Genomic DNA, 46,038 nt, shown 5'->3' with positions numbered 1-46,038 from the left:
GTTCTCAATCGCTCTGCTTGTCTTGCTCATCTATGTACGGTTGTTCGTCCCGCTGCCAGAGTGGCTGCTGTGGGAACTGCCACTCTAGTCCTCCGATGACTGATTCCACAAGCAGCCGGTCATGGGGCGAAGACCGCAGGACTACCATGCGCACTGGTCGTGTGTCAGTCGCAGGCGTGCGGACAGCATCATGCATTCACAGATAGGCTGTTCTCGTCCTGCATGGTTTGCCGAGGTATTGTTTATCTTGTTGTGTTTGCAGTGTTCTCATGCCATGTCTGCAGGACTGCGTGAGAAGCTTCCTCCCCGCGACAAGTATACGGTCAGGACACTGCTTGACGACACAAAACGCATCGACCCCACTCCGCGGTCTGTCTATCTGATTGGAAACGAGGTCGTCTATTATGAGTGGAACTCCTGTAATAGCGAGCTTGGAAGCGATAATCCCGTGACAGTCGGTCTCAAGACCGTACTGGAATTCATGGAGTCCAAGTATGAAACCATGCTCATTGAGGGCGAAATCTGGCGGACACGTGACACACCGAACGCGGTAATCAACCAGCTTGTGAAGTCACTCCCGCCCGAGGTGATGGAATACACACTGAGTCGGCCTGGCGAACACATCTACAGAGTCCTTGAGGCGGCGAGGGAAGAGCGTCTTCGAGAGATATAGGAGTATCGCCAGATGGAGGAGGGAATACGAAAGGAGGCAGAGGCCTCGCCCGATGACCCTGATGTCCAGAACAAGTTGAGACTTCTGCTCTGGATTCTTGGACACCACAAGGAGTCAAGTGAGGCATTCCAGAACGCCCGACGACTTGGATGGAGTAGCACATCGTCCTCTCTGGTCGCACTCTAGGAGCCTCGTAGGATAGGTTGTCCCACTAGGAGAGAAGTGTCACCGGCTATAGGTCATCTACTGGATGAAGAAACTGCTGGACCTCGATGACTCGACCTTCAGGACCTCTTGCAAGAAAGTGGTAGATCTGGTATTTCTGATTTGTCTTGGGCTCCCCCTCTGCACAATGCTTTAGTTTCTGATACATCCTGTCGACCTCGGTCTGCGTTGAGTAGTAAAGTGTCACTATCCCACAGAGGTCTGCAGCATCTCGACTGCAGAATCCTATGAGCAGGTTGTCTCTTCGCAGTATCACACAGTCTCTTTGGTCTAGCCATATGCTCATGTCCAGAGCATCGACGTAGAAACTGACCACCTTGTCAAGCATCTTGGTCCTGAAGAAGAGAATGCCGCCCATTCTGCGAGTTCCCTCAAGTGACAAGGGCCTGCCAGCAGTGACTTAAGAACTCGGCGACATCTGAGTAAGCGGCAGACCTCTCTAGGGCTACGCATGATGGTATAGGTCTCCCCTTTGAGCAGTACGTTGACCGATGTGCTGCGCATATATGACATGGGCGACTGGGACCGGTCTCTTGCATTCCCTATCCGTAGAGGTCCAACTCGGAGCATTACTGTCGGTAGGCCATCCATGTGTCCTGCGGTGATGGCACGGTCCGGACAGTGCTCTTGTCTGAGATTGACGAACAATCGGCACGCCAACAGAGTATGACCACCATACCAAGTTCGGCAATCAGCTGGTCCACCTAGTGGTAGCCTTTATGAACTAACCAAGTTGTCTCTTTAGTGGTGAATGCGTTTGGACCTTGATGTCACGCAGGCCATGACCCTGAGGTTGCCCGACGAGCTGCCCCCTGACCCTGTCTTTGACCCCCGTTATCGGAGAGCTCCAAGCAGAGGATATGAGCTGTCTGAGTCCGAGACTGTACTTGCAGTCAAGAACGCACTTCGGTACGTTCCCAAGAAGCACCACAAGAAGATGGCCGCAGAGTTCTTGGAAGAGCTCATCACACGGGGCAGAGTCTATGCCTACCGCTACCGTCCTCCCGGAGCCATCAAGGCACGTCCTGTTGACGAGTACAAGGGGATTCTCGAAGCACGAGCCCTTCAGCTGATGATTGACAACAATCTCGACTTCGATGTTGCCCTGTATCCATACGAGCTCGTGACGTACGGAGAGAGCGGACAGGTGTGTCAGTCATGGCTTCAGTACAGGCTCATCAAGCTCTACCTCGAGTCAATGACAGAAGAGCAGACGCTTGTTGTCAGTTCAGGTCATCCGGTTGGCCTCTTCCCTTCCAGTCGTGATGCACCACGCGTGATATCGACCAACGGACTCATGGTCGGGATGTTTGACACTCCTACAGGTTTCCAGCGGGCAGCCGCCATGGGTGTGGCCAACTACGGCCAAATGACAGCTGGCGGCTGGATGTACATAGGTCCCCAGGGCATCGTACACGGCACCTACATCACACTGTTGAACGCAGGGCGACTCTACCTGAAAATCCCTCCGGACAGGGACCTGAGTGGCAAGGTGTTCTTGACCTCTGGACTTGGCGGAATGAGCGGCGCTCAAGCGAAGGCAATTGAGATTGCTGGTGGCGTCGGAGTGATTGCCGAGGTTGACAAGAGTCGAATTGAGACTCGGAGCCGACAGGGTTGGTTGAAGCTCTCCTCCGACAGTCTTGAACAGGTATTCGACTGGGTGGAGGACCATCGAGCCAGCGGCCGTGCTGTATCAATCGGCTATCACGGGAACGTAGTGGACCTCTGGCAGTACGCTCTGGACGAGGGAGTGCAAGTGGACCTTGCCTCTGATCAGACTTCTTGTCATGATGTCTACGGTGGAGGGTACACCCCACAGGGGGTCACGTTCGAAGAGGGCCGAGAACTACTGCGCAGTGACCGGAGGCGATTCCGCGAGCTGGTAGACTCTTCCCTCCGGAAGCAATTCGAGCTCATCTCCGCAATGACCCGGCGGGGCACACACTTCTGGGACTACGGGAACAGTTTTCTGAAGGCCGTCTTCGATGCTGGAGTGACGTCAGTGGCACGAAACGGCAGGGATACAACTGAGGGCTTCGTGTTTCCGTCATACGTGGAAGACCTGATGGGTCCCCTCTGCTTCGACTACGGGTATGGGCCGTTCAGGTGGGTGTGTCTCTCAGGAAGACACGAGGACCTAGTGACCACCGATCAGACTGCGATGTCATGCATTGACCCGCACAGGAGAGGACAGGACCGTGACAACTATGTCTGGATTAAGAATGCTGAACGCAACCAGCTTGTAGTCGGGTCCCAGGCCAGAATCCTCTATGCTGATGGCGAAGGGCGAGTCAAGATTGCCCTTGCATTCAATAGGCTGGTCCGAGAGGGCAAGGTGGGCCCGATAATGCTTGGCAGGGATCATCACGATGTCAGCGGGACTGACTCTCCCTTCCGAGAGACCGCAAACATACGTGACGGCAGCAATGTGATGAGTGACATGGCGCACCAGTGCTGGGCGGGCAATGCTGCCCGAGGCATGACCCTCGTAGTGCTGTCGAATGGAGGTGGCGTGGGTACCGGCAAGGCCATCAACGGCGGATTCGGACTAGTGCTTGATGGCAGTGAGCGAGTGGACCGCACAATCCGTGTGGCACTGGACTGGGATGTGGTTGGTGGCATTGCCCGTCGTGCATGGGCTCGCAATCCCAACGCAATGGAGACCGCTGCTGAGTGGAACCGCAGAGCAGATGGTGCGGGACACATTACACTCCCCTACATTCCCGAGGAAGGCCTCGTGGAGGACATGGTCCGTAAGCGACTCGAGAGGATGCCCTGACAAATGATGACACCTGTTAGTGGTTCTCTATGCGACACCGATGAGCCACGGAACGTTACCATGCTGGAAGACTGGCTGCAGGAGAACGCAGTCCTTGTCCCAGTCAGAGTCCGAGTATGGCGTCCAGAGCAGACTGCCATGCGACAATCCTAAAAGACACACGACGGTCGCTGTGCCGAACACTTGGAGGTCACGGCCATATCAATCGATGTTGACGGTGAGCATCTGACCATCGAGTCGGTGGTGAAGGTTGCCAGAGAGGGTGCTCAGGTCCGACTGGCTGAGGCTGCCAGGGAACGAGTCCTGCAGAGCAGACGTGTGATAGAGCGTGCCATATCCGAGGGACGCACAGTCTATGGTGTCAATACTGGATTCGGTGACCTTGCGCATGTGTCCATTGCCCCGGACGACCTAGCGCGTCTCCAGGTGAACCTGATACGCAGTCACAGTGTAGGGGTCGGCGAACCGTTCCCGCCTGAAGTGGTACGGGGCATGATGCTTCTGAGGGCGAACGCACTCTCAAAGGGTTTCTCAGGAGTTCGTGTGGATGTGGTGGAGACCCTGCTTGCCATGCTCAATAGGGGAGTGACTCCCGTAGTGCCTCAGATGGGCTCTGTGGGGTCAAGTGGCGACTTGGCACCCCTGTCGCACATGGTTCTCGTCATGATTGGTGAAGGTGAAGCATTCTATCGCGGGAAGAGGATGGACGGGCGTTCTGCAATGAACAAAGCGGGGATAGTGCCGCTTGAGCTTCAGGCCAAGGAGGGTGTCGCTTTGATAAACGGGACCCAGCCAATGACCTCGGTCGGTGCATTGGCCGTGCATGATGCCATGGACCTGATGCGCAATGCTGTCATTGCGGCCTGCATGAGCTTGGAAGCACTGCGCGGGACACGAGTCGCTCTTGACGAGCGCATACACAATGTGCGACCACACAGAGGACAGCATGATGTGGCCAGTGCCATGCTTTGCCTTCTGTCAGACAGCGAGATAAACCGGTCTCATGCCAACTGTGGAAAGGTGCAGGACGCCTACTCGCTCAGATGCGCTCCTCAGGTCCTCGGCGCCTCACTTGACGCCATAAGATACGTGCGGGACGTGATTGCCACCGAGATCAACTCCGCTACTGACAATCCACTTGTGTTCACAGAGGGCAATGCCGTCATGTCTGGCGGAAACTTCCACGGGCAGCCCATCGCCCTCGCGATGGACTTTCTTGGAATCGCCCTCTCAGAGATGGCCAACATAGCTGAGAGGAGGGTCAACAGGCTCGTGGACCCGAAGCTCAGTGGTCTGCCAGCTTTTCTCACCCGCGAGAGCGGTCTGGAATCAGGGATGATGATTGCTCAATACACTGCCGCAGCACTGGTCTCAGAGAACAAGGTCCTTGCCCATCCTGCGAGCGTGGACTCGATACCAACAAGTGCAGAACAAGAGGACCATGTCAGTATGGGGACGATAGCGGCGAGAAAGGCTCGTCAGATACTTGAGAACGTCCGGAACGTCGTAGCAATCGAGTACCTGTGTGCTACACAGGGCATGGACCTGCTACTCCCACTCAAGTCCTCCCCTGCGCTTGAGACTGCCCGGGATGTCATACGCAAGTCTGTGCCATTCGTTGAAGATGACCGGCCACTGAGTGCGGACATCGTGAAGATACGAGAGATCATGGACTCCGGTCAGGTTGTCAAGGCGGTAGAATCGACAGTGGGTCCACTGTTGAGACAGTGAGCTGTTCATGTTCCAATCCTTGAGTGCACGACTTCCCCATTCGCAATCATGGTGTGAACCAAGTTCATTCCGAACCTGTAGGACAGGTACTCTGGACTAGGACACTCCAGCACGATGAGGTCTGCCCGTTTGCCCACCTCCACGCTACCCACCTCCTGCTGAAGTGCAAGTGCGTGGGCTGCGTTGACTGTGGCTGCGGTTATTGCCTCTCTCGGAAACATCCTCATCTTATAGCATGCGAGCGCAAGAGTGAAGAACATCGAGCTGTTAGCGCAGTTCGGATTGAAGTCTGTTGCAAGTGCTACAGGCAGGCCCATGTCTATCATCTTGCGCGCATTTGCATACTCGGTATTGAGGCTGAAGGCGGTTGCGGGGAGCAATGTCGCGATGGTCCCTGCTTTTCTCATTGCCTCAAGGTCGTCCTCTGATGCCCTCAGGAGATGGTCTGCGGATGTGGCACCCAGCTCGGCAGCAAGACCTGCCCCTCCCAGCTGAACTATCTCATCGGCATGCACCTTGAGCTTCATCCCGGCCTTCTTGGCCGCGAGAAGTATCCGTCTTGACTGTTCCACATCGAATACTCCCTTCTCGCAGAAGACATCACAGAACTGAGCAAGGCCTCTGGATGCGACTTGAGGTATCATCTCGCTGACCACGATGTCCACATAGTCATCGGTGCGACCCTCGTACTCTGGCGGCACAGCATGAGCACCGAGGAATGTGGCTACTATCCGGGCCGGAAGCATCTTGCCCAGAGCTGCCGCGACATCCAGCATCTTGACCTCTGTCTCGGTGTTCAGACCGTATCCGGACTTCACCTCTATCGTCGTGGTGCCCTCTCTGACCATCTCTTCTCCAAAGGAGAACGCTATCCTCATCAGCTGCTCTGCGGTGGCCTTTCTGGTCTCGGTGACACTGTTTAGTATTCCGCCTCCCGCCTTGAGTATCTCAAGATACGTCTTTCCAGCCAGTTTCATGGCGAAGTCGTTCTCCCTTGACCCGGCGAACACAAGGTGTGTGTGGCTGTCGACGAATCCCGGCATTGCGAACATGCCATGGCAGTCCATCTCTGGGAGGACTGGGTCTTCATCCAGTGATGCAACCACCTCCTCGGTCGTTCCGACCGCCTGGAACCTGCCGCCTGATACAGCTACTGCTGCATCTCTGACTATTCCGAGCTCTCTCATACTGTCTCCTACTCTCGGTCTCTTGCTTCCTCCCTCTAGGGTCGCAAGCTGACCAATGTGAGTCAATAGCAGGTCGGTTCTCAATGGTTCCGCCAACTGTCCTACTCACATCTCCCCTGATTTGTGTTGTGCCGTGCTGAGCACTAGGCGGTCGCTTGGGCAGAGTCTGTCGGAGTCTTGCCAGTCCTATGGATTAGCACTGGAATCACGCTTCGAGTCCTAATGATGTGTTGTAAGATTCGAGTTGCCGTGTTTCTGTATCAACACCAACAGACCACGCACGGCATGTCCACGAGTGTTCAACCTCCGAGCTTTTCTGTCCGCCTCCGCGAAGGCACGACCTGCCAACTTGGTGAACAGCCTCTCGTGTGACTAGCAATCTCACTTTCACTGACATCCAATCACCACTTGGCGAACCGTTTCATACGCATGACTGTGGAGCGCGGACTGACATACTTAATATGGTCCTTCTAGGCCATCCCGTGTCAAACCATCAGGCGTTCTGTGACATGAAGTACTTGATTCTGAGCTGGCAGGATGTCTACAACTTGACTCTGCAGCTTTCTGAGCGTATTGTCGAGAGTGGTTACAAACCCACAGTGATCGTGGGCATTGCGCGTGGAGGTTGGATTCCCGCAAGAATCCTATCTGATGTGCTCTACGCGAATACGATGTGGAATGTGCGGATTGAGTACTACACCGACTTGGGGAAGCGAGGTCGAGAGCCAAGAATCACCCAGCCGTTGCTGGTCCCGTTAGAGGGTCAGAGTGTCTTGGTTGTCGATGAGGTGGCCGACACTGGTGAGAGCCTATTCCATGCAATAGAGCACATCAAAGCACAGAGAGTCCAAGAGGTGAGATCGGCAGTGCTTCACCTGAAGGAGACCTCTCGTGTGATTCCCGACTACTACATGCAGAAGGTCGATGCTTGGACGGTCTATCCATGGGAGGTCCGAGAGTCACTCATCGCACTGGTGAAGAAGTTCAAGACGGACGACCCATCCTTGGACCTCAAGCAGATACGTGACAAGCTCGTCTTCGAAGTGGGATTCGAGCCCACTGTTGCCGACTATTTCATAAAGCGTCTCTAGCCTCCTCTGATGGGTACTTTTGAGATGCTCTTGGAAAGGCTGTACTACGGCAATGACACGTTCTGTGTTGGTATTGACGAGCTGAAGAACGTGCACAGGACGAAGTCAGACGAACTCGTTCGCATGGCATCAACGCAGTACAGTCATCTGATGGCAGTGCAGCTACTGAATCCGGTCTTGATCGCAGGTCCTCTGCATCTGCTGTCTGCAGCACAGAACGCGCTCAACGCGTGGATGGGCAAGTATGCGGTGGCTCGAAGTCTAGGTGTCGAGGTCGTACGATTCGCCTCCGCACAGAAACAGATCTCGACAGCGCTTCAGAAGATGGGTGTTGCCGATGAAATGGAAACCGTAGCAGTTCTGGTCATCGATAGGGACCCGGAACGTGTAGCTGAATGCATCAACCGGCTCTCGCTCGGGATTGGGCCCGGATGTGACATCCCGTTCGAGCCCTCTGCCGAGAGAATGCGGAACGTGATGGAGACCTTCGATATCACTGCAGAGGAGATTCGGACAATTGCCGCCTCCGAGTCCTTGCCGGACCTTCTCGAGTCTCTGTCTAGATGCGTCGCTGGCAGAGTATCACTTGTGGCCTTTGAGGACTGACAGAAGCCCTCAGTATTCCTCTCCACGCATTGTCATTATCGAGAGTATGTCTTCCTCTGGTCTCAGAATCGACACTCCGGTCTGCTCTCCAAGCACCTCAACGAGCACGGTCTTGTCGGGGTTGTCCAAGTCCACTCTTGAGTGGAACACCTCGGCTACCGCCTTCACTATCTTCATGGGGTCTAGCTGTGTGTGTCGTCTTCTGACTGTGACACGGAAGGACTCATCCGGTAGCACCTTTGACCCTATCTCCTGTGCCGCTGCGACAATATGGGCCAAGTCTGTTGGCACGGACCTCTCAATGGGAGTGAACTTGATTGCGAACCGGAACTGGTAGGGGTTCTCCTCTGCATAGGTCCTGAGGCGCCTGACTACCTCAAACGGGTCCAGTGAGGTCCAGCACATGATGAGCCCTGATATCTCGGTGATTGATATGTTGATTCTGTCGTCCCCCATTAGGTCACCAATGAAGTACTGGACCTCAGCCTTGGCAGCTCGCTCCCGGTCTCTTGGGCATCCGACAAGTAGATTCAGTCGTCGCAGATTGATTACCTCACATGTCACCGTATACTATCCGACTGGTCCAGAATCTGTGCGCGTCCGCATCGACGCGTAGACTCTCAGTCAGCCACTCTACTCGGAGTTGTCCTTCTCTGTACACCCGTATGTTGCTTGGTGGACCATGTTCAACACCCACTATTGTCGAGTTCATGGTGGCTTTTGATGGGCCTCCGTCAATATAGAGCGCCACCGCTTCCCCAAGCTGCCTCATTGCTGTCATGACCTCAAATGGGCTGTCGCCACCGCTGATATTGGCGCTGGTTCCGACAACTGGACTGCCTAGTCCCGCCGCAATCCCCCGAGGCACTTCATGGTCGGGAACGCGTACTGCTATTGACCTACGACTCCCAGCCACTGACTGGGGCATTGGCTTCTTAGCTGTTACAATCAGTGTCAGTGCACCCGGCCAGAAGAGTCGAGCTAGGACTTGCTCTAGGTCTCCGAACTCGTGATACTCTTCACACTGTGCCCGGTCAGCAAAGAGCAGAGGAAGTCCCACGTCTGGTGCTCTGATCTTCGTTCGAATCAGTTTCTGGACCGCATCCTCAACTCTTGGGTCACAGCCAAGACCATAGCTAGTGTCGGTGGGATAGACTACCAGCTCACCGGAGAGTAGTAGCTCTATGGCTGTCTCGATTGCCTCTTTCTGTTTCTCCGGACTGTCCACAACAATCGTCTGGCTCTTCAACGCGTTCAGTAAGATGCAGCGGCAAACATCCATATGGGCCTTACGTTTTGAGATGCAGGAGGGATTCCAATCCGCGCAGTGATACTTGCCGCCGGACGCGGAAGCAGAATGGCGGCACTGACAGAACACGTTCCAAAGGCACTGCTACCGTGTGTTGACGATACACTGCTGGGGCGTCTAGTCGTCACCTTGGAGGCTGCAGGGGTGGACAGTTTCACCGTAGCCGTGGGTTGGAAGGGTAGCCGTGTCCGAAGACACGTCGAAACGCATCTCCGCGACAAGAAGATTGACATGGTCGATGTGGCAGACTACGAGATAGGCCCGCTCCAGACGCTTGTAACAGCTCTGGAACATGTCGAGGACGATGTTGTTATGGTGGTGCCTGCAGACTTGGTGGCCAATGCAGAGGCTGCAAGGGCTCTCCTGCGGTCGTGGGATTGTCATGACCCCGTCACGCTCTCTGTTGACATTGGATCCACAGGTGGCTCGGCGGTATACGTTGATTCGGAGGGCCACCTCTCGTCTATCGGGGTTCCTTCGTCTGGAGCTCGGTTCTTGGGCAGCTCCTCAATGATGTTGCTCATGAGGACTGACATCGGCGACCTCTGCAGACGTCTGATTGAGAATGGGCAGACCCGAGTGGTTGATGTGTTGAATACTCTTCTCAAGCGGGGTGACCATGTCAGCCATACGTCGACGCCCGGGCCTTGGTTTGACATAGACAGTGTCAGTGCACTGCTCAATCTGAACCACTATTACCTGGACAGAGTCGCTCAGGTACAGTCGGGCTGTCTGTTCGTACCACCGGGTGACACAGTCCACTTTGGTGCACCGGTTCGCCTCGGGTCCTCTATCACGATTGGTGCAGGATCGGAGATTCGTGGACCGACACTCGTGGGCCCCGGCTGCTCTGTCGGGGGGGACTCAAGGGCCGGGCCCTACACCATCCTAGTGGATGACTCGCACTTGGGTCTGCGGTCAGAGACCCGTGAGAGCATCGTGTTTGGCCAGTCGCGTATTGGTGATGATATGGTGGTCGATTCTTGTGTTGTCCACGGTGGAGTCACCTATGGGAGGAATGACTGCAACGAGCCCTAGTGCTTGGCGCCTCAGACGGCTATTCAAGAGACCGGTCCTGTTCCTAGGACGACTCTGTGCGTCAGCGAGTATCCGCCCGGACTCCATCACGTATATGTCTCTGCTCATGGCATTCCTTGGTCTACTGGCGCTAGTCCTATTCCACTCCGGCCCATACTATGGGGTCTTCGTGTTTCTCACAGGTCTTCTTGACGGTGTGGATGGCGCCACAGCTAGAGTGTCCGGCCGAAGTTCGTTGCACGGGGCGTTCATCGATTCGACTGTCGACAAGGTTGCCGAGGTCGTGCTGCTTGTCGCAGTGGCTCTGGCCTTTTCAACGCAGGATATCCTTGGAGTCCAAGTGTCCGTCTGGGTCTGTGTGTGTCTTGCCGGGTGGCTAATGACAAGCTACACTCGTTCGAGAGCGGAGAACCTTGGTGTTGCGGACCTGGATGTGGGCCTTGGCGGCCGCTCTGAGCGTCTGTTCGTCCTGTTCATCTTCTCAGTGGTTGATTGGGTCCTCTGGGGCCTAGTGGCAGTGACAGTGATTGGACTGTTCACGGCCGGCTACCGAGTCATGCACTACGGGCGTTCACTAAGAGCACAAGATTCAGCCTCACGCAATGAACGCATGACATGAAGTCACCATCAGACTTAAGTGTGCGCCACTACCGCGACATCGTCATATTCTGACTGGGGTCTTGATGATGGCAAAGTTTAGGGCTGACCACTATCTTATCGCCGAATTCGAGTCTGTAAAGGATAATATGGCAACTGGCGAGAAGGTTCTTGCCGCTCTAAAGGAGATGCCTGAGCTGAAGGATCTCGCCATAGTGTCTAGGAGAATGGAGGGGCGAAACTGGGTGGAGATCGTCGGCCGTATTGACATTCCTGCGGGTTCTAGGGCCTTCTGGGCAATGGTCAAGAAGGAGCTATCAGAGCGGGAACCCTATCACCTCTTCGTTCGAATTGACATAAACGCAGAGGGTGAGAACATCGAGAAAGCTCGCGCCGCAGCCAAGAGCTGGATTGAGGCTCAGTTCGTTCCGCGAATAGAGGCGCACACTGATGTGAAGTCTATCAAGGTCTTACAGGCAAAAGACTTCCAGCTCCCAAAGCGCAACTAAGAGTGTCCACGCTTCTGTGACAGTCACAGCAGAGGCAAGGTCGTGCAGTCCTAGGCTGTATGTGGTATGGAGTTTCCGTCCGTGTGTCTGCACGTCATGGGTGGCGTTCATGTTTGGACGGCTATGACGTAGAAGCTATTGCCGACTGCCTGAACGATTCTTGTACCCTCTCCCATTGGGTTGCCTACTGCAATTCGGGCCTCTGCTGCCTTCCTCTCAGTCTTCAGGCTCCCGACGGGGTTCAGTCTTCTCCCCTCCAGTGCCATCACGGCCAAGTGTGAGTTTCCCTCACAGACAACTATCTGCTGTTGCTGAGACCCTTGGTCATAGAGCGACCCGACTCGCACGGAGGTGACCACTCCCGGTGCTCTGATGTTGTCCAGTGGCTTGATAGTGCCCTGATCGACCGAGAAGAGGCCTATCTGTCGGCCATCTGAAACAGTGACTATGTCGTCGTTTCGCTTTCCTGCGATTCTGCCCGTCGCGACCAGCGAGACCGGTCCCCTTGTTTCAGCGCGCATTGCCTCGTGTAGTCGGTCATCAGCGTACTGGTAGACATAGATATGTCTGCTCTCATCACCATACACGACTCGCGTGTAGGGCACACCTTGGCTGAAGAGTGGCTGCACTGAGAAGGCGGGTTGTTCCACAACCTTGTGTGCGAGCTTGTCCAGTGCAGTGTCAAACCACCCATAGCACCGAAGGGCCTTGTCATTCGAACCAACTATCACCTCGGCCCTCTGGTCTCCCTGAACGTTGGTCGCGCACACAGAAGTGGGCAGGGTCCCCAACGGGCACACAGTCCTGAGTTTGAGTCCTCCTTTTCCTAGAGTGATCACTCTCAGCGTATCATCAAGCCCGCCGAGCACGATGTCTGGTCTTCCGTCTCCAACCACGTCACCGATACTCATTGCTGAGGATGGTGGGAGATCCCTCATCACAGCTAGTTCCCTGAAAGCTCCTGGGCCCGGCTCAAGAGCTATGACCCTGACATCACCGGCGACAGTAGTGACTATTACCTCGTCCTTGCCGTCCCCATTCATGTCCTTCATCTCGAGAAGCGTGACGGCCTCTCTGATTGACACCTCTGCTTCGGTACTCAGAGTCACCATTGTACAGCGGCCTCATCGTGTGGTGGAGCAGGCCGCTTGGGGTACGCGGCATCTGCCTCGGGGTTGGCGCTTCTGGACAACAGAACGATGTGCATACATACGTCGAGTCTGGGGACAGACTCTGGATGCATCAGGCGCTTCCTAAGTCCTGAGAAGAGACCCCAGCGCCGTCATTCAAGGGTAACAAGGCTCCTGTTTCCAGCTCTGTCCAACGGACACTGTGCGATTGCCATATCGATTTAAGAGTTGTTCCACTCGATGGTTCACAGAACTGTTGCGGTGCTTAAGTCGGAGAGCGAGGCACTCACGACTGACCTGCGAAAAGAGGCCCCTTCATGGATGAGCTTGACTGCGAACACTGGAATGCCTCAGGCGAAGAGGTGATTCGGGACCTACGCTCCTTCATTGACGAGTTCGGTTCGTTCACCCCAGACTGGTTCATTGAAGTCAAGTTCCATCTTCTGAGAACGTCCGGTTTCACTCGTGAGAGCAGGATGCAGTTCTGCCGACTGTCCATTCGCGAACGACTCTGTCCTAGCTGCAGCAGTCTCTACTTGGCCAAAGAGTGTCCACTCTGGTATCGCCTGTTTAGGGCTGTGCGGAAGGACATCCTCCGCAGGGCGCCTCCGTGCATACGGCTCGCCTACGAGAAGAGGAACATCCTGAAGGTCGTTGACTACATGGTCAAGGCGGGGCTACTCAGTCCGCCATTCTATCATGCACGCATGGCGCCCTCCTGCAAGAGCATGGCACACTGGGGTTATTGTAGACCGGACGAGTATTGTCACTTCATGACAGTCCCGAACACGCTTGAATACACGAGAGCTCGGGAGGAAGTACGAAGAAGTGGAAGACTGCCATCGGACGGAACCAGACCCCGCTCTTGATACCACTTATTAGTCCGATGGAAGCATCAAATTGTCGAATGAACATGACGACCGGGTCTTCTAACAGGAGTGGCGGATTGCGATCACGCATATCTGACCTCGACACCGACCTTGTGACACTCATCAGAGTGACCGGGCTGCGCGAGCAGTCCTTGTCGAAGGCCCAGAGCAGTCCCGCGGAATGGTCTGCTGTTCAGAGGCGGCTAGCAGAACACAAAGAGATGCTTGATCTTGCCGAGGTGCACTCCCGGCAGAAGGCGATACAGGACCCGGTCCATGGCGCAATAGTCCTCTCTCCATGGGAGCTGGACCTGGTCTCGTCTTGGGAGATGCTTCGGCTGAGATACGTGCGGCAGTTGGGCCCTGCACACCTCGTCTACCCTGGAGCAAACCATACTCGATTCGAGCACTGCCTTGGGACCAACTTCCTAGCCAAGAAGTGCATCAGTGTTGTGAGCTTCTGCGATGACGTGAGCCGACCCTGTTTTCGTCCTCTCTCGGAGCTGATGGATGAGGAGCACCAGAAGGTTTTCCGCGCTGCCGCACTGCTTCACGATGTGGGGCATCCGCCCACGTCCCATACCATAGAGTTCGCACTGAAGTCTTGGGCTGGCATTGACCATACCGACCTGGGGGAGTTTCTGATACTGCACAGTGGTCTCAGAGATGTTCTAGAGCAGAACAGCATCGAACCCGAAACAGTGGTTCAAGTGCTGAAGCGGCGGTCAAGAGACCCTTTGCTGTCGCTCATCTCAGACTTCATTGACTCCCCCCTTGACATTGACAAGACTGACTACCTGATTCGGGACGCCCACTTCAGCGGGGTCGAGCTTGGCATCTTTCCGGCAGAGAGAGTGCTGCTCACGAACCGAGTGGCAAGGCATTCCAGTGGAAGATGGATGAGAGCCTTCATGTCCAAGGCACTACACTCCCTTGAGGCGCTCATACTCAGCCGGATATGGATGTTCAGCGACCTCTATCTTCACCATGCCGTACGTGTTGCTGAAGCACTGACTAGCAAGGCCACATACTTCCGACTGAAGGAGGAGGGACTCTCCAAGAATGAGTGTGTTGGCATGTTCACCCGGATGACCGATGGTGACCTCTACCGCTGGCTGGAGTCGTCCGACATAGACTTTGTGAGAGAGTATGCGGCAAGAATACGCTATCGACGACTGTTCAAGGTGGTCCTCTCCCACTCCTTTGGTGCGTTCGACCAGGACACGCTGACTCGGCTGCTGAGACTGGAGGACGACCTGTCGGCTCTCCTGAGAGCTGAGGAAGAGATTGCTGGCGATGTCGGCCGGGTCCTGATTGACATCGTGAAGGTGGACTTAGGCGACAGGTTTCTGGGGGAAACACCTCTTCTGGTGGGCAACGAGTCATCAGGCTTTCAGATGGTTCGCCTAAGGGACACTAGAGAAGGTAGACCCATTCTTCTCGCGCTACGTCAGCAAAGACAGACAATCCCCGGAGTGCGTCTGTACTCGCCTCCCAGTATTGCAGAGTCTGTACGGCAGAGGTTCTACGAGATGTTCCCCATCAGTGTATCACCGGAATCTACGCCTGAGTTCGACCCGACTGACTACTGACCCTGCGGTCAAGCAGAGCCACAATCGCTGCGATGCCGTCAAAGTCAGAGTTGACATAGGCTGCCCCGCTGACGGCCTCAACAAGAGACCCCTTGATGTGCTCAATCTCGGATCTGCTGGTGGTCGGGGGGTCGAAGTGAATCCTGTACTTGTAGAGTCCCCATGCGTCGCAGAGCTGAGCCAGTGTTTCATTGCTGACGAGGTTGGCGCGTCTCTGAGTAAGACGTCCGACGCCCTGCAGCGAGTCACTCCAGAGGTAGTGGAGCGCGACAAGCGAGATGGCCGCATCCCCGAGGAGTGCCAGTTCCTTGGCAAGCTCGCTTAGGAGTTCAAGGTCTGTGAGCAGGGCACCATACCCCTCTTGGCTTGCATAATGGACCCGCATCTCGCTGAACACATTCTTAGTGCTGGGCTGGAAGAGAGACGTGGCCAACAGGTCCGGGTCAAGAGGTTGACCTATCTCCGACTCAATATGTGGCCGTAGAGTTGCGTCTATACTGCGCAGCTGTGCCTGCATGTATGAGATGTCCTGAACCCATCTCTGAGTCTTGAGGTGTTCCCGGGGAGACAGATGTCCTTCTGCAAGGTCGTCGTTCACAATCGCGAGGGCCCTGTCGAGCGCATCCATGACTGCAAAGGACCTGATGGAGATCTTCGCTAGACGGCTCTGTGTCATATGAGACCACGCCCGGCAAGGTAGTGGGTGATACTAGAACCGGTGCCCTCGCGGCGTCGAATGTACATGGCAGGGATTGAGTAGTCGGTTGCAAGCAGACAGAAGGCTATGCCAATGATGGGCGGAGCAGTTGTCAGGTCAAAGACAATGTTGTGTTCTGTTACCTCCTCGAGAATCACCCTCTCAATGTAAGCGTATGTTGCCATCAAGTCGCCCTGTCTGTTCCCCTCATAGTACCCAACAACCTCGAGAGGCAGCTCGTGCCATACCGCGGAGTACCTCTTTGTGGCGCCGGCAGGGATGAACCTCTCCAAGTCCTTGACCACTCCCTTTGAGAACCTCTCCCTTTCGACCACTATCCTCAGGTTGCGGTAATGTGGCTCGGACTCCTTCATGAACCAGTGCATGAGGCCCCTGATGTCATCAGGCCGGGACATGGATGTGACAACGGTGGTAGGTCTTGTTATGTCAAGGACCCGTCTTATGGCGTGTATTGCCTTCGGTTGGAGCGAATACAGTCTCTGCTGGGAGTCCTTTCGACTCGTGATTACACCAATGTCCTCCAGATGCCGCGTGTTAAAGTAGAGCTTTGGGTCCGTCACATTGAACTTCTCTGCGTCGACGACCTTTCCCTCCGTGTCTTCTACGTGATGAATCATGTCTTCCTTGATCTTCTCTCTGAGGTACGTGCCAGTCTTGGGACCTGATTCGAGTTCCCGAAGTATGACGCCCCGTGCTCTCACGCTGTCAATCTCAACCCTCACGACCTCATCTACGGTCGGTTTCAGTCCGTTGGATGCCATTCTGACTCACTCTGTATTACATATATTTACCATATAGGTCTTTAGTGGTCTGGAGATCCCTGTTCTCTCGCAATCTGGCTGCCAGAACTGAATGACACATCAGAAACGCCTCCTTGTAGTTCGACATGGTTAACACCCCCTGTTTCTGGGCCTCAGATGCCATCTACAGGCGAAATCTTTGTTTGCGCATACCGACCCCATAATGACCAACAAAAATACGTCATATATAGTTCATATTGTTACAAGGGCCTTTCTGATGTCCATACACTGTGAGGCAAGACGAGACACCTTCTGTCAAGGTCCCAAGAAATGGCCCTCCAGAGGTGCTAGAGCCAAGAAAGGCCATATTGCCACTTCGGGGTCATACAGAGAATACAATACATCATATATATATATTATATCAATCTATTGAAACAGGCCATTTTTCGGCCCTGTTCAAACAAGGCTTAAATACAACAGGGCTCCACATAGTCCTAGCACAGAGTAACTGTGGGTGAGTGAATCATCTCATCATTTTGAACAAGAAAAAGTGAGGACCCTGAAATGGCTGAAGACGAGTTTCTAGGAGCAAAGCCCATCGTCATCGACAATGGCACTGGGCTTAGCAAGAACGGATATGCGGGCGAGGACCAGCCACGCAGTGTGTGGCCCACCCTCATCGGGTATCCAAGGTACGAGTCCATAATGACGGATGTCGACCACTATACACGAGACTACTACATCGGTGAAGAGGCAATCAACCTTCGAGGTGTGCTGCGCCTGGTCTACCCTATAACACACGGTGTGATTGACGACTGGGACGCAATAGAGAAGATCTGGAGCTACACCTTCTACAATGACCTCAAGGTGGACCCAAGTGAGAACCCTGTTCTCCTGACGGAGGCCCCGTTCAACCCGCGCGAAAACAGAGAGCGCATGGCCTCTGTGATGTTCGAGAACTTTGGAGTCCCTGCAGTGTACGTGGCCACTCAGGCCGTGCTGTCACTGTACGCTTCGGGTCGTACCACCGGTCTGGTCGTTGACTCTGGTGATGGTGTTACGCACATCGTGCCCATCTACGAGGGCTTCTCTATCAACCACGCCATCCGAAGAATCGACCTTGCTGGTCGTGACATCACCGAGTACCTGCGAAGACTGCTCAGACAGAGGGGCTACTCCTTCGTCAGCGGTGCCGAGAAGGAGATTGTGAGAGACATCAAGGAGAAGCTCTGCTATGTCGCACTGGACCCCGAGAGGGAACGGACAGTTGCAGACAAGGCCGGTGTCGACAAGCCCTATATGCTCCCTGACGGTGAGGTCATCACCATCGGTGCGGAGCGGTTCCAAGGACCCGAGCTGTTCTTCAATCCCAGCGCCATCGGTCTCGACACCATGCCACTAGATGAGCACATAGTCGAGTCAATCAAGGCCTGTGACGTGGACCTGCGACGCGACCTCTACGCCAACATAGTGCTCTCCGGCGGTTCCACCATGTTCCCAGGACTCAAGGAACGACTCCACAAGGAGATCACCGAACTGGTACCTGAGAACATAGAGGTACGAATCATCGCTCCTCCTGAGCGCCAGTACTCAGTATGGATTGGTGGCTCTATCCTTGCCTCTCTGAAGACCTTCCAGAATGCTGCAGCGATTCCCGTTGCAGCCTGGTGAATGTGGGTCTCCAGAAAGGAATTCGAGGAAGCGGGACCGGAAGTCATCCACCGCTGTATCTAAGCGATTCAAGTCTGGTGTACGAAGCGAGGGCCGCGAGCCCTCCTTCGGCTATCTTCTTCTTCATCATATTCTTCTTCTGCTAAGCCCTCTACGAGTCCTAGTGACCGTCAGAGCAATCTCCGAACCGACGCGACATGCTGTGACGAAGGCGCAGGCAACTCTCGGTGTGCGACCGTCACGTCCGGGTCGGCCAGATAGTGTTCTGGTCACTAGGTCTTTGCCAGAACGACGAGGTTCTCAGCGGAAGTACGGTCATCCCTCCTCTGCGTGGCCGGATTCACATGGTAGGAGAATAGCCTTCGCGCAACTATCGTGTCGACTAGCGTGACCTCATGGGTCCATCCCAAGTCCACAAAGTGCTCAGCCATGATCCGATCGATTGGGACTTGCCTTCCCCTCATGCTGGACCGTCCGACGAACAGGAACAAGCGCGAAGTTATGTCTTTCGAGAGGCGTGTGAGCGCCCCGATGACCCCGCTGAAGTATGCGTCATACAACTTGCGAATATGGTGCTCGCGTATACCATCCCTGATTTTCTGGAATGTCTCCGACCGGATACGCTCTGGTGCTACCGAGCGATAGGGTAGTTCCAGCTTGCTGAGTCGTCTGACCTCTCCTTCACTGTAGCCGAGCCAATAGAGGTCCATCTTGGCATACCTCATGTACTCCTGTGACTGGAGGTATGGCGGCGAAGTGATGAGGATGTCTGCAGAGCCCTCGAGGTTGGCTGTGAGTGTGTCCACGCCACCCCTTACCGTGGATGACACACACTTGGGTGAGAGCGCATTGTACTCAATCAGTCTCCTCTGCACAGCGGAAACCCCGTTGCGCAGCATCGTGCTGAACCTCGACTCCCAGTCTTCCTTTGCCAGACGTGCCACCCTTTCACATGACCTCGGTGACTTGGACAGCTTCATGCGGCCCATGTCGTCAAGTGAGAAGTGGCGGCTGACCCTGAGAAGTGGAATGGTCAAGACGAGCTTGGCGTACTGGTCCTCAAGTGAATGGTAGTACCCCCAGGCGCGAGAGAGCACTCGAAAGAACTCTTCGGGAAACCAGTACTCGTAGTTCGACCAGTCTGGGATGAACTCATGCTCGCTCGACTCCACCGCTCTCACAAGCGCATCGACATCAATTGGTGCAGGCTCGAGCACCGCTATTCTGTGGAGGGTCTCAATGAGGGGATTCAGGTCCCACATCTCATAGTCACAACCGTAGACTCTTGACACCACCCCCACGGTGCCATATCCAGCAAACGGGTCAAACACCTTCATGCCAGGTCGAGCGTAGTTCTTGAGGATGTACATGATGACCTGGGGAATGAACTTGGCCGGGTAGCGATAGAGCCCAAATGTAGCATGGGTGGTGGATGGGAGGTCAATCAACTCCCTGAAGGTGACTTCTCTCTCTCTACATGCTGAGTCATTGTTCTCCACCATTCACACCTTCAGCTCACAGCAGGTCATGTCGCACTTCCAGTACTTCATGCTGCCCCAGTCGACTCTTAAGGACATGGCTGCCGATGCGCATCCAGTGCCCCCGGGATGCACACAGTTGGCGGAATGACATCCCGCCATGTCCAACTTGTGCTGAATGGTCCCCTCTTGACTCGGTTCACATTCATCTGACTGAAAGATGTCGTTTACTGCCGTAATCCGTCGAGTCTCTTGGTCTTCCTGTTGTCGCCGCCACACAAGAGTATGACAGGCGCTGTGTTCAAATCAGCAGAGGCCACAGATACGCTCAAGTCTGATAGTATTCTTCAACGGGACTGACCCGTGTTTCTGCGCTTCCTGCTCCACTTCGTGATGACTTCCGGCACGTCGGTGCCCACTGCGCTCATCACTATCACGGTGCTTGACACAGGATCGCAGACGCGTACGTTGATGTACTCCTTGCCCGGACTCCGATGCGAAAGCGACTCTCTCATGAACTGCCAAGCTTCGAGCCCTTCCAGACTCGTGCGTGGGATCTCCCTGACTATGAACGTTCCTAGCACTTCCACCAGTCGGCGGTCGGTGATGTAGTACATGGTCCTTTGGACTTGAAACGACTTGTAGAGCACACGGATGAGCATGATCAGGAGGCCGAAGCCCCCGATGATTCCAACAACGTTCATGATGACTTGGGCCACTACTCCTGCAGTGTGACTTGCGGAGGCGAGCGAAAGGAGTATGATTGTTCCGAGAAGCAGTGGGAGGACTCCTTGAAGGACACAGGTTCGGTAGCTGAGCCGGGCATTCTGACTCCACTGAACGGTCTCGTTGTCGTCCAGACCTTGGAACTCTCGGAGCGGTTCCCCATTATTACTTGATGGCACTTGGACACCCTGTCTTCGTCTGTTGGTCCATGTATTAACACTGCCGGGCTTCGGGGAGCAATGGGCGATAGCCTGAATCTGGCCTCATCTGATGCTAGTGAGAGTCTCCATATCGAGTACAAGCGTCGGAGTGAGATGCGTACAGGGCGTAATCCAAACCCTGAGTGGGCACAGCATCCCACAAGAGGCTCGTGGCCCTACAACTTGACTCTGAGGTATATCCAGAACGCGAGGATAGCAAACGGTTTCACAAGCATTCTGAGGATGTGGTTCTTGACGTAGAACGGGTTCTCCCAGATGAGGAGCACGCCATAGCTCAGACTGTCGGGGTCGTCGAAATAGCCCGGGATGATCTTGCCTATCTTGAGACCTGCTCGCTTGTAGAAACGGACTTCGGGGTCCAGAGGCCTGCCCATACTGTCCTTGGCCTCCAGATACTCCTCAGGTGTCATCTTGTCGGCGTATTCGCTGTATTTCGGTATGCGTCCGCCCAGGACTCCCCGTTTCAGGTTGTGATGTATCGCATACCGTCCGACCTCGGCCAACAGTCTAGTGCCAGTCTTTGGGGGTGCGCTTGGTGTCGCGCTGAGGTCAATCCCGAATATTGTCTCGCCGTCAGGCTTGTGCGAAGCCCTTATCATCCCGTTGTCGGTGGCCTGTTTCCATGTGGTGACAGGGTTGCTTGTGTCGTAGTGTACCCGCTCAAACGCCACTACGCCGACAAGACGCCCCTCGTACTCGGCAACATGCACTCCCTCGGGGAAGACCTCAATCCTTGACCGAAACATCTCTTCCGTTGCTGCTTCCCCGGGCGGCCATGTCTCATTCTCGACACGGACTATCTCAGGAACGTCACTCATCACGGCTTGCCGCACGCGCACCTTCTTGGTCATAGCTGTCCCAGAGAGTCGGCCATGTGGCCGATATTTGTCTTCCTGTACGCCGGATGGACAGGACAGAAGCTCAAAGCGGATAGGTGATCTGCAGTTGACAGAGAGTTGGACGGTCTTGGACTGCATGGGCCCCGCGTCGTTTCGCTTCGATTCGCAGAGCTGAGCCGAATCACCCTGACGCTGATTTCAGCGCAGCGCAGCACGCAGTCGGCCAATGTCCCCTGCGGCTTCCAGGCTCACACAGCTGGCGTCTGTGCCCATCCCCGTCCGGACCACAACGGACGGTCCGCGTTCAGAAGACGACCGTACTATCACTTGAAGTGATCATGTCGGCAAGGATTGGCATGCTTCCCACTTCGACCTTCGGATGCAGCAGAGACTGAGCTACGCCTCTGGTCTTGGTGCATGTGCCGCAGCATACAACCCGTACGCCTTTGGTTATCAGCTCGTCCAGCATTGTGTAGTGGTTCTGCATGTGGCTTGGATTCTGCTCCCTAAGCGCACAGAAGACGCCCCCTTGTACCAGAAACAGCTCGACGATGTGCCCCTTGTCAACAGCAGCGTGGGCAAGCTTCAGCGCCGTGTAGGCGCTCTCGTCAGAGTATGGCTCAGACTTGATAATGACTGTGACCTTTGTCATCGGATACACTCACTTGGTCCGACCCGACCTTGGACACCATCTGATAAGAGTAGTGTCCGGTTGAGTGCAGGATTTCGCAGGGCTGACTAGGCGAACCGCCCCGTCACCACAACCTCGCTCATTGGTCGGCGCTGGCGCTTCTCAGGAATTGGCTTCTTCGGTACACCTATCGGTATGAGTGCCATGGGTCTCACTGATGAGGGAGTCCTCAGGACGCGTGCCACTTCCTCGTCGTCAAACGCGCCTACCCAGCATGTACCATAACCCATCGCATGCGCAGCCAGCAGGATGTTCTGCGTTAGAGCTGCAGTGTCCTGAAACACGTAGAGGTCTCTGCCACGGTTTCCGTATCTCTCAGCGGACTCCTCGGGCACGCCGCACACTGCCAATACCACTGGTGCAGAAGCCACGAAGGTCTGGCCGAATGCACCTTTGGCAAGCGCTTCCTTGACCGCCTTGTCTGTGACTATGACAACCCGCCACGGCTGGCGATTGCCTGCGCTGGGTGCACTCACGCCTGCCTCGATTATCCTCTGTATATCTGAGTCCGGTATTGACACATTCTCAAAGCTCCGGATAGACGTCCTCGCCTTCAGAGTTTCAACGAAGTCGTCGCCACACATGATGCACACCACCTCGTGAGTGTATGGCCGTCGTCATCGGTTCCTGCATATGAACGCTTGCACCGCGACAAGACAATGCATCGGAGCAGGTGTGTCATCACGGTTTCATTGGAGCGCATCATTACCTGTATTGGGCCACTCCTCCGACTCATTGCCTCCTACTGACTCGCTGATTCCCGTCCCTGTGACGCCAGTGTCTTAGACTTTGACTGACGCACCTTCTACTCATCCAGACTCTGCAAACCACACATTGTCGCAGTGATTACTCTATAAGCATGTGCGAACAGCGAATCTCCCGCATCCGTGGTGTTGACTTGATGTCCGTCTCATCTCTTGTCCCGTTTGCGGTACTCTGTGTGGTCTTCACGCTGATAGCAGTGCGTAAGATTGGCAGGAACAGAATCGAGATATGGCAAGCGATGACCCTCGGAGCAGCCGCAGTTCTCCTTACCGGGCAGATTCCGCCAGTCGACGCTCTACTGTCAATCAATCTGGATGTGATTCTCTTCCTCTTCGGGATGTTTGTGGTGGGCGAGGCAATGTTGCGGAGTGGATACCTCCAACAGCTCACACAACGAATGTTCGGAAGGGCACGGCGACTTGACGAGCTCGTCCTGCTCATTCTGTTTCTCATGGGTGCCATCTCTGCCATTGTAATGAATGACACAGTGGCCATCATCGGCACTCCTGTGGTCCTCTTTCTGAGCAGGGTCCATGGCGTCCGCGCCAAGCCTCTTCTGCTAACGCTGGCCTTCGCGGTCACAACCGGTAGCGTGATGAGTCCCATCGGCAACCCACAGAATCTTCTTGTTGCACTGGACGGGGGTATCCAGTCCCCCTTCGTGGTGTTTTTCTGGTATCTGGCCCTCCCCAGCCTGATCAACCTCCTCATCGCATTTGTGTTCATCCGGCTAGTGTATCGGAAGGAGTTCGGTGTACAGCTTCAGCCACTGCCACCCCTCACTCAATCGGACGGGCGGCTGGTCTTGCTGTCCAAGGTATCTCTGGCCATCGTCATGATACTCATCGGTCTAAAAGTCACGCTCTTGTTCATTGCCCCATGGTTCGAGATGCGGCTCACCTACATAGCATTGATTGCAGCACTTCCAGTCCTGCTGTTCAGTGACCGGAGGCGTGAGGTTCTTCGTAACATCGACTGGAAGACACTTGTCTTCTTCGCAGCGATGTTCATTCTCATGGAGAGCGTGTGGGAGAGCGGATTCTTTCAAGAGCTGGTCCTCCTGTTGAACGCGGACCTGACTTCACCCACAGTCATTATGGTCGTAGGTGTGCTGCTCAGTCAGCTCATCTCGAATGTGCCCCTAGTCGCGCTGTACCTGCCGCTGATTGTCGAGTCTGGGGCGTCAATACCACAACTCATGGCTCTTGCGTCCGGAAGCACTATCGCTGGGAATATGCTGATTCTCGGAGCAGCAAGCAATGTCATCATCATACAGAACGCAGAGAAAGAGGGCGCGACACTCACTTTTGCAGAGTTCGCCAAGATTGGCATCCCGCTGACTCTGATTCAAGTGCTGGTATACTTGCTCTTTCTGCCAGTCTCTTGATGAATCCTAGTGAACCGAACAGCATTCATCGAGTTCTCCACAGCTGTCCAAGAGAGGGCCAGAGCTGGGCATGTGTTCTCTCGGGGCTTGGCGTTGCTTGGATGCACTGGATGACCAAGAAGGTGACCGCAGAGCAGTCGACCTGCAGAATCTACTGCGTGGCTATCTTTAAGACCGTTCTCCTTCATTTGATTCATGAGAGTGTCATGAGTCAGGATGGCAGCAGTCCCGTAGAGTGGTCACTCTGCGATAGATGCGGGAAAGGCCGATTCGAGTCGTATGCACTGATACAGGCAGTCATCGCGGCTCGTCGAGTCTGTCATCCTGGTCGCCTGCACGAGCCCATCCCCAATGTGTGGCGCACCTCGCACGGACTGCTAAGGTCGCATTCGTCTTCAGTCTGTCTTGACGGGTTTCGACAGGACGAGTGCCTCCTCACACTCACGCAGTACCTTGATCAGTCCCGGTTGCGCAGGGGGAACTGACCATGGCTGCGGATGATCTTCTCAGCAGGCATCGGTCCGGTGGGGATCGGCTTGGTGACATCGCTAGTGCCTGTGATGTGTTCGACCGCCAGTTTGGAGCAGAGCTTGCAGAGTGGGAGATGCGGCTTCAGGCGGGCTTTCGAGAAACACTGCCGGGCAGGAGATATCGACATGTCGGCTTCGTCCATCACACTCGCGACACATCCCTAGTCTTGCTGACGCCAAGCCCATGGTTGCTCAGCGGAGTCTTTGTCCAGTTCGCCTCTGACCAGACTGTTCCCCCAGATGGTGTTCTCGCGGAGGTTGTGGGTCGCAGGATAGCAGTACGACGCATCGGGTCATCAGGTGGCGAGTTGACCGAGGCATTCTCAGCGGAGGAGTTCCAGGAACTCCGCTTCGACTTGATTCGAGATGCGAGGCCGCCACTGTCGTTGAAGGAACTGCAGGAAATGCTCTTTGAGAATGTTGGCATGGCAGAAGCCAGCAAGAACGTCTTCACGCGACTGTTTGTATCATCACCCCCATACGAGGGCAGCATCGGAGGTCTCACGACTGGCATTCAGGCACTAGTGTCCGCCGAAAAGGTGCGTCGACTGATGACCTTCATCCGGAGGCTGCTACCACCAAGCCTCCATGGTCGGTGGCCTGCGCATCGTGATTTCAGGGGGTTCCGGGTCTCGACTCCACGCATCTGGAGAATGGACGTCGGTGCCTTTGACAGGCCCAGAATGGAGCGGCTCTGTGTTCAGAGACAGGACTCGTCCGGGTTCAGAGAGGTGTCTCTGAGTGCCATGACAACAGCACAGACCTCTGCCCTACCGGACGTGCCAATTGCACTGGCCTCCGAGGACTTCTGGATTGAGGCCGCCAATCCAACACTCCTTCGACTACCGGTCCTGAAGGCCGCCATCACCTACCAGCTACTCACACCATCCATCACCGTCAAGGTTATGGATGAGGGCACCAAGCATGTGCTGACTCGTCTGGAGCACCTCAAGGACAGCTTGGGTCTGGAGGACTCGGTCCTGTCTCGTGGCAGTGCCCTTGATGCCGACCTCCTGGGCCGCCCGCTCAGTGCTCTGCGACTTGCTCGCTCTGGTGCTAGGGCCTTTTGGAAGGAGAAGGTGGGTCTCCGTGAGTTCAAGAGCGCTTGGGACCGTGCACTGGAGCCAGCACTGAAGGAGTTCCTTGAACTGACTCAGTTGAGGGCCAAAGAAGAGGGTGAATGGAGGGAGAGCCGTCCGTACGAGAAACTGGACACAAGAGTGCTTCGTGCACTGAAGAAGCTAGACCCGGCCAGTCCCAGTGATTTGGGACCCACGCTGGCTGAGATTGCCTCGGAGGCGGGAGTGGAGCGGCATGTGGCTGCTGAGGCCCTCGCCAAGATGAAAGATGCTGGTGTTGTGTACGAGCCGCGGTCTGGCCGATTCAGGCTTCTATGACCCGCGTCAACCTCCTTGTCCTCGTCTATGCGTCGTTCGTTGTGAGTTGGACCTAGTCGGACACACGAGTCCTGTCCTTATCAGGAGACGGCCTCAGGACCACTCCCCGAGGTCAGTTGGAGTTCACAGTAGACCTCGGGCTCAGTGTTTCCGTGTTCGGCCACATGAACACCATAGGGGACAGGTCCTGATGTGTCCGAACTCTGAGCAACTGCTGCTAACTCAATGCTCGACGAAACTCGTCCGGCTCTTCGCCTTCTTCAACAAGGATGACGTTCTGTACGCCTGCTCTCTCGGCATCATATCTGCGAGCGATGAGGGTCGCATCCATCCTCTCACGAGCTGACGCCTTCTTCCCTCGCCAGACATAGATTTTGTTCCAAGTGTCCAGGACGAATACGTCCTCACTATCGAGAGACTCCTTCTTCTTTGGGACCTCCATGTAGAAGCTGTCTCCGACATCCCCGCTGAGTCGCCACAGCTTGTGTTCATGCTTCTCAAGCTGGACTTTGCGGAGGAAGCTCTCAGTGTCTTGGTCCGTCAGCTTGAAGGTGGGAAAGAGCGCCTTAAAGCTCTGGGGCTCATGACCGCCCTCAACCCGCTCAATCTGTGCGTGTCCCTGCCTTGCAGTGTCTCGCATGACCGCCTCCGCGGCAGTCAGGAACTTCTCGTCAACGCTGGACTTGGGACCTATCCAGAGGTAGATCTTTGGGCCAGCGTCCACTAGATAGCAGTCGCCCCTTCCGAACTCTCCCGGGTTCGGAACACGGACGAGCTTGCCCTTCTGAATGTGATAGACTTCGACTGGCATGCGTAATGACTTGCAAAATGCGCCCTTAAGATAACCTCTGATGAACCAGAGCTGAGCTTGAGAGACAGTTCTTAAGCACACTGGAGCACTGCGTGTTGACGATGCCCGAGCTTCCCGAACTTGACGTCATTGCAGAGATTCTGACGGGCCGACTGGCCGGACTCACGGTACGAAGGGCTGTAGTCCATTCCCACCTCGTAGTCTATGGTGTTCTGCCTGATATACTCGAGCGTAGGTTGACAGGGCGGACTATCCGGCACTTCCGAGCTGACGGGAAGTTTGTCATAATGGAGACCGACTCCGGGTTTCTTGTTGTCAACCCCATGCTCACTGGTAGGTTCAGGCTAACGCGGCATACTCACACTCCAAGGCCGAGTGACATGCTCTCGTTGGAACTGGACGACGCCAATCTGTGGTATACTGACCGAAAGCGGATGGGCCGAGTCTATTTTGTCGAGTCCGGTGACTTCTCTGCAGTTGCCGGATGGGACGGTCGAGGGCCCTCAGCCATGGACCCAGAGCTGACACTGGAGACCTTCAGGAGCCGCATCCAGCACTATAATGGGCAAATAAAGAGCGTGCTGCGCAACCAGAGGTTTGTAAAGGGCATAGGCAATGCCTATGCGGATGAGATTCTGCTGTACGCAGGGATTCTCCCTTTCAGGTCAAGAAGTTCACTGAGTTCCGAGGACGTGGAGCGACTCTACACTGCAGTGAGAAGTGTCCTGGGCCGATACCGGGCGCTTCTGGCCAAGCGGGGCCTGGACAAGATTGGTGCGGAAGAGCGTGACTTCCTCATGATTCACGGGAAAGGTGGTTCCATCTGTCCTCTGTGTGGGGGGAGAGTCTCGGAGGTCTCTTCCAACAGGTCCAAGACCAGCTACTGTCAGACGTGTCAGAGATGAACCGGCTCCCTCCTCAAGACTAATGAGCATGAAGCTGCACTGTCATCTAGAGGAGTGAGAAGTCCGATGGACAAGTGGGAAGAGAGCTTTCTCAGGGACCTTGTGCAACTTGACACTAACAGCGATGAGAAGCGAGACTACTCTGAGTGTGCTAAAGTGTTGAAGGCGTATTGTGAGGAGGCAGGACTCGCTGTGGAGGTATTTGACTCCAAGCACGAGGGCATACCTCAGCCGAATGTTGTTGCAACCTTGGACGCGCACGCAAAGAGGACGGTTCTTCTCTGCACGCACTATGACGTGGTTCCCGCTGGCGACTCAAAGGCGTGGACGCGACCGCCATTTGCTCTCACTGTCGAGAAGGACCGGATGTATGGCCGTGGCACAAGTGACGACAAGGGCAATATCGTAGCCAGTGTGAGTGCCGCAAGAGAGCTTGCAAGGAGGGGCTCCGCCAAGGTGAATCTGAGGATCTTGATCTCTCCAAATGAGGAAACTGGTGGAGAATGGGGAATTGACTACCTCGTCAATGGTCCGCCGAAGATTCGCGGCGACTTTGCAATTGTGGTAGACTCAAGTCCTTCCTATGTCAGCATAGGGGCGAGTGGCGTCCTCTCGGGCAGAGTCACCGTACATGGGACCCAGGGTCATGCAGGGTATCCTTTCAAGTTCAACAATGCCATCCATCTGGCGATTCCACTCTTGAGTTCCCTGCTGGACTATCAAGACGTTCGGAGAAAGGTTGTCTCCTCTGTAGCCGCCCCACCAGGAAGTCCGTACCAGACACTCTGGGGACGCTTCTCGCTCACGGTGCTGTCTGCTGGCAGCAAGACCAACATAATCCCCGGTACCGCCGAGGTTTCATTTGACTGCAGACTGATACCTGAGGAGCGCCCCGATGACGCGATGAGAGAACTAGAGGCCTTTCTAGTCCGGGTCCGAGAGGAGGTTGGTGTAGAGGCAGAGATCACCTTCCTCAACAAATCGAGTGGCTGGGCGTCAGACCCCACAGACCCGATGATCCGGCTGTTTCACGAGGCTGTCAGAGAGGTCGCCGACCCAGACATTCAGCTAGCTGGTGACCTCGGAGGCAATGACGGGGACTATTTCATGTCGGTTGGCATCCCGACTGCATGCTACGGCACCATCTACGAGGAGTGCAACTTCCACGGCGTGGACGAGTTCTTGCGGCTTGAGGACTACGAGAAGGTGAAGCGGTCGATCATGCGATTCGCAGAGAAGTGCTAGGCCATGACTGACATCCACGACCTCAGAATAGGGGCTCCCGGACCGTTCCTGCCGCCATGGGACAATGCTGTCAAGAATGCCCGGATGATTGATGCCCTTGGCTACGACAGCATGGCCTTCCCGGACCACTTCGCCGGTTTTCTTCCTCAGTCAATCTGGACTCCCGACATAACCCCTCTCGCACTCATTCAGCAGTCGCCGCACACCTATTTTGAGATGAGCACGGTCATGGCTGCCTGTGCGGCTGTGACGGAACGAGTCAGTCTGCTGTCTGCTGTGACAGAACCCATACGGCGGCATCCCTTCCTACTTGCACAGACTTTCCTCACCCTTGATCACATCAGCGGTGGAAGAGCCATCATGGGCATAGGTGCGGGAGAGATTGAGAACATAGAGCCCTATGGTCTGGACTACAGTGCTCAGGTAGGGAAGCTCCATGAGGCGCTTGAGATTATCAGGAGGATTTGGAACTCCCACGAGCCATTCAGTCTTGACGGCAGGTACTGGAGACTGAGAGATGCAGTCATGTCCCTGAGACCGGCAGTCCAAGACAGACCACCGCCCATATGGATTGCTGCTCACGGACCCAGAATGCTGGAGTTGACGGCGGAATTCGGAGATGGCTGGATTCCCACAGTGCTTTCGCCTGCCGAGTACGGGATGCGGCTCAAGGAGATACGTCGTCTGAGAGAGAGAATGGACCGTACCAACCCATTCACCCCGGCACTATGGAACTGGTTCGTACTGGACGAGGACGACTCCGAGTGTCGTCGTCTCATGGACACGCCGCTGGCTCGTGCGTTTGCTCTTCTTCTTCCTGCCTCGGAGTGGAAACGCTTCGACCAAGAACACCCCTTCGGGCCTGACTTCTACTCGTTACGCGACTATGTGCCGATGAGATATGACCGTGAGTCTGTTCTCAGTGCCATTAGGGCAGTTCCAGAAGAGGTCTTGTGCGCCTTCTACACGTCTGGTGGTATGGAGGCCATAATCAAGAGGCTGGAGGAATACGTCCGGCAAGGTCTTGAGCACATCATCATGTGGAATGTGACTGGAATGTTCGACCTCGACAAGACGCGGAGTTCATACAAGATACTGAAGGATGTGCTATCTTATGTCAAGGGCTGAGCTCGTTGTCCTGACGCAGAACCAGCACAAGCTTGCTGAGATAAGCCCTCTCTTCCAGGAATACGGGATACACTTTGAAACCACCTCGATGCCCAAGTACGAGATACGAGCAGACAGCGTCGAGGAAGTGGCAAGGGTCGCGGCAGAGTATGCATACCGGACTCTAATGCGCCCTCTTGTGACTGATGACACCGGGCTCTTCATCAGAGCACTCAATGGATTTCCTCAGACCTATCCTGCCTTCGTCCTAAGCACGATTGGTACTGGGGGCATTCTGAAGATCCTAGAGGGTGTTGAGGACCGCTCAGCCAAGTTTGTCACAGCCGTCGGCTACTGTGATGAGAATGGTCTACGCAGTTTCGTGGGAGAGATGGAAGGGACAATTGCTCTGACCCAAGCGGGTAGTGGCGGCTTTGGCTATGACCCGATATTCATCCCAAGGGGAGAGTCGAGGACATATGCCCAGTTGAGCCTTGAGGAGAAGGTGGCAATCTCTCATAGGACCAAGGCATTCCGTTCGTTCCTTGACTGGTACTCGAGAGAGCGGATGCGACAACCTGCTGAGAGGTGCTGACGGTGTCCGTTAGTGAGGCTACTCTGAAGGCTCTGAAACAGCTGGGGCTCACAGAATATGAGGTTCAGGCATATGTGACTCTGGTCGATGGCGGCAAGATGGCCGCCTCGGACATCAGTACCGTGTCTAGAGTGCCCTTCAGTAGGATATACGATGTACTGGGACGACTGGAAGCACGCGGCTTCATCCAAGTCTCTCGAGGACGCCCCACCCAGTACCTCCCAAAGGCGCCTTCAGAGGTGATGCGCCTGGTGAGGTTGGCATGGGAAGAGACCCTGGACAGCTCGACACGGGTGGTGGTGGCTGAGCTCCAGCCGAGGTTTGAGCGTGAGGCCCAAGCAACGAGCCGCGATGTCTGGCTTCTTCATGGCAGGGCCGCAATCCTCGCTAAGGCGCTCGAAATGGTCGATGGAGCTCGAGAGGAACTCATGCTCTCCGTCCCGACCATCGATACGGAGCAGGGCGAGACTTCGATTGCTGAGGACCTCTCTGCACTCGTCGAGAGACTACTGACTGTACGGATACCGAAGGTGCGTGTTCTGACCTCTGGTATTCCAGGTACACTTCTGACAGCGTTGCCATCCTGTGTACAGGTCCGCGTCCGTGAGAAGGTCTTCGGAGGAGGTCTCATAGCTGATCGACTCATGACACTGATAATGTTGGCTGGGACCGGCAGCGGTGACTCACTGCTGGGCATCTATGCGTCCGCACCGGTGTTTGCTGACATGGCTGTGTCGTACTTTGACAGGCTTTGGAATGAGTCCGCTCCTCTCTAGTTGGCGCCATTCCTGTTGTTCCTTAAATCCTCTAATGCGCATCATGAATCTGAGAGGTTTCGAGCCTTGAACGAGGCCGTCGACTCAGAGGACTCCAGAGACGTCTCTGACGTAGATGCAGTCAGTGGCATCGCTGCCAAGCTCTCTCCCTCTGCCGAGGCCGTCATGAGGTACATTCGGATTCTAGAGACGGGTCCTGAGTACGAGCTCTTTCAAGAGGACCCGTTTCTCAAGAGGCTCCGCAGCATAGTGAGAACGTACCGCGGACACCTGTACTCAGACCTGATAGAGCGGCTGAAGCACGTCGTTGCGCTTGGCGGAGTGAATGTGATCACACAGAGAGACCTCGAGTCACTCATTGACGAGCTCTGGTCACTCAAGGTGTCGCTTCTCAGCCCGAACGAACTCCGCATCCTGCACGAGTGGCTGAAGAACCCCGGGCTCAGTCTACACGAATTGGCTGCGAGAGCTGAGTTGAGCTATCCGCAGACAAGAAGAGCCTGTCAGCGTCTCCGTGACTCCGGGCTGGTCAGACTGAGGTCTCTCGTGAACCCATATGCAATTGGCTTTGAGCGGATGCTGGTTGTCTTAGAGCGACCGACCCTGCTCTTGACGTCGCCATACATCGAAAAGACCTTCTTCGTGGACACTCCCAAGCCCGTCGTATTCATGGTGGTGCTCTATCCGCGAGAGTACAGGCAGGAAGCGGTCAACCTGATGAAGACCCTTCGCAGCACCGCAGACTCCGTTTCCATCTGGACTCTGTCGAATGGTGCTCCTCATTTCTCAAGCCTATACTTCACCAGAAGCAGAGACCACTCGTGGACTCCGGACATGCTGCATCTGAGGTTGATGTTGAGGCAAGGCGGTGAGGTGCCAGTGCTCGGAGACCTGTTTGCATCGCCTCCAAGCGTCTGCAGGCTCAGAGCTGGTGACATCCCTGTGATTGAGCGACTGACTCAGGACTTCGAGGCCCCCGGCGCAGAGATAGGCGCTGCTGCAGGAGTCTCGGAGAGCACAGTCTACAGAATTCGCGCCTCTCTTGTCGAGAACAACACTCTTTTGCCCCGGCTTTCAGTCAACATTCCAGCTCTGGACGGACGAGTTGTCGCGATTCTCACACCAAGTTCCGCGGCTCGCGTCATGTCCGCATGGTCACTTCTCCCTCTGACATACGTGTCCAGACTTGACAGCCTGGAGGAGCGCAACTGTGCAAGGGTGATTCTTCACTCCGCTCTGCCTCGCGGCTCCTGTGCCGCTCTGACGGAGATGGTCTCCTCTGAGATGAGCATGATCGATGAGTATTCTGTCTATGAGATGGCCGCAGGGATTCACAGGGCGATGCCCCTGTCACTCCTCGCTGGCGACGAGTCGCACAGGGCAAGATGGAGTTCAGACTTCTTTGATGCGAGGTCCTACGGTGTCATTCGGCGAGAGGCCAGCCCCCATGCAATCCCCCTGGATTTTGCTTGAACCGTTCACTCTACGAAACGATTATCAGTGTCCACAGCCGACCCATCACAGGCGGTCTGGTTGGAAGTAGTCTTTCTTGGTACCGGAGGTGCAATACCGACTGAAGGCCGCAAACACCCGGCCATAGTCGTCGCTCACCAGGGCTGGAACTTTCTCCTGGACTGCGGTGAGTATGCGCAGATGCAGCTGGAACGGGCTGGAATCGGCTTCAACAAGAACATGGTCGTACTAGTCACGCATCTGCATGCAGACCATGTGCTCGGTCTACCCGGGGTGTTGCTGAGGCTGTCGCTCTTGGGTCGCACTCGACCTCTGATGGTCTACGGACCACCAGGGCTCATAGAGTATGTGCGCGTGTGTCAGGCGACTATAAACCTCGGTACGAGGTTTGAGAGCACCGTGTATGGGATAGGTGCGGGACCGGTCCTCGACATCGAGGATGTGCACATCAGGTCCTTTGAGGTTGACCACAGAGGATATGCGCTGGGGTATTCGGTGACGCGTCGACGGTCGCGCGGACGCTTTCTCCCTGAGAGAGCCACGGAACTGGGTGTGCCAATGGGCCCGCTCTGGAGACAGCTCTCACTTGGAGAGACCGTGACTCTTGACAGTGGCAAGACGGTCCGTCCAGAGGATGTCACCCTTGAGGCAGGTCTTGGGACCAAGATCGTCTACTCTGGCGACACGCGCCCATGTGACACGCTTCGCGATGCCTCTAGGGATGCTGACCTACTGATATCTGAGGCAATGTACACATCCGAGCATGAACACTTGGCTCACGAACGTGGTCACATGACTGCTGCGCAGGCCGCCAGTATCGCTGCGGAGGCGAGAGTGAAGTGCTTGGTACTGACGCACTTCAGCCCCCGGTACGACTCGGTCCAAGGCGCGCCGATTCTGGAAGAGGCACGGGAGATATTTCCCAACACACTTCTCGCTCACGACCTGATGCGAATCAAGGTCCACGACGGCCGGGCGTGCGAGTCGTTGTCCGCGCAATCACGCTGACTCATCTCTCGTAGTCCGGGCAATATGCAGCATACCACGGAGTGTCCTCAGGCTCTTATCCCCCGTTTCAGTCCCTGCGAAGACCTCTCCCAGCTGCTGTGACATGGTGTGACTGCCGCGGGCAGCATCACACAGCCTTCTGATGCTATCGGTGGAGCCGAACAGTTCGTTGTAGAGCCTGACCGTGGTCACCTGCTGAGGTACCAACTCACTATTCACCCTGTCTTGATACACTCTCACATATAGCGGGTCCCTCGTGTCTGCTGCGTCAGCGGCCACCTCGGCCGCTATTCGGCCGGAAGAGACAGCGTAGAACAAGTCCTCTCCTGTCAGAGGCGACCCGAACGCCCCCGCGCTCCCGACCAGCATTGCTCTTCGAGCGACAACTCTTGTGCCCGATGTGCAACACGGCAGTGTGAAGTCGCGCAACCCACCCTGCCCATTTTGAACACTCCTCTCACTGCGAATGCGCTTTACGAAGGAGTCCCAGCAATTGCAGAGGGTCTCCTTCCCGCAGGTTGTTGAAAAGACTCCCCTGACTGACCTGCCTGCCGACTGAATCGTCCACCCATGACAACCATTGGAGACCTGTGGGAACAGCCCCAGAATAGAAGTCCTCGACTCGTCTTGCGCATTCACTCCACCGAATGTGGCAGGCTGCGCGCTCACCTGTTGCGCTCTGACTCCAATGAGCTGACTCTGCGCCCAAGAGTCCCTCGCACCGACACATGAGGCAACCACACTACTGACTCCATCTGCCCCAACAAGAAGGTGTCCTTGGTATGACTCTCCTCGCGCCAGTACTCTTATGCCCCTCTTCAGCTGTTCCACTGCAAGCACCTCCTGTCTTCTCACAAGCTCAACCCCCGCGTCCACTGCTTCTGTGAGAAGCATCTCCGTGAGATGTGTGTAGTCTGCAAGCAGTAGTGGCTCCCTTCTGTGACACGACACAGGTCCATCGCCTGGTGGGTGCACTACCACTTCGCTGACAAGGTGTCTCGTGGTCTCTCTTGCCTGTTCGCCCATCAGACTCAAAGCAGGACGGCTGACTGGTACTTGTAGACGCAGGTCTCTCTCGTATGTAGGCCCGCTGGTGATCAACAGGACCCGCAACCCTCTCTGGCGGGCTACCCTGGCACATGTAGTTCCCGAAGGCCCGCCGCCCACTACAATCAGGTCATGCATTCGCCCTTGGAGTCACCTGTCTTCCCAACACAATAACATCCATAAATGCTGTTCCTGTGGTCTTGCAGGTGGTAAGTAGAGTGTCACAGACCGAGAAAGCGCAAGTGTGCCTTATTGCAACTGGTGGTACTATCAGCAGCATCTATGATACCAGTACACACAGTATTCGCCCCGGCCTGTCGGTTGACAGTCTACTTGAGAATCTCCCCAAGGGGTGGAGAAACGTCGCGGTTGAGAAGCGCCAGGTCTTACAGCTTGACTCTGCAAACGCCCAGCCGCATCACTGGCAGCAGATTGCAGGTGCCATCAAGGAAGTGAATGACACCATGCCCTATCTGGATGGCATTGTGGTCACTCATGGCACAGACACCATGGTGTACTCCGCCTCTGCTGTCTGTTTCATGGTACAGGACTTTGGAAAGCCCATCGTCTTCACGGGCGCTCAGATATCGGGTGACCTTCCGTGGAGCGACGGTCCTCGAAACCTCCTAGATGCAATTCGCGTTGCTGCATTTGGCAACTTGGGCGAGACCTGTCTGGTCTTCAACGGCGAGATCCACAAGCCCACAAGGGCAAAGAAGGTCCGTTCAAATGCTTTCGACGCGTTTGACTCGGTCGACCCGTATCCTCTCGGAGTGCTGACTCGCGACATAGTCCTCTACGAGGGCTATCGTAGGCGCCACAACCTTGTGCCTCGCTTTGATACTCGTCTTGACAATAACGTCTTCCTTCTGAAGGTTTTTCCCGGGATGTCTCCAAGCATAATTCAGAAGATTGTAGACTTGGGGTACCACGGACTGGTCATCGAGGGCTTCGGTTCTGGCAACATCCCGTCGGAGGAGCGGTCGTTGAAGGGGGCCATACGCCAAGCCGTGAATGCAGGGTGTGTTGTTGTGATAACTTCTCAGTGTGCCTTCGGACAGGCTGACCTGTCGCTCTATGAAGTTGGTCGAGCCGCCCTGGATGCAGGTGCAATCAGTGGCTATGACATGACCTCTGAGGCTGCTCTTGTGAAGCTGGCGTGGGTACTCGGCCACACACGAGATGAAGCGACAGTGAAGTCGATGATGCACACCAACTATGTCGGGGAGTTCTCGCTAGAGCCATCCGAATAGTACTCGAGTGCGATTTGATGGAAAAGGTGAAAAGGGCAAGTGATGTCCGCAACTGATAAGCCCGGATAGCCAAGCTCGGTACGGCGGTAGCCTGGAAACGCTGGCTCGTTTGGACTGGCGAGAATGAGAGCTACTCTCCTTATGGAGGCATGAAGGGCGAACATGTCGTTCGCCTTGGCTAACGTTCAAGTCGCATTCCGGGCGCCATCTCATGCCGTTCAGCCACGCACGGGCCTATTCAGACGCTGTTGTGCGCTGCTTGATGGCAACGATTATAAGGTGACCCTTGAAGGCTGACAGAGCCTCAAGCCAGTCAGACCGAGGTACAAGAGCATGTCTGAGCCTGAATACAGATACATTGTTCGTGTGATGTCCAGAGACATTGATGGTCAGGAGAACCTCCTTCAAGGACTCACACATATTACGGGCGTTGGTCTCAAGATTTCACGAGCTGTCCTCTCACAGCTGAAACTGAACCCAGCAAGTAGAATGGGCTATCTCTCGGACGCCGACATCGCAAGGATAGAGGAACTGCTCCAAGACGTGACAAGGGCGGGTTTCCCTGACTGGTACGTCAATAGGCCTCGTGACAGAATGACTGGCAAGAATGTACATCTGACGGGCGCCGACTTGGACTTCATCCAGAGGAACGACATAGACCGCATGAAACGAATGAGGTCTTGGCGTGGCATCAGGCACTCCTACGGTCTGAGAGTCCGAGGACAGCACACCAAAACCACTGGTCGTGGCGGTCCTGCAGTCGGAGTGTCAAGAAAGAAGGATTAGCAGGTGGTAAGAGATGGGAGATCCACGTCGACAGAAGCAGAAGTACGCAAAACCGAAGCGACCCTTCGAAACCGAGCGGTTCGAGCAGGAGCTGGAGCTTCTCGGTTCCTATGGCCTGAGGAACAAGAGGGAGATCTGGCGGCACAGGGCAGAGTTGTCCAACTATAGGCGACAGGCTCGCAGGTTACAGGCTCTCCCACCGGCTGACAGAGTCGAAGAAGAGAAGACACTTCTTGACAAGGTCGTCCGTTTCGGCCTTCTCAAGAGCGAGCGAAGTCTAGAGGGCATCCTTGACCTCACGCTCAGGGATATGCTTGAGCGAAGACTGCAGACCATTGTCTTCAGGAAGGGCTACGCAAGCTCAATGTACCACGCCCGTCAACTCATCGTCCATGGGCATGTGGCACTTGATCAGGCACGTGTTCGTACTCCCAGCAGAATCATCTCCTTGGCTGAGGAATCGCGTCTGAGCCTCTCGCCAAGGTCTCCACTGAATGACCCATCACATCCAGCCCGAATAGCAGCATCAGCTGCAGCAGAACGCGCGTCCATGGTCGAACCAGAACCTAGGGAGGAGGAACCCGGTCGACGTCGTGAAGCTCGGCTTGACATGGATGAGGACGAGAGAGAACCAGTTGTAGCATATGATAGTTCCGACCTTGGTCCGGAGGATGAGCGAATATGAGCGAAGAAACGCCGAAGTGGGGCATAGCGCACATCTTTGCGTCGTATAACGACACCATCTGTCACATAACGGACTTGTCTGGCGCAGAGACAATCGCCCGTGTGTCTGGTGGCATGGTGGTCAAAGCTGATCGAAACGAGTCATCACCCCATGCTGCAATGCAAGCCGCCTTCCAGGCGGCACGGGAGGCGAAAGACAAGGGCCTGTATGGGATTCACATCCGGGTCAGAGCCCCGGGTGGTAGCGGGCCTAAGACACCGGGTCCCGGTGCCCAGGCTGCGATCCGTGCACTCAGCCGAGCTGGTCTGAGAATCGGGCTTATCGACGAGGTCACACCCCTCCCTCATGACGGTACCAGAAAGGCCGGCGGACGACGCGGCCGGCGAGCATGACCTCCACAAGGACATGTGGGGAGTCTGCAAGAGTCCCCTATCTGCCAGGGGGATGTGGACACTAGTGACCGCGGTCTGGGGGCAGAGCGCGTTCTGTGTCTGTGCGGCGGCCGTGCCAGACTGAGATGAGTGTCTGACGCCTGCCTGCATTTGTACTATACAGTCTTCTCTCTGGTCTGGTCAGATGCCTCTGTGCTCTAGTGGGTGGCAGATACAGTCCCGGAGTGAGTGTTCGAGCCAACTCCACCTCCTGCTTGCTCATCTCTCTGGACCTGTGCCCACAGTGCTCGCATTTGTATCCCTTCGCCCTCCCGGCACTCTTCATTCTCCGCCCGCAGTCTGGACACAGGGGATTCCTCACAGCTATGTTGTTCGACAGACTAATCACCTCCAGCCCCTCGATGTTCACAGTCATCCCGTGTGTTCTGGAGGCGGGTCTGACTCCACCCTGCACTGTCACAGTGTCGTTCTCCGTCAGCTGTAGCACCACGTCCCTGAAGCTGCCACTGGGTTCGTATGCCGCACAGTCGATGCTGCCCGATGCGTCGGTAACAGAGAACAGGACATGCCCTCCCTCAATGACTCGCGGTTTGGAGGCGACCCTGCCGGTCACACTCGCTGACATGTATGGTCTCAGACAATCAACAGTCACATTGTGTCGCAGATGTGCCCCGGTTCCCTGATTGGTCCGGAACACCGCCCATCGGTCCACGTCCACGTTCAGACGCACCATTCTCGCAGCCTCTACGACCAAGTCCGGTGACTCTCCTCTTATCCCGAAGAGAACGGGGTCTGGTCCATGCGGTGCGATCATAAGAGTGCCTGTTTCTTCGTCAACGTTCGAGAACGTGCCCTGCGAGAATACCCTGTCCATCCTGCGGACCGACTCGTGGTCTATGTGACGCTCTGCCTCATGTTGGTCTGCTGTCCGATACGCAATGTACTCATAGGTGTGGTCCTCAAGGAGCAGGTTCCCTACTGCCGCGACCGCTCCGACAAGACCCCGACCGTTGCCTCTGGACAGGCTCTGTGCCGAGTGCTTCTTGATTATCCGGATGGCAAGGGGGATTGGTACTGCCCTCCACACAGCGGTCTCTGCAAAACGGACCACGTCCTCTGGTACACCCCCTCTGACAACAACCACCCCGGGGTTTGTGTTAGGATAGTCTGTCTTCACATAGACGTCCAGCATCGATGCGACCATTTCAGTCAGTTCTTGTTCATTGACTGCCTGGGAACGGAACCGGAGACATACTGCTCCGTTGCCCCGTGTCCTGAATGGGATGTTGGGATTGAGCCGTATGAGGTTGGGATAGTCGCACCATGTGACTCCCGCCTCTTCCAGCTGCTCGACAAGGAGTGTTGCGAAGTGGGTTGTACACCCTCCGCTAGGACTGTCGATGTCATCAAGACCGACACTGATCATCTCGTCCATGTGTTCTCGCCTCAGTCTGTCTTGGATTGACCCAGACATTTGTCACAGACTGTTGCTTCGCCAATCCTTGTGCCATGGTCCTCACAGACCAGCTGGCCGCATCTTGTGCACGCTCGCGAGGCATGGAAGGTCATGCAGACCTGACATCTGGACTCTCTGCACACGAGGCAAATCCTCTCAGGGTGAGCTATACAGTCCTTACAGACCCTTGAGCCACACATCGTGCATGTCTGAATGTCTGATGAGATATCGCCGCAGATCTCGCAGCTGTGCCCCTTGCTAGTCATTGATGATTCGCATCCTGAACTGGGTCTAGGAACCTTGAAATGTGTTCCGTGGGGGTCTCACTTCGTCATGGACTCCAAGGCTACTCCTAGGATTGTGATCTTTCATGCGAATCAGTGTGACCCACGCAAGTGTACAGGTCTGAGGCTCACTAGACTGGGAGGTGCTTCGATTGTCCGGAGCGTGGAGAGAATCCCCCGGAAGGCAGTCGTTCTGCACCCGCATGCAGAAGTGGCTTTTTCACCCGGAGACCGAGAGACCCTCCTCACGCATGGTCTTGTCGCACTCGACTGTTCCTGGAACCAAGCAGAAGACATATTCCTCTCCGTGAGACTGGGTGTGCAGAGAGCTCTCCCATATCTTCTCGCGGCCAACCCTGTCAACACTTACAAGCCCATCCGACTGTCAACAGCCGAGGCTGTTGCAGCCGCTCTCTACATTGCAGGACTACAGACTGAGGCGGTCAAGCTCATGTCCATGTTCAAATGGGGGTTCGCCTTCATAGCAGTGAACCGTGAGTGGCTGGACGCCTATTCGGAATGCAGGAACAGCACGGAGGTAGTCCAAGTGCAGAGTGAGATCATGCAGGAGCACTCGAATCCAGCCTGAGGTAGTGGGTCCTGGTCCGGAGAGTAGCCCCAATTCTGTTCCACCTGCGGCCGTTGCCAGCGCAGGCCTTGCGACATCCGACTGTGCCTCCTACCCTACACCTCAGGCCGACACATCAGCGGTGTATTCTTGGAGTTGCTACCCAGTGTTGGGCCGTTTCAACCGTTCCGAACTGGATTCTCAGCGGCTCGAATGGCCGAATCATCGTCACGCCCGGTCCGGGGGTCTCGTTTCTGTTCCCAGAGCGAGGCTCTCACCCCATTGCTTGCGCAAGACTGGTGTCGGCGCGTAGTTGGGAGCTTCCTCAGCGCCTGCCTCTTTGAACAGGCAGGTACCGTCAGTCGCTCTTCCGCTCCAGGGCCCATCTGACACTGGTCAGGAACGTACTTAATCCTAATTGTACTCTAGAGGTATGCATGGCGGACGCACTGGACCGGTCCGGAGCTGACCAATCACGATTCAGGACGACTCCTCTGGCTCCTGTGCCTCTCTCTTCTTCCACATGGTTGGGTATCTGTCCCTCTCCATGAGCACCCGGTCGGTCGTTGCCACTATGCCTCTGTTGGCCTTGACAATCGCCTCGCTCGTGACAGATGCTCGAGCAATGGCAACCGCCTCGCCCTTCTGTGTCTTGATGACCACCATGTCTTTGTTCTTGATGTCTGAGGAGACAGCTGTCACACCCGTTGCGGCCAAGTCGGCACCATAACACACTGCATTGACTGCACTGTCACGTACCTCAATGTAGGGAAGGTGCAAGAGTGCGTATTCGACAGGAAGCAGATAACGGCGTAGTTGGGTCTCATCCTTGTCCTGCTTGTAGAACTCGTAGGCGTCTTTCAGGTCATGAAGACTGCAGAGATGCTCGTCCTCCACAAGCCGTCCAACGCGTGTTCTTCGCAGTTCCTTCATGTGTGCCCCGACACCAAGAGCCTCACCTATGTCGAAGCAGAGTTTCCTTATGTACGTCCCCGCCTCGCAGCCTACCCTGAAGAGCACGTCTCTGCCATCAATCTCAAGGAGGTCATTGTAGTATATCTCTCTGACTCTCAACACCCGCTTCACTGAGGACTTCAGGGGCGGCTTCTGGTAGATCTTCCCTGTGAATTCCTCGACAACCGCTCGAATCCTGTCTTCTGACACCGTGTCATGAAGTTCCATCAGGCAGACGTACTCCTTCCCAGCAGTCAGGAGCGCCTGCATTGCCTTTGTCGCTCGGCCGACGCCAATGGGCAACACCCCAGTGACTGACGGGTCCAGAGTCCCGGAGTGACCTGCCCTGTCGACATTCAGTATCCTCTTGACCCACGACACAACCTCATGGCTTGTTGGACCTGCTGGCTTGTCTAGTACCACAACCGAGTTCTGCAGGAGGTAGTCCATGGGCAGTCGTTCAAGGTAGGCAAAGCCATAGGCTGGGTCTGTCGAGTCCTGTGCTCTGAGTAGTCTCTCTCTCGGGCGGTCTGCTGGAAGCAGTCGGGGCATGCGGAAGACCACCAGCCTGTCCCACAGACTATACTGTGATCTGGACTCTGGTCCTGAACTTCTCAGTCAATCCTGCCTGTTCGATTGCCTTCATGACGGTGTCGTCGTCAGCGCCGGCCTTGATTGTCAAGAGTGTTTCCAGTGGCTCAAGATGTCTAGTGTTGCAGCTTCTCCTTCTCACGCCACTGAGACTCTTTGGCCCGGTCACAATGACGTAGCCAGTGTCCTTCTCATCCACTACAACACAGTACTTCCCGGCCTCTCGACCGGAGACCTTGACGCAGACGCGTCCGATATCAAACAGCTTCATCGTTAAGCACCTCGACCTGCCAGGGTCAAACGAAGCACATAGTCACCATAGTGCCTCATCCCCTGTGCTGGGAGAACGGCTGCTCCAAAACTGGTATGAATAAGAGTGTTGCGCTAGGTGTGACCTTGGGCTTGAGCGAAGAACGTCTGAACTGCGAGGCGCAGTATGGTCACGACATCATTGAGAGTATACTTGGCCGTGTTGAGTATGATGTCGTATACGGACAGGTCAGTGATATCGACGCCATAGTACTCTCGGTACCTTGCTCTTTCGCTCCCCTCGCGAGTCACGGTCTCACGTTTTGCATCTTCAAAGTCACGGCCGTCGCGTTGTGCGATTCTGGCGACTCTCACGTCCAGTGGTGCGGTGAGAAGTATGTTGAGGTCCGCGTTCTCGCGTGCCATCCACGCTGCGAGTTGGCCATCTATGACAGCATTGCCCTTGGCAGCCTCTGCAACCAGTGTGTCGTCAAGAAGTCTGTCAATCGCTGCGTCGCCCTCTGCAACACGACTGAATTCCTCAAGAGTCATTCCTCTCTCGGCTGCCAGTGTCCTGAATATCTCTCCTGCAGATATCCTTCTGAGTCCGAACTCTTTCGCAATCCTGTCTGCTACTGAGCTCTTTCCAGTTCCGTGAAGGCCGCCTATTGTGATGACGCGCTTCATGACTCTATTCTCTGACTCTCTTAATTATCTCTCTTTTCAGAGCCGATGCGCATATCATACCGCCATAGGGCCGATTGGGACGCTTTGAACTGTGACTGGCGCGTATCAGCCTGTCCTGTCTTGACTCCCTCGGCATCTGGAGCGGGCGGGAGCTCAAAGCGCACTTCCCGCGGGTCGAATAGATCTTGCGCCTATGCACAACAACCCGACCACCGGGGGTCTTGACTTTGCGATTCGCTCTGGATCTTGTCAGTGCGCCTGGTCTGGGCATCGTGTTCTCACCTGATGGCCATCTTTCTATTCACGGCCGATGTGTTTCTCTTTTAAGGGAACCGGTCCATCGGAGTCTGTTGCAAGACTCATGGGGTGAGCCATGAGAGAAAGTGTGCCCGCTGTACATTGTATATCACCATCCTGAACAGGGTGTGCCACAGCTGCCGAGAAGTTGGACATCTCTGGACATCCGTAGGTCTCCAGACCAGTGGGACTCATATACCCCGGTTCGAAGACAATAGCCTGAGGTCATCCATCCGACACCTAAGCGGCCTCAAGGAGTGGAGTGGTCCCAGTGCCGTTACCTGGGCGGACAAGACTCCTGTGTCTATCCATCTGTCCATGAAAGACATGGGTCCTCAGCAGACGGGCGGGAACAGCGTGCATCGGTGTGGGGTGTCAGGCATCCGACGGAGACCTGTTGTCTCTTCGCGAGACCTCCGCTGACGACCTGCGCCTCAGGCCATGTGTGCCCTCTGACGCCTCGGTCTGCCGTGCCACTCTCCTCTCAAGACTCTTAAGTTTTGCCTCCACCGTCTTCTGTCTCCGAGTCCTGTAGGGCTCTCTGTTCTTCAGCATGTGATACATGGTCACCACCAGTTCCCGTGCCACCGCCACTGCTGCTTCGCTGCGCCTCTCCGCGTCCGGACCCTGTGATACCGCGCCCTCATCCGCTCGTCGTGTCTGACCGCCACCTGTACAGCCTGTACCATCACCGCTCTGACTCGTGGAGAGCCCCTCTTTGTGATCCGCCCATGATGGCTGCTCTCTCCGCTCTGGCTCACGTACGTGGTACCGCCTACTTCTGTGTGCGCTTGAACAGACACGTCCTGAGTGTACCAAGCACACGGATTCCATCTTTAGTTCCTCTTCTATGCAGAAGGACCGGCATAGCGTTCTTGCAGTCCCCACACCATATCGCACCGAAGACGACAATCAACAGTTATCCACTACCATGCATCAACTGCCCAGTCCTTGCTAGGTCTGTGATGGTTCGGTCCCCTGAACTTGGGCACACTCCGCGTTTCCAGTCTTCTCCTGTCTGACGGCGAGTATCAATCTTGCTGTCATGACCGCCATGATGCTGAAAAGACTCAGGATATTGATGTCCGGGTATATCGGAATCCATCTCTGAGCCGCAGTGGCATGGACTCCTACTTGCCACAGCACGAGTAGCACTGCGGTTTCTGTCATAGCATATGCCGCTCGCTCGAGTGGGGGGGCTAGACTGTGTACTGGTCGCAAGACATAGTATAGCGCGAGTAGAATGAGCAGCACGAGCGACATCGCGATTACTGGCAGTGTACCGTGAATGCTGGTCCAAGCAACGAGCGGCATCATGGTTAGGAACAATGTCAACTGAGTCAAACGGAGCGTTGAACGACCAAGCCCTTGTTTCGGCATGGGCGCGACTCTTCGCGAGCATTCGACGACAACAGAGACGAGTAAGAGAGAGAACGCAGTCACCGTACCCAATACAATGTAGACCGAGCTAGAGTGACAGAGCACAAACACCCCAAGACTGGCTAGGACCGGCATCGCCAACTGTAGCAGCTCCCGCAGCGACGCCACTCTGCTTTCTGACCAGACAGGATGCGTCTGATATGCAGCCCAGACCACAAACCCAACGTATACTGTGACCACAAACAGCAGAGGATTGAATACCGGGTAGAGCATATCAGTACCTGTGACCACCAACCAGATTCCAACTACTGTTGCAGAGGAAACAAGCAGCCCGGACAGGTAGACTGCAGTCAGAGAACGGGAATGCCTCCTCCGTGTTAGGAGCCACAGTACAAGACCTGCCATTGCTGTGTACCCCATCATCATCGTGATAGGGGCCTGAAAAGGAAGTGCCATTTCATCCATCCTTACCACCCCGGCCATCGGTGCTGCGACCAATGGTGTTGACAATACCACGGGTAATCGACGAACTTGAGTGTATTAAGGGCGCTCGATGCCATATCACAGAACCAGTTGACACAGTAGACTTCGCGGTAAAACACATCCACATCAAGTACCCAAATATGGTGACCGTATTCGTGCATCATGACAGAACGACGCAATCGATGAAGCGGAATCAACCATGACTCATCGATTAGGGTTTGGTCACCAATGAAGGCGCCTGTGTTTTCAAAGTAATGAACACCATGCACATTCACATATCCCCATATCGGGTCTGGGACAGCAACAAAGTTGCAGAAGACCATCCACTCCCACTTCAAGTCACTGGTAGTGTCATGGTCTCGATACTGTACGAGGAAGTCGTAGTCGGATCCTTGGTCCGTGTAGAAACAGAAAAGAAATGGAATCTGGTCGTCCAAATGGAACTCCACCCTGTCATAGTACATGTTCACGTAGTATGCTTCTAACACATCGAGGTCCTCCTGC

General features: G+C 55.4%; 48 protein-coding genes, 1 tRNA gene and 1 other RNA gene. 27 read left to right on the top strand and 23 right to left on the bottom strand.

The features are described 5' to 3' along the window. Window positions 1–274: 274 nt before the first annotated feature. Together HXY34_04285 and HXY34_04280 are read left to right on the top strand one after the other, a co-directional pair. On the top strand, window positions 275–673 hold the full coding sequence (locus HXY34_04285) for a hypothetical protein (GenBank protein ID NWF95340.1): 399 nt from the start codon (window positions 275–277) through the stop codon (window positions 671–673). Between the two features lie 12 nt (window positions 674–685). After that, window positions 686–859, top strand: coding sequence for a hypothetical protein (locus tag HXY34_04280; protein ID NWF95339.1), 174 nt, complete (start codon window positions 686–688; stop codon window positions 857–859). Window positions 860–905: 46 nt separating this feature from the next. Here HXY34_04280 and HXY34_04275 read toward each other — a convergent pair whose 3' ends face one another. Next, window positions 906–1,256 carry a VOC family protein gene (locus tag HXY34_04275; protein ID NWF95338.1) on the bottom strand — a complete coding sequence of 117 codons (351 nt, stop codon included), beginning with the start codon at window positions 1,254–1,256 and terminating at the stop codon, window positions 906–908. A gap of 393 nt (window positions 1,257–1,649) precedes the next feature. On the opposite strand from HXY34_04275, the gene HXY34_04270 reads away from it, so the two are divergent. Together HXY34_04270 and hutH are read left to right on the top strand one after the other, a co-directional pair. Further along, window positions 1,650–3,680, top strand: a complete 2,031-nt coding sequence (locus HXY34_04270) for a urocanate hydratase (protein NWF95337.1) — start codon at window positions 1,650–1,652, stop codon at window positions 3,678–3,680. Window positions 3,681–3,884: 204 nt separating this feature from the next. After that, a complete protein-coding gene (hutH, locus tag HXY34_04265; GenBank protein ID NWF95336.1) occupies window positions 3,885–5,411 on the top strand; it encodes a histidine ammonia-lyase in 1,527 nt (508 codons plus the stop codon). Window positions 5,412–5,416: 5 nt separating this feature from the next. Here hutH and HXY34_04260 read toward each other — a convergent pair whose 3' ends face one another. Further along, window positions 5,417–6,682 (bottom strand): imidazolonepropionase, encoded by a 1,266-nt coding sequence (locus tag HXY34_04260; GenBank protein NWF95335.1) that lies wholly within the window; start codon window positions 6,680–6,682, stop codon window positions 5,417–5,419. A gap of 377 nt (window positions 6,683–7,059) precedes the next feature. Here HXY34_04260 and HXY34_04255 point away from each other — a divergent pair, with 377 nt between their 5' ends. Beyond that, window positions 7,060–7,689, top strand: coding sequence for a phosphoribosyltransferase (locus tag HXY34_04255; GenBank protein ID NWF95334.1), 630 nt, complete (start codon window positions 7,060–7,062; stop codon window positions 7,687–7,689). Window positions 7,690–7,719: 30 nt separating this feature from the next. After that, window positions 7,720–8,295, top strand: coding sequence for a hypothetical protein (locus HXY34_04250; protein ID NWF95333.1), 576 nt, complete (start codon window positions 7,720–7,722; stop codon window positions 8,293–8,295). Between the two features lie 9 nt (window positions 8,296–8,304). Here HXY34_04250 and HXY34_04245 read toward each other — a convergent pair whose 3' ends face one another. After that, complete coding sequence (locus HXY34_04245) at window positions 8,305–8,859, bottom strand: RNA-binding protein (protein ID NWF95332.1); 555 nt, start codon at window positions 8,857–8,859, stop codon at window positions 8,305–8,307. After that, on the bottom strand, window positions 8,849–9,544 hold the full coding sequence (locus tag HXY34_04240) for a threonylcarbamoyl-AMP synthase (GenBank protein ID NWF95331.1): 696 nt from the start codon (window positions 9,542–9,544) through the stop codon (window positions 8,849–8,851). Before HXY34_04240 ends, HXY34_04245 begins: the two co-directional genes overlap by 11 nt. 108 nt (window positions 9,545–9,652) lie before the next feature. Between HXY34_04240 and HXY34_04235 the strand changes: the two genes are divergently transcribed. From HXY34_04235 to HXY34_04225, 3 genes are all read left to right on the top strand, one after another. Continuing rightward, complete coding sequence (locus tag HXY34_04235) at window positions 9,653–10,642, top strand: NDP-sugar synthase (protein NWF95330.1); 990 nt, start codon at window positions 9,653–9,655, stop codon at window positions 10,640–10,642. Next, entirely contained in the window at window positions 10,614–11,261 is a 648-nt protein-coding gene (locus tag HXY34_04230; GenBank protein ID NWF95329.1) for a CDP-alcohol phosphatidyltransferase family protein, read from the top strand. Before HXY34_04235 ends, HXY34_04230 begins: the two co-directional genes overlap by 29 nt. Before the next feature lie 61 nt (window positions 11,262–11,322). Next, on the top strand, window positions 11,323–11,748 hold the full coding sequence (locus HXY34_04225; protein NWF95328.1) for a hypothetical protein: 426 nt from the start codon (window positions 11,323–11,325) through the stop codon (window positions 11,746–11,748). 107 nt (window positions 11,749–11,855) lie between these two features. Here the strand turns inward: HXY34_04225 and HXY34_04220 are convergent, their stop codons facing one another. Further along, entirely contained in the window at window positions 11,856–12,860 is a 1,005-nt protein-coding gene (locus HXY34_04220; protein ID NWF95327.1) for a VCBS repeat-containing protein, read from the bottom strand. Window positions 12,861–13,195: 335 nt separating this feature from the next. On the opposite strand from HXY34_04220, the gene HXY34_04215 reads away from it, so the two are divergent. Together HXY34_04215 and HXY34_04210 are read left to right on the top strand one after the other, a co-directional pair. Continuing rightward, complete coding sequence (locus HXY34_04215) at window positions 13,196–13,747, top strand: hypothetical protein (GenBank protein NWF95326.1); 552 nt, start codon at window positions 13,196–13,198, stop codon at window positions 13,745–13,747. Between the two features lie 77 nt (window positions 13,748–13,824). Next, complete coding sequence (locus HXY34_04210) at window positions 13,825–15,339, top strand: HD domain-containing protein (protein NWF95325.1); 1,515 nt, start codon at window positions 13,825–13,827, stop codon at window positions 15,337–15,339. Here the strand turns inward: HXY34_04210 and HXY34_04205 are convergent. After that, entirely contained in the window at window positions 15,308–16,015 is a 708-nt protein-coding gene (locus tag HXY34_04205) for a hypothetical protein (protein NWF95324.1), read from the bottom strand. The two genes, HXY34_04210 and HXY34_04205, sit on opposite strands and share 32 nt — an antisense overlap. Further along, complete coding sequence (locus tag HXY34_04200; GenBank protein NWF95323.1) at window positions 16,012–16,818, bottom strand: hypothetical protein; 807 nt, start codon at window positions 16,816–16,818, stop codon at window positions 16,012–16,014. Before HXY34_04200 ends, HXY34_04205 begins: the two co-directional genes overlap by 4 nt. Before the next feature lie 543 nt (window positions 16,819–17,361). Here HXY34_04200 and HXY34_04195 point away from each other — a divergent pair. Continuing rightward, on the top strand, window positions 17,362–18,468 hold the full coding sequence (locus tag HXY34_04195; GenBank protein NWF95322.1) for an actin family protein: 1,107 nt from the start codon (window positions 17,362–17,364) through the stop codon (window positions 18,466–18,468). Window positions 18,469–18,740: 272 nt separating this feature from the next. Here HXY34_04195 and HXY34_04190 read toward each other — a convergent pair whose 3' ends face one another. The 5 genes from HXY34_04190 to HXY34_04170 form a co-directional block, all read right to left on the bottom strand. Next, on the bottom strand, window positions 18,741–19,970 hold the full coding sequence (locus tag HXY34_04190) for a hypothetical protein (protein NWF95321.1): 1,230 nt from the start codon (window positions 19,968–19,970) through the stop codon (window positions 18,741–18,743). A 323-nt stretch (window positions 19,971–20,293) separates the two neighbouring features. After that, complete coding sequence (locus HXY34_04185; GenBank protein NWF95320.1) at window positions 20,294–20,851, bottom strand: hypothetical protein; 558 nt, start codon at window positions 20,849–20,851, stop codon at window positions 20,294–20,296. Between the two features lie 197 nt (window positions 20,852–21,048). Beyond that, the gene (locus tag HXY34_04180) at window positions 21,049–21,744 is read right to left on the bottom strand and encodes a hypothetical protein (protein NWF95319.1); all 696 of its coding nucleotides are present in this window, start codon (window positions 21,742–21,744) and stop codon (window positions 21,049–21,051) included. A 292-nt stretch (window positions 21,745–22,036) separates the two neighbouring features. Beyond that, the gene (locus tag HXY34_04175; GenBank protein ID NWF95318.1) at window positions 22,037–22,384 is read right to left on the bottom strand and encodes a DsrE family protein; all 348 of its coding nucleotides are present in this window, start codon (window positions 22,382–22,384) and stop codon (window positions 22,037–22,039) included. An 86-nt stretch (window positions 22,385–22,470) separates the two neighbouring features. Continuing rightward, the gene (locus tag HXY34_04170) at window positions 22,471–23,007 is read right to left on the bottom strand and encodes a nitroreductase family protein (protein ID NWF95317.1); all 537 of its coding nucleotides are present in this window, start codon (window positions 23,005–23,007) and stop codon (window positions 22,471–22,473) included. 317 nt (window positions 23,008–23,324) lie between these two features. On the opposite strand from HXY34_04170, the gene HXY34_04165 reads away from it, so the two are divergent. Together HXY34_04165 and HXY34_04160 are read left to right on the top strand one after the other, a co-directional pair. Further along, window positions 23,325–24,575, top strand: coding sequence for an anion transporter (locus tag HXY34_04165; protein ID NWF95316.1), 1,251 nt, complete (start codon window positions 23,325–23,327; stop codon window positions 24,573–24,575). 487 nt (window positions 24,576–25,062) lie between these two features. After that, complete coding sequence (locus tag HXY34_04160; protein NWF95315.1) at window positions 25,063–26,502, top strand: hypothetical protein; 1,440 nt, start codon at window positions 25,063–25,065, stop codon at window positions 26,500–26,502. A gap of 217 nt (window positions 26,503–26,719) precedes the next feature. Here the strand turns inward: HXY34_04160 and HXY34_04155 are convergent, their stop codons facing one another. Further along, a complete protein-coding gene (locus tag HXY34_04155) occupies window positions 26,720–27,313 on the bottom strand; it encodes a hypothetical protein (protein NWF95314.1) in 594 nt (197 codons plus the stop codon). A gap of 95 nt (window positions 27,314–27,408) precedes the next feature. Between HXY34_04155 and HXY34_04150 the strand changes: the two genes are divergently transcribed. From HXY34_04150 to rnz, 7 genes are all read left to right on the top strand, one after another. After that, window positions 27,409–28,218: a hypothetical protein gene (locus HXY34_04150; GenBank protein NWF95313.1), complete on the top strand. Its 810-nt coding sequence runs from the start codon at window positions 27,409–27,411 to the stop codon at window positions 28,216–28,218. A 66-nt stretch (window positions 28,219–28,284) separates the two neighbouring features. Continuing rightward, the gene (locus HXY34_04145) at window positions 28,285–29,463 is read left to right on the top strand and encodes a M20/M25/M40 family metallo-hydrolase (GenBank protein ID NWF95312.1); all 1,179 of its coding nucleotides are present in this window, start codon (window positions 28,285–28,287) and stop codon (window positions 29,461–29,463) included. A 3-nt stretch (window positions 29,464–29,466) separates the two neighbouring features. After that, a complete protein-coding gene (locus tag HXY34_04140; GenBank protein NWF95311.1) occupies window positions 29,467–30,591 on the top strand; it encodes an LLM class flavin-dependent oxidoreductase in 1,125 nt (374 codons plus the stop codon). Then, window positions 30,578–31,165: an XTP/dITP diphosphatase gene (locus HXY34_04135; protein ID NWF95310.1), complete on the top strand. Its 588-nt coding sequence runs from the start codon at window positions 30,578–30,580 to the stop codon at window positions 31,163–31,165. The genes HXY34_04140 and HXY34_04135 overlap by 14 nt, the downstream gene beginning before the upstream one ends. Window positions 31,166–31,167: 2 nt before the next feature. Further along, window positions 31,168–31,941 (top strand): TrmB family transcriptional regulator, encoded by a 774-nt coding sequence (locus HXY34_04130; GenBank protein NWF95309.1) that lies wholly within the window; start codon window positions 31,168–31,170, stop codon window positions 31,939–31,941. A 66-nt stretch (window positions 31,942–32,007) separates the two neighbouring features. Beyond that, window positions 32,008–33,414, top strand: a complete 1,407-nt coding sequence (locus HXY34_04125) for a MarR family transcriptional regulator (protein ID NWF95308.1) — start codon at window positions 32,008–32,010, stop codon at window positions 33,412–33,414. Between the two features lie 60 nt (window positions 33,415–33,474). Then, window positions 33,475–34,422, top strand: a complete 948-nt coding sequence (gene rnz, locus HXY34_04120) for a ribonuclease Z (GenBank protein ID NWF95307.1) — start codon at window positions 33,475–33,477, stop codon at window positions 34,420–34,422. Here the strand turns inward: rnz and HXY34_04115 are convergent. Continuing rightward, entirely contained in the window at window positions 34,414–35,607 is a 1,194-nt protein-coding gene (locus HXY34_04115) for an FAD-dependent oxidoreductase (protein NWF95306.1), read from the bottom strand. The genes rnz and HXY34_04115 overlap by 9 nt on opposite strands. An 80-nt stretch (window positions 35,608–35,687) precedes the next feature. Here HXY34_04115 and HXY34_04110 point away from each other — a divergent pair, with 80 nt between their 5' ends. The 5 genes from HXY34_04110 (at window position 35,688) to HXY34_04090 (ending at window position 38,585) form a co-directional block, all read left to right on the top strand. Beyond that, entirely contained in the window at window positions 35,688–36,722 is a 1,035-nt protein-coding gene (locus tag HXY34_04110; protein ID NWF95305.1) for an asparaginase, read from the top strand. Window positions 36,723–36,781: 59 nt separating this feature from the next. Then, window positions 36,782–36,929: transfer RNA gene (locus HXY34_04105), tRNA-Ser, on the top strand. Window positions 36,930–37,055: 126 nt separating this feature from the next. Beyond that, on the top strand, window positions 37,056–37,508 hold the full coding sequence (locus tag HXY34_04100; GenBank protein ID NWF95304.1) for a 30S ribosomal protein S13: 453 nt from the start codon (window positions 37,056–37,058) through the stop codon (window positions 37,506–37,508). 13 nt (window positions 37,509–37,521) lie between these two features. Further along, window positions 37,522–38,193 carry a 30S ribosomal protein S4 gene (locus HXY34_04095; protein ID NWF95303.1) on the top strand — a complete coding sequence of 224 codons (672 nt, stop codon included), beginning with the start codon at window positions 37,522–37,524 and terminating at the stop codon, window positions 38,191–38,193. Next, a complete protein-coding gene (locus HXY34_04090; protein ID NWF95302.1) occupies window positions 38,190–38,585 on the top strand; it encodes a 30S ribosomal protein S11 in 396 nt (131 codons plus the stop codon). Before HXY34_04095 ends, HXY34_04090 begins: the two co-directional genes overlap by 4 nt. Before the next feature lie 61 nt (window positions 38,586–38,646). On the opposite strand, the gene HXY34_04085 is transcribed toward HXY34_04090, so the two are convergent. Then, on the bottom strand, window positions 38,647–40,020 hold the full coding sequence (locus HXY34_04085; GenBank protein ID NWF95301.1) for a DUF1743 domain-containing protein: 1,374 nt from the start codon (window positions 40,018–40,020) through the stop codon (window positions 38,647–38,649). A gap of 354 nt (window positions 40,021–40,374) precedes the next feature. On the opposite strand from HXY34_04085, the gene HXY34_04080 reads away from it, so the two are divergent. Next, entirely contained in the window at window positions 40,375–40,914 is a 540-nt protein-coding gene (locus HXY34_04080) for a DUF367 family protein (protein NWF95300.1), read from the top strand. A 12-nt stretch (window positions 40,915–40,926) separates the two neighbouring features. Here HXY34_04080 and rnpB read toward each other — a convergent pair. The 8 genes from rnpB to HXY34_04040 all read right to left on the bottom strand — a co-directional run bounded on the left by rnpB (window position 40,927) and on the right by HXY34_04040 (window position 46,022). Continuing rightward, window positions 40,927–41,271: RNase P RNA component (gene rnpB, locus HXY34_04075), an RNA gene on the bottom strand. A 102-nt stretch (window positions 41,272–41,373) separates the two neighbouring features. Beyond that, window positions 41,374–42,399, bottom strand: coding sequence for an RNA-guided pseudouridylation complex pseudouridine synthase subunit Cbf5 (locus tag HXY34_04070; protein NWF95299.1), 1,026 nt, complete (start codon window positions 42,397–42,399; stop codon window positions 41,374–41,376). Window positions 42,400–42,427: 28 nt separating this feature from the next. Then, window positions 42,428–42,709: a 50S ribosomal protein L14e gene (locus HXY34_04065; protein ID NWF95298.1), complete on the bottom strand. Its 282-nt coding sequence runs from the start codon at window positions 42,707–42,709 to the stop codon at window positions 42,428–42,430. A gap of 113 nt (window positions 42,710–42,822) precedes the next feature. Beyond that, window positions 42,823–43,374 carry an AAA family ATPase gene (locus HXY34_04060; protein ID NWF95297.1) on the bottom strand — a complete coding sequence of 184 codons (552 nt, stop codon included), beginning with the start codon at window positions 43,372–43,374 and terminating at the stop codon, window positions 42,823–42,825. A gap of 4 nt (window positions 43,375–43,378) precedes the next feature. After that, window positions 43,379–43,645, bottom strand: a complete 267-nt coding sequence (gene rpl34e, locus HXY34_04055) for a 50S ribosomal protein L34e (GenBank protein NWF95296.1) — start codon at window positions 43,643–43,645, stop codon at window positions 43,379–43,381. 592 nt (window positions 43,646–44,237) lie between these two features. Further along, on the bottom strand, window positions 44,238–44,432 hold the full coding sequence (locus HXY34_04050) for a transposase (GenBank protein ID NWF95295.1): 195 nt from the start codon (window positions 44,430–44,432) through the stop codon (window positions 44,238–44,240). A gap of 193 nt (window positions 44,433–44,625) precedes the next feature. Beyond that, window positions 44,626–45,516, bottom strand: coding sequence for a hypothetical protein (locus HXY34_04045; GenBank protein ID NWF95294.1), 891 nt, complete (start codon window positions 45,514–45,516; stop codon window positions 44,626–44,628). A gap of 2 nt (window positions 45,517–45,518) precedes the next feature. Next, complete coding sequence (locus tag HXY34_04040; protein NWF95293.1) at window positions 45,519–46,022, bottom strand: hypothetical protein; 504 nt, start codon at window positions 46,020–46,022, stop codon at window positions 45,519–45,521. Between the last annotated feature and the right edge of the window lie 16 nt (window positions 46,023–46,038).

The organism is Candidatus Thorarchaeota archaeon (assembly GCA_013388835.1).
In the GTDB taxonomy this organism is placed as follows: Archaea; Asgardarchaeota; Thorarchaeia; order Thorarchaeales; family Thorarchaeaceae; genus JACAEL01.
This window is presented reverse-complemented; position numbering and strand designations above follow the sequence as displayed.

Coding starts and splice junctions, on each gene's coding strand:
- HXY34_04285 (NWF95340.1), top strand. CDS start 275: ATGTCTGCAGGACTGCGTGAGAAGCTTCCTCCCCGCGACAAGTATACG.
- HXY34_04280 (NWF95339.1), top strand. CDS start 686: ATGGAGGAGGGAATACGAAAGGAGGCAGAGGCCTCGCCCGATGACCCT.
- HXY34_04275 (NWF95338.1), bottom strand. CDS start 1,256: ATGGGCGGCATTCTCTTCTTCAGGACCAAGATGCTTGACAAGGTGGTC.
- HXY34_04270 (NWF95337.1), top strand. CDS start 1,650: ATGCGTTTGGACCTTGATGTCACGCAGGCCATGACCCTGAGGTTGCCC.
- HXY34_04255 (NWF95334.1), top strand. CDS start 7,060: ATGGTCCTTCTAGGCCATCCCGTGTCAAACCATCAGGCGTTCTGTGAC.
- HXY34_04235 (NWF95330.1), top strand. CDS start 9,653: ATGGCGGCACTGACAGAACACGTTCCAAAGGCACTGCTACCGTGTGTT.
- HXY34_04230 (NWF95329.1), top strand. CDS start 10,614: ATGGGAGGAATGACTGCAACGAGCCCTAGTGCTTGGCGCCTCAGACGG.
- HXY34_04220 (NWF95327.1), bottom strand. CDS start 12,860: ATGGTGACTCTGAGTACCGAAGCAGAGGTGTCAATCAGAGAGGCCGTC.
- HXY34_04215 (NWF95326.1), top strand. CDS start 13,196: ATGGATGAGCTTGACTGCGAACACTGGAATGCCTCAGGCGAAGAGGTG.
- HXY34_04205 (NWF95324.1), bottom strand. CDS start 16,015: ATGACACAGAGCCGTCTAGCGAAGATCTCCATCAGGTCCTTTGCAGTC.
- HXY34_04200 (NWF95323.1), bottom strand. CDS start 16,818: ATGGCATCCAACGGACTGAAACCGACCGTAGATGAGGTCGTGAGGGTT.
- HXY34_04195 (NWF95322.1), top strand. CDS start 17,362: ATGGCTGAAGACGAGTTTCTAGGAGCAAAGCCCATCGTCATCGACAAT.
- HXY34_04190 (NWF95321.1), bottom strand. CDS start 19,970: ATGGTGGAGAACAATGACTCAGCATGTAGAGAGAGAGAAGTCACCTTC.
- HXY34_04180 (NWF95319.1), bottom strand. CDS start 21,744: ATGACCAAGAAGGTGCGCGTGCGGCAAGCCGTGATGAGTGACGTTCCT.
- HXY34_04175 (NWF95318.1), bottom strand. CDS start 22,384: ATGACAAAGGTCACAGTCATTATCAAGTCTGAGCCATACTCTGACGAG.
- HXY34_04170 (NWF95317.1), bottom strand. CDS start 23,007: ATGTGTGGCGACGACTTCGTTGAAACTCTGAAGGCGAGGACGTCTATC.
- HXY34_04165 (NWF95316.1), top strand. CDS start 23,325: ATGTCCGTCTCATCTCTTGTCCCGTTTGCGGTACTCTGTGTGGTCTTC.
- HXY34_04160 (NWF95315.1), top strand. CDS start 25,063: ATGGCTGCGGATGATCTTCTCAGCAGGCATCGGTCCGGTGGGGATCGG.
- HXY34_04155 (NWF95314.1), bottom strand. CDS start 27,313: ATGCCAGTCGAAGTCTATCACATTCAGAAGGGCAAGCTCGTCCGTGTT.
- HXY34_04145 (NWF95312.1), top strand. CDS start 28,285: ATGGACAAGTGGGAAGAGAGCTTTCTCAGGGACCTTGTGCAACTTGAC.
- HXY34_04140 (NWF95311.1), top strand. CDS start 29,467: ATGACTGACATCCACGACCTCAGAATAGGGGCTCCCGGACCGTTCCTG.
- HXY34_04135 (NWF95310.1), top strand. CDS start 30,578: ATGTCAAGGGCTGAGCTCGTTGTCCTGACGCAGAACCAGCACAAGCTT.
- HXY34_04115 (NWF95306.1), bottom strand. CDS start 35,607: ATGCATGACCTGATTGTAGTGGGCGGCGGGCCTTCGGGAACTACATGT.
- HXY34_04100 (NWF95304.1), top strand. CDS start 37,056: ATGTCTGAGCCTGAATACAGATACATTGTTCGTGTGATGTCCAGAGAC.
- HXY34_04095 (NWF95303.1), top strand. CDS start 37,522: ATGGGAGATCCACGTCGACAGAAGCAGAAGTACGCAAAACCGAAGCGA.
- HXY34_04090 (NWF95302.1), top strand. CDS start 38,190: ATGAGCGAAGAAACGCCGAAGTGGGGCATAGCGCACATCTTTGCGTCG.
- HXY34_04085 (NWF95301.1), bottom strand. CDS start 40,020: ATGGACGAGATGATCAGTGTCGGTCTTGATGACATCGACAGTCCTAGC.
- HXY34_04080 (NWF95300.1), top strand. CDS start 40,375: ATGGACTCCAAGGCTACTCCTAGGATTGTGATCTTTCATGCGAATCAG.
- HXY34_04070 (NWF95299.1), bottom strand. CDS start 42,399: ATGCCCCGACTGCTTCCAGCAGACCGCCCGAGAGAGAGACTACTCAGA.
- HXY34_04065 (NWF95298.1), bottom strand. CDS start 42,709: ATGAAGCTGTTTGATATCGGACGCGTCTGCGTCAAGGTCTCCGGTCGA.
- HXY34_04060 (NWF95297.1), bottom strand. CDS start 43,374: ATGAAGCGCGTCATCACAATAGGCGGCCTTCACGGAACTGGAAAGAGC.
- rpl34e (NWF95296.1), bottom strand. CDS start 43,645: ATGCCCAGACCAGGCGCACTGACAAGATCCAGAGCGAATCGCAAAGTC.
- HXY34_04045 (NWF95294.1), bottom strand. CDS start 45,516: ATGGATGAAATGGCACTTCCTTTTCAGGCCCCTATCACGATGATGATG.